At 59.9% G+C, this 46,227-nt stretch carries 34 protein-coding genes; 16 read left to right on the plus strand and 18 right to left on the minus strand.

Annotated elements, in window-relative coordinates; genetic code table 11:
• Positions 1-11: 11 nt before the first annotated feature.
• Positions 12-1,487, plus strand: coding sequence for a glycoside hydrolase family 130 protein (locus NMA52_RS05935; RefSeq protein WP_254826732.1), 1,476 nt, complete (start codon positions 12-14; stop codon positions 1,485-1,487).
• Between the two features lie 24 nt (positions 1,488-1,511).
• On the opposite strand, the gene NMA52_RS05940 is transcribed toward NMA52_RS05935, so the two are convergent.
• Together NMA52_RS05940 and NMA52_RS05945 are read right to left on the minus strand one after the other, a co-directional pair.
• A complete protein-coding gene (locus NMA52_RS05940; protein WP_254826733.1) occupies positions 1,512-2,516 on the minus strand; it encodes a glycosyltransferase family 4 protein in 1,005 nt (334 codons plus the stop codon).
• 8 nt (positions 2,517-2,524) lie between these two features.
• Entirely contained in the window at positions 2,525-4,873 is a 2,349-nt protein-coding gene (locus NMA52_RS05945; protein ID WP_254826734.1) for a glycosyltransferase family 4 protein, read from the minus strand.
• Positions 4,874-5,249: 376 nt separating this feature from the next.
• Here NMA52_RS05945 and NMA52_RS05950 point away from each other — a divergent pair, with 376 nt between their 5' ends.
• Positions 5,250-6,188, plus strand: coding sequence for a ParB/RepB/Spo0J family partition protein (locus NMA52_RS05950; protein WP_254826735.1), 939 nt, complete (start codon positions 5,250-5,252; stop codon positions 6,186-6,188).
• A gap of 131 nt (positions 6,189-6,319) precedes the next feature.
• On the plus strand, positions 6,320-6,865 hold the full coding sequence (locus NMA52_RS05955; protein ID WP_254826736.1) for a DUF5683 domain-containing protein: 546 nt from the start codon (positions 6,320-6,322) through the stop codon (positions 6,863-6,865).
• On the opposite strand, the gene hemC is transcribed toward NMA52_RS05955, so the two are convergent.
• From hemC to nth, 3 genes are read right to left on the minus strand one after another with little or no spacing between them, the layout of a single operon-like run.
• Positions 6,846-7,745 carry a hydroxymethylbilane synthase gene (gene hemC, locus NMA52_RS05960; protein WP_254826737.1) on the minus strand — a complete coding sequence of 300 codons (900 nt, stop codon included), beginning with the start codon at positions 7,743-7,745 and terminating at the stop codon, positions 6,846-6,848. The two genes, NMA52_RS05955 and hemC, sit on opposite strands and share 20 nt — an antisense overlap.
• Positions 7,746-7,789: 44 nt before the next feature.
• Positions 7,790-9,223, minus strand: a complete 1,434-nt coding sequence (gene asnS / locus NMA52_RS05965) for an asparagine--tRNA ligase (protein ID WP_254826738.1) — start codon at positions 9,221-9,223, stop codon at positions 7,790-7,792.
• A 39-nt stretch (positions 9,224-9,262) separates the two neighbouring features.
• Positions 9,263-9,943, minus strand: a complete 681-nt coding sequence (nth, locus tag NMA52_RS05970) for an endonuclease III (RefSeq protein ID WP_254826739.1) — start codon at positions 9,941-9,943, stop codon at positions 9,263-9,265.
• Positions 9,944-9,997: 54 nt separating this feature from the next.
• Between nth and NMA52_RS05975 the strand changes: the two genes are divergently transcribed.
• From NMA52_RS05975 to NMA52_RS05985, 3 genes are read left to right on the plus strand one after another with little or no spacing between them, the layout of a single operon-like run.
• Entirely contained in the window at positions 9,998-10,750 is a 753-nt protein-coding gene (locus tag NMA52_RS05975) for a TSUP family transporter (RefSeq protein WP_254826740.1), read from the plus strand.
• A gap of 8 nt (positions 10,751-10,758) precedes the next feature.
• A complete protein-coding gene (locus NMA52_RS05980) occupies positions 10,759-10,995 on the plus strand; it encodes a MoaD/ThiS family protein (RefSeq protein WP_254826741.1) in 237 nt (78 codons plus the stop codon).
• The gene (locus tag NMA52_RS05985) at positions 10,988-11,422 is read left to right on the plus strand and encodes a molybdenum cofactor biosynthesis protein MoaE (RefSeq protein WP_254826742.1); all 435 of its coding nucleotides are present in this window, start codon (positions 10,988-10,990) and stop codon (positions 11,420-11,422) included. The genes NMA52_RS05980 and NMA52_RS05985 overlap by 8 nt, the downstream gene beginning before the upstream one ends.
• Before the next feature lie 7 nt (positions 11,423-11,429).
• Here the strand turns inward: NMA52_RS05985 and NMA52_RS05990 are convergent, their stop codons facing one another.
• The 6 genes from NMA52_RS05990 to NMA52_RS06015 all read right to left on the minus strand — a co-directional run bounded on the left by NMA52_RS05990 (position 11,430) and on the right by NMA52_RS06015 (position 20,335).
• Positions 11,430-12,458, minus strand: a complete 1,029-nt coding sequence (locus NMA52_RS05990; protein ID WP_254826743.1) for a ThiF family adenylyltransferase — start codon at positions 12,456-12,458, stop codon at positions 11,430-11,432.
• Complete coding sequence (moaC, locus tag NMA52_RS05995; protein ID WP_254826744.1) at positions 12,451-12,924, minus strand: cyclic pyranopterin monophosphate synthase MoaC; 474 nt, start codon at positions 12,922-12,924, stop codon at positions 12,451-12,453. The genes NMA52_RS05990 and moaC overlap by 8 nt, the downstream gene beginning before the upstream one ends.
• A 12-nt stretch (positions 12,925-12,936) precedes the next feature.
• Positions 12,937-13,911: a GTP 3',8-cyclase MoaA gene (moaA, locus tag NMA52_RS06000; RefSeq protein ID WP_254826745.1), complete on the minus strand. Its 975-nt coding sequence runs from the start codon at positions 13,909-13,911 to the stop codon at positions 12,937-12,939.
• 1,198 nt (positions 13,912-15,109) lie between these two features.
• Positions 15,110-16,315 (minus strand): RHS repeat-associated core domain-containing protein, encoded by a 1,206-nt coding sequence (locus NMA52_RS06005; RefSeq protein ID WP_371930946.1) that lies wholly within the window; start codon positions 16,313-16,315, stop codon positions 15,110-15,112.
• 87 nt (positions 16,316-16,402) lie between these two features.
• The gene (locus NMA52_RS06010) at positions 16,403-19,093 is read right to left on the minus strand and encodes a valine--tRNA ligase (RefSeq protein ID WP_254826747.1); all 2,691 of its coding nucleotides are present in this window, start codon (positions 19,091-19,093) and stop codon (positions 16,403-16,405) included.
• A 48-nt stretch (positions 19,094-19,141) separates the two neighbouring features.
• A complete protein-coding gene (locus NMA52_RS06015) occupies positions 19,142-20,335 on the minus strand; it encodes a PLP-dependent aspartate aminotransferase family protein (protein ID WP_254826748.1) in 1,194 nt (397 codons plus the stop codon).
• 232 nt (positions 20,336-20,567) lie between these two features.
• Here NMA52_RS06015 and NMA52_RS06020 point away from each other — a divergent pair, with 232 nt between their 5' ends.
• Positions 20,568-21,620 carry an RluA family pseudouridine synthase gene (locus NMA52_RS06020; protein WP_254826749.1) on the plus strand — a complete coding sequence of 351 codons (1,053 nt, stop codon included), beginning with the start codon at positions 20,568-20,570 and terminating at the stop codon, positions 21,618-21,620.
• Complete coding sequence (locus NMA52_RS06025) at positions 21,617-22,135, plus strand: DUF1415 family protein (protein WP_254826750.1); 519 nt, start codon at positions 21,617-21,619, stop codon at positions 22,133-22,135. Before NMA52_RS06020 ends, NMA52_RS06025 begins: the two co-directional genes overlap by 4 nt.
• On the opposite strand, the gene NMA52_RS06030 is transcribed toward NMA52_RS06025, so the two are convergent.
• Both NMA52_RS06030 and NMA52_RS06035 read right to left on the minus strand, forming a co-directional pair.
• Positions 22,122-23,516 (minus strand): T9SS type A sorting domain-containing protein, encoded by a 1,395-nt coding sequence (locus tag NMA52_RS06030; RefSeq protein ID WP_254826751.1) that lies wholly within the window; start codon positions 23,514-23,516, stop codon positions 22,122-22,124. The two genes, NMA52_RS06025 and NMA52_RS06030, sit on opposite strands and share 14 nt — an antisense overlap.
• Positions 23,517-23,655: 139 nt before the next feature.
• Positions 23,656-27,366, minus strand: a complete 3,711-nt coding sequence (locus tag NMA52_RS06035; RefSeq protein WP_254826752.1) for a kelch repeat-containing protein — start codon at positions 27,364-27,366, stop codon at positions 23,656-23,658.
• 208 nt (positions 27,367-27,574) lie between these two features.
• Between NMA52_RS06035 and NMA52_RS06040 the strand changes: the two genes are divergently transcribed.
• Positions 27,575-28,603 carry an acyl-CoA reductase gene (locus NMA52_RS06040; protein ID WP_254826753.1) on the plus strand — a complete coding sequence of 343 codons (1,029 nt, stop codon included), beginning with the start codon at positions 27,575-27,577 and terminating at the stop codon, positions 28,601-28,603.
• Here NMA52_RS06040 and NMA52_RS06045 read toward each other — a convergent pair.
• Positions 28,590-31,199, minus strand: coding sequence for a kelch repeat-containing protein (locus tag NMA52_RS06045; RefSeq protein WP_254826754.1), 2,610 nt, complete (start codon positions 31,197-31,199; stop codon positions 28,590-28,592). The genes NMA52_RS06040 and NMA52_RS06045 overlap by 14 nt on opposite strands.
• Positions 31,200-31,433: 234 nt before the next feature.
• Here NMA52_RS06045 and acs point away from each other — a divergent pair, with 234 nt between their 5' ends.
• Positions 31,434-33,350, plus strand: coding sequence for an acetate--CoA ligase (gene acs / locus NMA52_RS06050; RefSeq protein ID WP_254826755.1), 1,917 nt, complete (start codon positions 31,434-31,436; stop codon positions 33,348-33,350).
• A gap of 15 nt (positions 33,351-33,365) precedes the next feature.
• Here acs and pruA read toward each other — a convergent pair whose 3' ends face one another.
• Together pruA and NMA52_RS06060 are read right to left on the minus strand one after the other, a co-directional pair.
• On the minus strand, positions 33,366-34,994 hold the full coding sequence (gene pruA / locus NMA52_RS06055) for an L-glutamate gamma-semialdehyde dehydrogenase (RefSeq protein ID WP_254826756.1): 1,629 nt from the start codon (positions 34,992-34,994) through the stop codon (positions 33,366-33,368).
• Positions 34,995-35,073: 79 nt separating this feature from the next.
• Complete coding sequence (locus tag NMA52_RS06060) at positions 35,074-36,312, minus strand: M14 family zinc carboxypeptidase (protein ID WP_254826757.1); 1,239 nt, start codon at positions 36,310-36,312, stop codon at positions 35,074-35,076.
• 86 nt (positions 36,313-36,398) lie between these two features.
• On the opposite strand from NMA52_RS06060, the gene NMA52_RS06065 reads away from it, so the two are divergent.
• The gene (locus NMA52_RS06065; protein ID WP_254826758.1) at positions 36,399-38,171 is read left to right on the plus strand and encodes a sodium:solute symporter family protein; all 1,773 of its coding nucleotides are present in this window, start codon (positions 36,399-36,401) and stop codon (positions 38,169-38,171) included.
• Positions 38,172-38,257: 86 nt separating this feature from the next.
• Entirely contained in the window at positions 38,258-39,040 is a 783-nt protein-coding gene (locus NMA52_RS06070; protein WP_254826759.1) for a DUF3050 domain-containing protein, read from the plus strand.
• Here NMA52_RS06070 and treF read toward each other — a convergent pair.
• Positions 39,021-40,640 (minus strand): alpha,alpha-trehalase TreF, encoded by a 1,620-nt coding sequence (treF, locus tag NMA52_RS06075; RefSeq protein ID WP_254826760.1) that lies wholly within the window; start codon positions 40,638-40,640, stop codon positions 39,021-39,023. The genes NMA52_RS06070 and treF overlap by 20 nt on opposite strands.
• Positions 40,641-40,768: 128 nt before the next feature.
• On the opposite strand from treF, the gene NMA52_RS06080 reads away from it, so the two are divergent.
• From NMA52_RS06080 to NMA52_RS06090, 3 genes are all read left to right on the plus strand, one after another.
• Positions 40,769-41,953, plus strand: a complete 1,185-nt coding sequence (locus NMA52_RS06080) for an amidohydrolase family protein (RefSeq protein ID WP_254826761.1) — start codon at positions 40,769-40,771, stop codon at positions 41,951-41,953.
• 39 nt (positions 41,954-41,992) lie between these two features.
• A complete protein-coding gene (locus tag NMA52_RS06085) occupies positions 41,993-42,583 on the plus strand; it encodes a hypothetical protein (RefSeq protein WP_254826762.1) in 591 nt (196 codons plus the stop codon).
• A gap of 63 nt (positions 42,584-42,646) precedes the next feature.
• Entirely contained in the window at positions 42,647-43,447 is an 801-nt protein-coding gene (locus tag NMA52_RS06090; RefSeq protein WP_254826763.1) for an SDR family oxidoreductase, read from the plus strand.
• Here NMA52_RS06090 and NMA52_RS06095 read toward each other — a convergent pair.
• Positions 43,420-44,655 carry an O-antigen ligase gene (locus NMA52_RS06095; RefSeq protein WP_254826764.1) on the minus strand — a complete coding sequence of 412 codons (1,236 nt, stop codon included), beginning with the start codon at positions 44,653-44,655 and terminating at the stop codon, positions 43,420-43,422. The genes NMA52_RS06090 and NMA52_RS06095 overlap by 28 nt on opposite strands.
• Before the next feature lie 61 nt (positions 44,656-44,716).
• Between NMA52_RS06095 and pheS the strand changes: the two genes are divergently transcribed.
• Complete coding sequence (gene pheS / locus NMA52_RS06100; protein ID WP_254826765.1) at positions 44,717-45,769, plus strand: phenylalanine--tRNA ligase subunit alpha; 1,053 nt, start codon at positions 44,717-44,719, stop codon at positions 45,767-45,769.
• The last annotated feature ends 458 nt before the right edge of the window (positions 45,770-46,227 follow it).

Below are 46,227 nucleotides of genomic sequence, written 5' to 3' on the forward strand. Positions count from 1 at the left end.
ATTTATATTTCATGCAGATACCAATTGAGCGCAAACCGTTACGGATGTACGGCGATGCCAGCCGGGTCATTGGCCGTTTTTTCTGGGCGGGCAAGGATCGCGCCTACCAACTCATCGATCGGGTAATTAATCTTGACGATCAGGAGACCCACGACACCCTGATGCGTACCCTGCGTGATTTCGCGCGACGGCACCGCAACACCATCGGCATCTACCGCCGTCACCTCAACGCCGCCCTGGAGCGGGTACCGGAGCAGCGGGAGAAGGTCCTGCTGCTCAGCGAGGAAAAACAAGCCCTGATCGGCGCTTACTTTACCCACGAGTACAGCATCGAATCGGCGGCCTTCTTTAATCCTTCCGTAGTACCCGCCCTCGACCAGACCGGACTGGAGCGCGGCCAGATGCGCATCGTGATGAGCATGCGGGCGGTCGGTGAGGGGCATACCTCCTCCATTGAATTCCGCAACATCGTGCTCGACCGGGAGAATAACCCCATCGCCGAACCGACGAATCAGTTCGTCGGGCTGGCGGAACGGATCTTTTACAGCCAGTACACCAAGGAGGCCTTCTCTAAGCGTACCCAGGAGCGGGACGAGATCGACCAGGAGATCTTCAACATGCTCATTGAGGACCTGCCCGACAATTTCAACCACCGGGAACTCTACGAGCGCTACTGGAAACTCTGGAATCAGTACGGCGAAGACAGCCGGGAACGCGACCAGCTAAACCATCTCATGACGGTAGCCGATCGGTATTATGAACTCCAGTTCAGCCTGGATACCGACATCAGCGAACGGGTACTCTACCCCATGATCGACTTCGAGATGAAGGGAATGGAGGACGCTCGATTCCTGCAGTTCGTCAACGACGACGGCAGTAAGATCTACTACGGTACCTATACGGCCTACAACGGAAGTCAGATTCGTCCCATGATCATCGAGACGGAAGACTTTTACACCTTCACGATCCGGCCGGTGTACGGCGATGCCGCCGTCAATAAGAATCATGCCATCTTCCCCCGCAAGATCAACGGCCACTACTACGTGCTGTGCCGGATTGACGGCATCAACAACTACATCATCAAGAGTGACCGACTGCAGGTATGGGATGACGCGGTAAAGATCAGCGAGCCGAAGTTCCCCTGGCAACTCTACCAGGTAGGCAACTGCGGCGCCCCACTCGAGACGGAGAAGGGATGGCTCGTGATCACCCACGGGGTGGGCCCCATGCGACGGTACTGCCTGGGCGCTATGTTGCTCGACCTGGAGGATCCTTCCATCGTACTCGGTCAGCTTGAGGAACCTTTACTGAGCCCGATGGACGATGAGCGCGAGGGCTACGTGCCTAACGTAGTGTACAGCTGCGGCAGCATCATTCACAACGGGGAGGTGTTCATTCCCTACGGAATATCGGACGAGGCGGCCCGCTTTGCCACCGTGAATCTGGAGATGTTGCTGGACACCCTGCTGGGGAACGGAAAGGAGTAATTGTCAGGACGTCCTTGATCAACCTTACCCCTTTCGTTCGAGGATGGAGTTGTAGACTTCAATGTACCCTTCGGTCATTCGCTCGACGCTGAAGCGATCGCGGGCCACGGCGGCTACTTCCTTACGGTCGAGTTCCTCGCACATGGCTACCAGCTCCACGGCTCCTTCCACGCAGTCGGTAAGGTAACCCGTGCGGCCGTGATCGATCAGTTCGGGCATGGCCCCGCGGTTGAATGCGATAACGGGGGTACCGGTCATCATACTTTCGGCGACGCTTAGCCCGAAGGGTTCGTCAAATGCAATAGGGTGCAACAGTGCTGCGGCACCGCCGAGAATGCGGTTGCGTTCGTCGGGGCCGACGTTGCCCAAGTAACGAACGCGGTCGTCGTCAATATGGGGCAGAACCTTCTCCCGGTAGTAATCGTGATCCTGAATCAGACCGGCGATCAACAGGGGCCGTTTGACACGGTGAGCAATAGCGATCGCTTCGGCGGTCCCCTTATCGGGGTGGATACGACCGAAGTAAGCTAGATACTCTTTCGGTTTGGTGTTGACCGTGAATTGCTTCGTATCGATGCCGTTGTATACCGTGGCGATGTAATCAATACGTTCATCGCGGTTAGCGTCGCTAATCGACACGTAATCGGTGTGCTCGTTGTAACGCTGGTAAACCGGAACGATATGCTCACTGCTGAAGCCGTGGACCGTCGTCACCATAGGGGTGTGGACCAACTGACTGTAACCGAGTGGCATAAAATCGAACTGATTGTGAATGATGTCAAATTTGTGTGCTGCTCCCATGACCTGACTAATGTGTAAGTACTCCAGCACCTTAGGGTCCTGGCCGGCTTTTTCCGCGTAGCCGTACGCCGTAGTCGCGATCAGTTTGCCGGCGGTTTTGCTCGTTCCGGTGGCAAATAACGTGACGTCAATTCCTCGTTTCACCAGCCCCTCAGTGAGGTGACTGGTTACCTGTTCCCAGGGTCCGTATGCGGCCGGGGGGGTAGACCAGGCGATGGGCGCTAACATAGCTACCTTCACCCGGCACTCTCTTCGGTCGCGCGTGCTAGTCCGGCTACCGGAACCTCCGGTAGAGCAAACCCGTTAAGCAGCTTTTTCAGCGCTATCTCACTAGTAGAAGTGGTCTTTTCGCTGCTGGGTTGAGACCACTCAACCGTAAAATTTTCCATCTCCACCCGACTTATCAGGTAGGCCAGGAGACTTTCCGCCCCCTGGTTGTGATTGACACCTCCTTCCATCAGGCCGTCGAAGCAACCACCCGTTTCCGGGTTGTAGATCGAAACTTTCATGTCATTCTGCCCGGTGAACCAGGCAAAGGCCGTGGCTAAGTTTCCGCAGTGGGGTTGGAGCCCCTGGTGGCGACAGGCTTCACTGAACAACAGTACTTTACACATCACGTCGATTGGCTGTTGATCGTAGCGCGGGCGATTCTCCCGGATCACGTAAGGGTTAGTACAACCGATTGGGCAAAGTACCCCGTCTATGATGGTTTGCTCGGCAAGGAAATTCGTCGATTCGATCGCAACCGAACGGATGGATTCCTTACTTAAATGGTTCATTGCCCGGAACAATGCCAGGGGTAAGATGCCGTTACTGTAAGTTAGGTATTTTTCGAACCAATTCCAACCCTGTTCCCGGCTATCGTGATAATGATTCACAAGTCGGTTACACAGACGATCCAGCAGGTTCAGCATATCCTCGCTGCTCGGCTTGAAGTCCAGGTAATAGGACAGAGCCAGAATTCCGTAGGCGACCGTGCGTGGACTGGTCATGTTGTCCAGATGACCGACGGCGCGGATGAAAATCTCTTCCAGAATGGCGCGTTGATCGGGGCGGGGGGGGTGTGCCAGGCAGAAACTGACGCCCCAGAGCGCCCGCCCGTAGCTGTCCTCGGAACCCTGCTGCTCCAGAAAACGCCGGTCGTAACTCATGAAATTGCGGAAAGTCCCGTCGAGATTCTGGGCGTGGTAGATGTAGGAGATGTAAGTATCCGCTAGACGGTGCAGCGTCTGTTTGTTGCCCACGCCTGCTTTGGCGAGCATGCCAATCAATAACAGGGCCCGACCGTTGTCGTCCAGACAGTAGCCCTCGAACCGGTTGGGGATCGCGTATTTCGCGTGCTGTAGGATACCGCAATCATCGGTCAGCCGATGCAGGTGATCTAATTTAAGCGGCGGCAGACTGCCGACGGTAGTGGCCGAAGCGCTGTGCTGGTCGTAGGCTACCTTGGCCTCTCCGAAGACCCGGAGGTACTGCTTGCCAATGCGCGGCCACAGTAGCTCACGGCCGTAAGCCGCGGCCCGGGTACGCAGGTCCGTAAGTTTTCGATCGTCCCGGAACAGTTCGGTTACCGTTTCGGAAAGGGCCTGACTATCGTGGAACGGAAAGAGCCTTCCCCTACCCTCCTGTAGGAGTTCCGCAGCGTGCCAGAATGGAGTGCTTACGATCGCCGCGCCGGCGCCCACCGCATAGGCTAGGGTACCGCTGGTGATCTGGGCCTCGTTGGGATAGGGTACGACATAGATATCGGCCGCCCGGAGACAGTCGAACAATTCCTGCTCGGAAGCAAATTTGCTGATCATGCGCAGGTTGTCCCCGACGCCCAATTCAGTCGCCAGATCCTGCAAGTATTCGCGGTACTCTTCTCCGTTGGCGCGCAGCACGTGGGGGTGGGTCTTACCGAGCACGACGTAGAGAGTGTTGGGAAATTGCTTGACGATCTCGGGGAGCGCCCGGATCGAAGTTTCGATGCCTTTACCCCGCCCCAACAGACCGAAGGTGAAGAGTACCCGGTGGTCGGACCACCCGAGCCGTTCGCGCAGAACTTCCCGGGGTTCGGACTCGATGACCGGTACGCCGTGCTCGACGACATAGATCGACTGGGGATCAACCGAGAAAACGGAGGTAAGAATATCCTCGGCCAACTTGGTCATCACCACGACTGCCTGAGCACGCCGGGCGATGCGACTGAGTACGTCCCGCTGCCCGAAACTGGGTTCCTTCAGGACCGTGTGAAAGGTTACGATCAGGGGGATCCGCAACCGATCCAGTAGATGCATGATGTACACCCCGTCATCGCCCCCGAAGATGCCGTATTCGTGCTGAAGTACTAACAGATCGAAGCCACCTTCATTGAGGTGATCGGCGGCCTGGCGGTAGGACTTCGGGTCCTGGGGATTAATGCGGGTAGTGACCTCCTCCGGATAATCATGATCGTCGCCGGGTTCCTCCATTGCGAAGATTTCGGCATACTCCTTAATCTCGCCAGCTCTGAGGTTGCTCAGAATGGCGCGGGCGAGGCTATTGGTAAAGGTACCGATACCACAGGCTTTGGGCGGGTAGTTCCCGAGGAAGGCGATTTTCATTGATGGTAGTTAGAAAGAATATACACGGGGGTAGGTGCTCATTTTAACCCGACTTTTGCGTATAGGGTTCGGTTACGAAAGGCCATGAACCCCCCCAACAGGGTGCCGCCGCCCGGTCGTCGTACCGCGACCCCTTGTTTTCCTAGATTCTCAAATATGAGAACCAAACAATTTTGTTGAAAACTTCTCTCGTTCGGCGGCGCGGATAGCGGACAAAAAAGACCATCCCCGGAATCACGGCCGGCGATGGTCCAACGAATACCCATAGGTATTGCTCTCTTGTCTTTATGAAGCACGAGTGAGCTACGTTACGCGCCGATCCAGTCCCGGGCCCGGCCCGCTTTGGTTATCTTTGCGCTTCAGTAAGCAAAATGTTATGGCGAAGAAATTTAAGGGAGGCAAACCGAGTAGCAACGACCTGAAGAACAGCCTCAACAATCTGGGAGGCAACAACGGGCTGAGCGCGCTCTTCCCCGGTCAGCGCCTGGACAAAGCCAGCGAGGAGGAAACGATCAAGACGCTGAGCCGCAATTTCGCCATGCTCCCGATCGACAAAATTTCGCCGAATCCGGATCAGCCGCGCCAGGACTTCGAAAAGGAACCCCTGCAGGAACTGGCCGACAGTATCCGCGTACACGGTATCATACAGCCCATGACCGTCCGGCACATGGGAGATGGCACCTACCAGATCATCAGCGGAGAGCGACGGTACCGGGCGAGCACCCTGGCGGGTCTGCGCGAAGTACCCGCCTTCATCCGCACCGCCAACGACCAGACGCTGCTGGAAATGGCGCTGATCGAAAATATCCAGCGGGAGGACCTCAACCCGATGGAAGTAGCCTACTCGTACCTGCGCCTGCAGGAGGAGTTCGATCTCACCCAGGAGCAGCTCGCCAGCCGCGTCGGGAAAAAGCGCTCGACGATCACCAACTATCTCACGATCCTGAGTACCTCCAACCGCGTCCGCCAGGCCATTAAGGACCGCAAGATCAGCATCGGCGCCGCCAAGACCTTCTCCGGCATCAAGGACATCGGTCAACAGGAAACTTTCCTGGACGACATTCTCTCCCACCCCAACTGGTCGGTACGCGACATCGAGCGGGAGAGCCGGGTATATAAGAACAAAAACCGCGTATCGCGGGGTACGCCCCCAACTAACGACGATGCCCGCCGCGTAGCCCAGGCCTTCGCCGAATTTTTCGGAACGAAGAAGGTAAAGGTGAAGATGGATAACCCGGAAGGTCGCAGTGGTACGATCACGCTGCGGTTTGAAAGTAAGGAGCAGCTCGACCAGTTCTATAAATCCGTCGAGTGATTCCGGTGTACCGCACTTCGCCGCCCAGATCAGGCGCCGGGTACCCCCTACCCCGCTGGTTATGCCTGCTAGCTCTGCTGTTGGTGGTTGGCGTGGCACCCGCGTCCGCGCAACAAACCGAGGCGGATAGCGTGCGCACGCTCCGGGAGATCAACCGCGGACCGAAACGCGCGCTCCTCTGGTCCGCTATTCCCGGCGGCGGGCAGGTCTACAACAAGGCCTGGTGGAAAGTGCCCCTCGTGTACAGTGGCCTGCTGGGCGTGATCGCGGTTGCCGACTATAACCAGACGCAGTACCGGCGTTTCGTGACCGCCCTCGAAGCCCGCTGTCTGGGCGACGGGAACCTTATCGTCGTTCCCTACGCGGAGTGCATCATTCAGGACAATGAATTTTCGGTGGACGAGGTCACCTCCCAGGCCCTGGTCTCGGCACGCAACAACGCGAACCGCAGCCGGCAGACGGCCTACTTCGGTATGATCGCCGTGTACGTCCTGCAGGCGGTGGAGGCGTTTACGGATGCCCACCTTCAGGATTTCGACATCAACGACGACCTTAGTATTCGGTTGTCGCCCACCGTCACGCCGGACGGACTGGCGGGTGCGGGAGTCGTCGTTCCCCTGGGCAGCGGAAAACGCCGTAAGCGCGAGGAAGCCCGGGTCAGATTGCTGGCTCGCTGAGCAATGCCTCCACGACCCGCTCGGGTAGTCCGGCACGGGTGGACTGGCTGATCTGTACGCGCCGGAGCACGCCGTCGACCCGGGGGGCGTAGGTGGCCCAGACGTGGTAATTCCCCAGCTGATCCTTTTCGCAGTACACGCCGAGGGGCATCGAGCAGCCTCCTTCCATCTGATTAAGTACCGTGCGCTCCACGTTCGTGCACTCTCCCACGATCGGGTGGTGCAACAGCGACATCTGCTTACGAATTTCAATATCGGCTTCCCGGGTCTGGACCGCCATAACGCCCTGTCCGGGTGCCGGGACGAACTCGCGGGGAGAACACCGAACGACGACCAATTCGCTTAGATCCAGCTCGAGGCGCTCGAGTCCGGCGGCGGCGAGTACGACCGCGTCCAGTTCGCCCGAGAGCGCTTTCTTCATGCGGGTCGGAACGTTGCCCCGGATGTCAACCGGCTTCAGGCCCGGGTGCAAATCCCGCAGGATGGCCTTGCGGCGATTGCTGCTGGTACCGATCGTCGCTCCATCGGGTAGTTGCAGGGGCGCGCCGGGAGTAGCCCGGTCACGGTGAATCAGGATAACGTCCTCCACCGCGGCCCGGTAGCTGAGGGCGGCCAGCACCAGGCCCTCGGGCTGGTTCGTCGGCAGGTCCTTGAGGCTGTGCACGGCGCAATCGACGCGGCCCTCGAGCAGCGCGTCCTCGATCTCCTTGGTAAAAAAGCCCTTGCCTTCCAGTTTGTCGAAGCCGAGGTGCTGCACGCGGTCGCCCTGCGTCTTGATGATCTCGAGCTCGGACGCAATACCGTGCCGGTCCAACTCACGCTGTACGAAATGAGCCTGCCAGAGCGCGAGCCGGGAGCCACGGGTACCGATGCGTATCATAGTAGTTGATTGGTGAAGGAGTGGATGGGTGAAGGAGTAAAAACCTAAAACTGTGCGAGTCGGGGGGCGCGGGGGAAGGGGATCACGTCGCGGATGTTCCCCATACCCGTGATAAACTGTACGATGCGCTCGAAGCCCAGACCGAAACCGGCGTGGGGGCAACCGCCGAAGGTGCGGAGTTGCAGGTACCAGTCGAGTTCGTCCGCGTGGACGTTCATCTCCTGCATTCGTTGGCGCAGCTTGTCTTCCCGTTCCTCGCGCTGACTACCCCCGATCACCTCCCCGATGTAGGGAAAGAGCACGTCCATGGCGGCGACCGTCTTGCCGTCGTCATTCTGTCGCATGTAGAAGGCCTTGATGTCCTTCGGGTAGTCCCGTACGATGACGGGCCGCTCGAAGTGCTTTTCCACCAGGTAGCGCTCGTGCTCCGCCTGCAGGTCTGCGCCCCAGGAAAGGGGAAACTCGAATTTGCCCTTTTTGTAAGCCTTGCTGCGGAGTAAGATGTCTAAAGCTTCGGTATAGGTCACCCGGGCGAAATCGTTCTCCACAACGAACTTAAGGGTATCGACCAGTCCCATCGGACGACGGTCGGCGGCCTTCATATTCTTTTCCACTTCCCGGATGCGGGCGTCCAGGAACTCGAGATCACCGCCGTAGTTCTCCAGGCAGTAATTGATGAGGTACTTGACGAAATCCTCCGCCAGGTCCATATCGTTCTCCAGGTCCGCGAAGGCGATCTCGGGTTCGATCATCCAGAACTCGGCCAGGTGGCGACTGGTGTTGCTGTTCTCCGCGCGGAAGGTGGGGCCGAAGGTGTAGACTTTGCCCAGGGCCAGCGCACCGATTTCGGCCTGCAGCTGCCCGGAAACCGTGAGATTGGTGGGTTTGCCGAAGAAATCCTGGTCGTAGTCGATGGTACCCGCTTCGGTTTTAGGTGGATTGACCGGATCGAGCACCGACACCCGGAACATCTCCCCCGCCCCCTCGGCGTCGTTGCCGGTAATGATAGGCGTATGCAGGTAGTAGTAGCCGCGGTCGTGGAAGTACTTATTGACCGCGTAAGCCACGCCGTGCCGCACCCGGAACACGGAACTGAACGTGCTGGTCCGCATGCGGAACTGCGCGTTCTCCCGCAGAAACTCCATGCTCTGCTTCTTGGGCTGCAGGGGGTACTTGCTCAGGTCGTTGCCGCCGAAGATGGTGATGTCGGTGGCTATAACCTCCACCGACTGGCCGCTGCCCTGACTTTCGGTAAGCGTTCCCGTCACCCCCACGCAGGCGTGAAAGCCGATGGCCCGGAGCGTCTCCTCCCCGAAGCGATCGCCGTCGACGACCACCTGCAGGGTTTCCGGTCCGGAGCCGTCGTTGAGCACCATGAACCGGTTGCCCCGCCAGGCGCGGACCCATCCCATGACGGTGACTTCCTCCCCGATCGGTGGTTGTTCAAGTAACGCCCTGATTTCCTGGCGAACGATCATACTGCTTCATTTTGGCGGGCAAAGATAGAATTTACCGGGCTAGTCCCGCGACGGATACGGACAGTATTCCCGGATCACGCAGCGATGACAATCCGGTGACCGCCAGTGGCAAACCCGCTGACCGTGCCGCATGAATCCCTGGTGGGAATCGTAGACCCGCTGGCCGTCCCAGTCGGCCGGAACGTATTGCTGCAAAATGGTGGCGCATTTATCCAGAGACGCCTTCGGCGGCACGACCTCCAGGCGCTGAGCTACGCGTTGGTGGTGGGTGTCGACCACCAGGGCCGGCATCCGCAGGCGGCTGAAACTGAGGACCGCCGCACTGGTTTTGGCGCCGACCCCGGGGATCTTCTCCAACCAGTCGCGGGCGTCCCGCACGGACATGTCGGCCAGAAAGTCCAGGGACAGTTCACCGTCCCGACGCTTGCGCACTTCCTCCAGGGCGGCCTGGATACGGGGTGCCTTGACTTCCGGATAGGTAACGGCCGCGATGGCCTCCTCCACCGTGTCCGTAGGAGCGTCGATTACCGCTTCCCACGTAGGCAGGCTTTCCCGCAGTTTGGTGTAGGCGGCGCGGGTAACGGCGTTCTTCGTGCGGTGCGACAGCAGCGATCCCACCAGTTCGCTGACGGGGTCCCGGAAGCTGAAGGGTACGAAGGGAGCACCGTACTCGCGGCACAGGATTTCGTCGATCAGTAGGGTACGTTCGGCAGCGGTCATGGTGGTATTATGTTGGTACCTTGCCCGAAAGTTTGCTCCCCACACCCGCTCCCCGTGGATTACCTCTGGCTGTTCGTCTCCTTCTTCCTGATCGCGCTGGTCTACTCCTCCGCCGGCTTCGGTGGCGGCAGTAGCTATCTGGCCGTACTGGCGCTTTCGGGCCTGCCAACCGGGGCCATCCGTCCCATTGCCTTGATCTGTAATCTGGCGGTGACCGGGGGTTCGACCGTATCCTTTGCCCGGGCGGGGGTGATGCCGTGGCGCAGGGCCCTGCCCCTGGTCCTGGCGAGCATGCCGGCGGCCTTCCTGGGCGGACGGGTGTTGCTGGCCCGGGAGGAATATCTGCTGCTGCTGGGAGCCTTGCTTTTACTGGCGGCGCTGCTGATGCTTGTGCGTCGACCGGCGGGGGCCGAAGCGGGGGTGAAATCCGGCGGGGCCGCGGGAGCCGTAGCCATCGGGATAGGCGGAGTCGTTGGGTTCGTATCCGGAGTCGTCGGCATCGGCGGGGGTATTTTCCTGTCGCCTGTTTTGTTTTTAACGCGGTGGGCACCGGCGCGGGAGATCGCCGCCACCACCAGCCTCTTCATCGCGCTCAACTCGGCGGCCGGTCTGGCCGGGCAGCTCAGCGTGGGTACGGAGGTCGACTACGCGCTTACCCTGCTACTACTGCTGGCCGTTATCGGCGGAGGACAACTAGGCACGCGCATGACGCTCCGGTGGCTTCCGCCGGCCTACATCCAAAAAATAGCGGCGGCGCTCATCCTTTTCGTAGGCATCAGGTTAGTATGGACAAACTGGCCCCTTTAATCGAGCATATGAAGATCCTCTGTTTTGGCGTAGCGCGGGAGATCGCCGGCGGACCGAGCCTCCAGCTACAGGACGTGGCGGGCAAGTCCGTCTCCGAGCTGCGGACCGCTTTGTTACGGCAGTACCCGGCCTTTGCCGAACTGACCGGATTCGCCGTGGCCCGCAACGAAGCGTACGCTACCGACGACGAGGTGATCGGTCAGGACGACGAAGTGGTCATCATCCCCCCCGTTTCCGGTGGCTGATCCGACCACTACGATCGACGTCGCCCTGCGCGACCAGCCCCTCGACCTCGACGCTTGTTACCGCTTCGTGCAGCATTCCTCGTGCGGCGGGCTCTGCTTCTTCGTCGGCACGATCCGCGATCTCAACCTCGGCTACCCCGTGACCCACCTCGAGTTCGATGCCTACGACGGAATGGCCGTCAGGGAAATGGAGAAACTGGCCGTTGCCGCCCGGGATCGGTTCGGCCTGCACGCCGTAGCCCTTCATCACCGCAAGGGCGACCTGGCCATCGGCGACGTTGCCGTGATCGTCGCGGTAAGCAGTGTCCACCGCGCACCCGCCTTCGAAGGATGCGAATGGATCATCGACGAGCTCAAGAAGTCCGTGCCCATCTGGAAGAAGGAGTTCCGGGGGGATGGCAGCCACTGGCTGAACGCGCGCCCCTGAGGCTAGATCAGGACAGGCCCAGTATCCCGCCGCGCAGGCTCACGACCTGTAGGGACGGATCCGTCTTGCGCAACTGGGCGGCGAGGACCAGACTCAGTTTACCGGAATTGCAGTACAGCAGGTAGCGTCCGCCGGGTCGCATCAATTCTCGACAGTGTCCGAAGGGGTTGCGGTCGCTCAGGCGGACGACGCCGGGGGGCAGGTCGGGTTCCCGGCGTTCGTCCAGCATGCTGTAAATACCGTCGTAGCCGGGGGGCGTCAGCGTGGCGGAAGTCACTTCGAGTTCGCCGCGGTCGACGGTCCGGTCTTGCCAGGGGGGCCGTACCGTATCGAGGTAGGTCTTCCGGAGCCGGACCCGGTGCTGCGTATTGTCAAGGGCGTGGTAGGTGATCAGGCGATCCACCGGGGGATCACCGATACCGAGCAGGTAGCAGAGTACGGCGTTGGCCTGCAGCATGGCCACGATGCCCACCGCCGTCGGGAGCACACCGGCCGTGGCGCAGTCGGGCAGATTGGGATCGGGTTCAGGATAGAGATCCCGCAGGTGAATGCCCCCGGGCTCGTTCGGGAAGAGAGCGACGTAACCTGCGTACCCCTGAGCGGCGGCGTACACGAGGGGGATGCGGAGCGTTACGCAGGCATCGTTGATCAGGTGCTTGGTGCGGGCATCATCGGTACAGTCGAGGACCAGGCCGGCTCCCGCGAGTAGCTGGCGGACGTTATCCGCTTCGAGGTACTGCTCCACCGCGTCGATCTTGATCTCCGGGTTCAAAGAGGACAGGTGATCGGCCAATTGGCGGGCCTTCGTGCCAGGGTGGTTGGGATCGAAAAAGACCTGCCGGTGTAGATTGCTGCGGTGGGGTCGATCGCCGTCGATGAGGCGCAGCTGTCCCACCCCGGCGCCGGCCAGGTAGGCCGCTGCCGGGCTACCCAGTCCGCCACAGCCGATGATGACGACGCGGGCCGCGGTGAGTCTGGCCTGCCCCCCGGCGCCGATTTCGGGCAGCACGGTTTGTCGTTGGTAGCGATCAGTCACGGTCGAAGTCGCTTTTGCCCCCCCGTTTGCGCACCAGGCGGAGGTCCTGTACCGTGATATCGTGACTCAGCGCTTTGCACATGTCGTAAATCGTAAGCGCGGCCACGCTGGCCCCGTGCAGGGCTTCCATCTCCACGCCCGTTTTGCCTTCGGTGGCGACCGTACATTCGACGTGCAGCGCGTCGCTCCCGCGTTCCCGCACCTCGATCGTGCAGCCGTTGATGGGTAGTGGATGGCACAGGGGGATGACCGACCACGTCTGCTTCACGGCCATGGTGCCGGCGATGATCGCGGTTTGCGTTACGGACCCCTTTTTGGTACTGAAGTCTCCGGCGCGTAGCTGGGACATGATGGATGGGCCGACGACGATCAGTGCTTCGGCCGTAGCGGTGCGCCGGGTGGCCAGCTTGTCTCCGACATCGACCATGGCCGGTTTTCCGTCCGCGTCAAGGTGAGTGAATGGCATAGATCGTTGTGTTTAGCCGCCGATGCTGGTCATGCTGGCGAAGATGCTGCCCCGCTGCTCGTGGCGCTCCGTCTCGTGGCCGGTCGCGTACTTGCCGTGCACGTAGGTCCTGATGAGGTCGGTGAGTTCGTCGCGGCCGATGCCCTGCCGCAGCAGGGGGAGCAGTTCGAGGCCCTGCGTCGAGTACAGGCAGTTGAGCATGGTGCCCCGCGGGGTGAGGCGGAGCCGGTCGCAGCTGCCGCAGAGGCTACGGCTATAGGCCGGAATGATGCCCACCCGACCGCGGTAGCCCGGAACGCGAAAGGTAACGGCGCTCCCTTCCTGGTGTGGGGTTTGCTCCAGGTTGGGATACGTGCTACGGAGGCGTTCGAGCATATCGGCGTAGGCGATGAACACGTCGTGGTTGCCGTCGTCGTCGTTGAAGGGCATGGCTTCGATGAAGCGAACTTCGACGGCACTGGCGCGGGTAAGCTCCACGAAATCGGCCAGCTCGTCGTCGTTCTTGCCGCGCATGACGACCACGTTGATCTTCACGGGATACTGCCGCCGCAACAGTTCGTCCAGGGCGTAACGGGTAGCGGCAAACTCGTCCCGCCGGGTGATGGCGAAGAAGCGATCGGGCCGCAGGGTATCGAGGCTCAGGTTGTAGTGGGTGAGGCCCGCCGCCGTCAGCTCGTCGAGGTGGCGGGGCAGCAGTACGCCGTTGGTCGTCATGGCTAGACGGGGAAACAGCTCCGCGAGCCCCCGCACCAGTAGCGGGAGATCGCGCCTCACGAGCGGCTCCCCCCCCGTGAGGCGGACCTTATTAATGCCCAGTTCCGCCAGCACGTCGCAGAGGTAGAGAATCTCCCCGTAGTTCAGCAGGGCCTCCCGCGGTGCAAAGGCGATGCCCTCCTCCGGCATGCAGTACCGACAACGCAGGTTACAGCGGTCGGTGACCGCCAGGCGCAGGTAGCGAAGTTGCCGGCCGTGTTGGTCGATGAGCATACGTAAAGGTACAACTGAAACGGCACGGGGTTGCGCGACTCCCGTCTCGCCGCATAAATGCCGGGCGAGCAGGTTGCCGGTGGTGGCCTCTCCCGGATCGTAGGGTCAGCGTTGGGCGGGTACGCGGATGCCGTACAGTGCGGCCCTCGCAAATCAAAGCTTGGTAGCAGCTGCTGACTCAAGATTCCGATCCCTTATTCAAGCATAAGAACGGCACACGCTCATCGGGCTCATCGGAAGATAAAAGATCGCGACGAACTGCTGCGCCTCATCGGCAAGCTGCAGGTAAAGACTAAGTACCTAAAGGGACGCCCGGCTGATGCCCTTACAACAAAACTCGTGGCCATCAACCCCGAAGTTTTTGTGCGCGTCAAGCGGCGATGCGAGCTGTTTCAAGTGGGCAGGGGGCGCCGCTACGAATGGTCGGTGCCGACCACGTCGCTCAACCTGCGGTTGAGGCGATTGCTGGATGAGCACTACCTCGAGTACTCCGATATAAGGACCCCACCGAATGCAGAGTTGGTGGGCTCGCTACCACTCCGCCCTGGGTCTTGGCCTACCTCATCTTCTATCACACCGGACCTACATCTCTGCCATAAGTCATCGAAGTAAGGGGTGCGCCCCACGCTCCGGCCCGGGGCCGGTTCGGTCGTGTTCCGCGCCGAACCACGCTTCATTAAGCACGAAAGGCGACTCGCAGCGGAGCTGCATGGTCGCCTTTTGCCGCGCAGTACTTCGTGCTCTTGCCCTTAGCGTGACATAAAACAGATCCGCCCAATTAAGCGCCACCGTCAACCGCCTTGAGGGCGGCTGCGTTGGCGCGCCTCATTGGGCGACAAGGGATGATAAAAATGATAGTAAGTTGCAAAACTTACGGCACCTCACTCCACTGATTATTCTTTGAGCTGTATTGATATAATTCATCAAAACCAATCGTGAAGTATATCCGGTAGTCTGCACTGTCGAGAATTTCATAGTAAGGACCATTACCCATATTAGCCTGGTAATCAATATCGCTAAGCGACTGTGGCAACTTATTCTGTTCTACTCGATACCTCTCCACTAAGTCGACGATAACTTTTCCTTGACTTCTCATTTGACTAGTCTCCCTCCACTGTAACGCGAACAATGTAGCGACGACGAAAATAACTAAAGCTAGAAAAGTATTTAGCCACCCCCTTGCTTTTAAGTATTTCATCTATCGATTATCTTCAGTGTAAACAGGAGTTGTAGTTCTGTTCTGTCTAGAAGGAACATTTCTCTCTCCATCCGTTTCTGGCAATTGATCATAGTTTGGAGCATTCTCCGGATCTGTAGCTCCTAACACTTCATTGAGATACGAAAGGATCTGCTCTCCGAGTGTAGCATCACTATCTGGATCGAAGTAATTGGTGGCAAAATCAGCCCCAAACTTGTCGCTAGGCAAATCTTCATAGCTGTAAGCAGAGTGCCCTGCAACCCAGCTATCGCTAGCTTCTTGAGCATAGCCATCTTGAACAGCTTCACCGACTGGATTCTCGTGTCCATCGGCTTTGTATTGATGGGCTTTCCCTGCATAAAACATGAAGTGAGCCATATCAACCCAGCCCCCTTTTTTAGTATAGATATACCTACCTTCTTTCTGATTGAAGTATCCCGTTTGAGTAGGTAGTGGGCGCATTTGTTTCCAGCTAAACTCGGTATTATCTAGGCTGCCGACATATCTATTTGCAGCTTGGCCGGCATATTGACCTACTTTACTGGGACTATTGTCCAGCAACGCTTTGAATTGCGCTGCGGTACCCACAAAAGGTTTGATCGGCTCGCGACCATCTGGATCAACTAGGTTGATCGGATTGCCCATCGTGTAGTTATACGGACTCCATCCCGGCATTTTATCCGCCAGCGGGTCAATTTGCAACCATCTCCCTATAGCTGGGTCGTAGTTTCTATCCCCATAATCATACAACCCCAAGTCCTGGTTCAGCTCCTTGCCATTATATCGGTAACGCTGCTTAGTCTCCGGTTGTTGCCTGCTCCAAATTCCTTCCATCTCCAGCCCGAAAGGATAATAGTGATTTTCCTGAATAATTTCGGTGGCGGGATTGACGCTACCATTACCATCCACATCTGCAAACAGGACGCGGTTGTTGCCTAAATGATCCGCAATCAAATACTCAAATCGCCATTGTCCAACCTGATCAAAGCAAGCTGTTGCCGACGCTTGAAGTGTACCGCCATTTGCCACGGTAAAACCTGGTTGCAACGTAATGTTATTGCCAGCTTGTAGCTCTAGGGAAGTATAATACCTCGGGTTTTCAGACTGCGAAGCCCAGTTAGCTAGTTGATAGTCAGGCGGGCGTTTCGGTACCGCTGCATAGGTTTCACTAAGCCGATCCCCTGTGATCCCGGTGGTGGTAGCGATGTAGCCATTCCTCCATTCCCTGGTATAGCTAGCGGCCGTCGTCGGCTGGGTCCAGGAAGATGTGTTGGCACCTGATCGTGCGCCCCCCTACAGCATCTTCTCTAGGCTCGCGATCTTAGCCCGCGCATCATCGCCCTTCTTCCGCTCCAGGGCGACGACTTCTTCCGGGGCGTTGGCTACGAAGCGTTCGTTGCTCAGTTTTTTCTCCACCGACTTCAGGAATCCCCGGAGGCGGTCCAGTTCCTCCTGCGTCTTAGCCCGTTCGGCCGCGAGATCAACGGTCTCGTTGAGGATCAGGTAGGCGGTTTCGTTAGCCACCAGGAAGGGCAGGCCGTTTTCGGGTGCCGCATCCACCGTACGGACGGATGCCAGGACGCCAGCTTTTTTAAGAAATTCCGTAGCACCCGCGTCCCCGCCCAACAGAGCGTCGCGATCCTGCGTCCGCTTCAGCGCCAGGTTCAGGGGTTCACCGTGGGAAATCCCCCGCTGGTTGCGCACGTCGCGAATGTGGCTAACGGCATCCTGCAGAGCGGAAAACCGGCGGAGCAGCGATTCGTCGAACGGCCGCGCCACCGGCCAGGAAGCCACTACGCAGTCGTCTCCCGCCGCGCGCTCCCGCAGTTGGTGCCAGACTTCCTCCGTGATGAACGGCATGAAGGGATGAAGCAGAATCATCATCCGCTCGAACACGGATATGGCGGCTTCGTAGGTATCCCGGGCGATAGTTCCGTCCGTCGGCTTGATGGCTTCCAGGTACCAGCTGCAGAAGTCGGACCAGATGAGGCGGTACAGCGTGACCATGGCCTCGCTGAGCCGGTATTCCGCGATCAGGCGGTCCACCTCGGTGATGGTCGCGTTGAGTTTGGCTTCGATCCAGTCGGTGGCCAGACGGGCCGCCGGGTCCGGGTCCCGGTCGGCTACGGTGAAGTTCCGGATCAGGCGGTTGGCGTTGAAGAGTTTATTGCAGAACTTTCGCCCCTGCTCACACAGTTGGCTTTCGTTCAGCACCCGCCCGTCCTGTATCGGGGCATCGAAGACGATATCGTTGCCGGCCGCGGCGCTCGACAGCATGCCGTAGCGGACGCCATCGGCCCCGTAGGTACGCAGTAGCTCCAGAGCGTCGGGGCTGTTGCCCAGTGACTTCGACATTTTGCGGCGCTTCTCGTCGCGGACCATCCCGGTAAAGTAGACGTCCCGGAAGGGCTGGCGACCGTGTTCCTCCACGAACTCCTCCCCCAGCAGGTCCTCGCTGAATTCGTAGCCGGCCATGATCATGCGCGCGACCCAGAAGAACATAATATCCCAGCCGGTGACCAGGTCATCCGTCGGGTAATAGTACCGCAACTCCGTCTTATCTTCCCCGAAGCCGTCGAAGACCGACATCGGCCAGAGCCAGCTGCTGAACCAGGTATCGAGCACGTCCTCGTCCTGCGTCAGATCGTCCATGGTCAATCCCGGGTGTTGCCGCCGGGCTTCGGCCAGGGCTTCCTCGGCGGTTTCGGCGACGTACACCTCGTCGCCGTGGTACCAGGCCGGGATGCGCTGCCCCCACCAGAGCTGGCGGCTGATGCACCAGTCACGCACGTTCTCTTCGTTGAGCCACGAGCGGTACATATTGATCATGCTTTCGGGGTGGAAGCGGACTTCTCCCCTTTCCACCGCGCTAAGGGCGGTGGCGGCCGTATCCTTCATCTTCATGAACCACTGCAGCGTGAGCCGGGGTTCCACCACCGCGTTGGTGCGCTCGCTGCGGCCCACCTTGGTGCGGTACTGCTCGATCCTGACCAGGTCGCCCCGCTCCTTCAGCAGTTTGATGATTTCCACCCGGGCGTCAAAGCGGTCCAGGCCTACCCCGAAGCGGGCCAGTTCGTTCATTTTGCCGTCGGCGGTGATGGTGTCGATGACCTCCAGACCGTACTTCTCCCCCAACTCGTAGTCGTTGGGGTCGTGGGCGGGGGTGATCTTGAGGGCGCCGGTACCGAACTCAGGGTCCACGTAGTCATCCGCGATGACGGGAATGACGCGTTCGACGAGGGGCACGATGACCTTGCGCCCGTGAAACTTCTGGTAGCGCTCGTCGTCCGGGTGCACGGCAAGTCCGGAGTCAGCCATGATGGTTTCCGGCCGACTGGTGGCGATGGTGATGTAGGTGTCGTCGGTACCCTCTACCCGATAGCGGACGTGGTACAGGTTCCCGTTCTCTTCCGTATGGATGACCTCTTCGTTGCTGAGTACGGTCTGGGCTTCGGGATCCCAGTTGGTCATGCGCTTGCTGCGGTACAGTTTACCCCGTTTATACAGGTTTACGAAGACCTTGATGACCGCTTCGTACAGTTTCGGCTCCATGGTGAAGCGGGTGCGCGACCAGTCACAACTGGCCCCCAGCCACTGCAGTTGCTGCAAGATGATGCCGCCGTACTCCTCTTTCCACGCGAAGGCGTGGCGCAGGAACTCCTCCCGGCCGATGTCGGATTTCTTGATCCCCTGCTCCCGCAATTTACCCACCACTTTGGCTTCGGTAGCGATGCTGGCGTGGTCGGTGCCCGGTACCCAACAGGCGTTCTTGCCGTCGAGCCGCGCCTTGCGAACGAGGATATCCTGTACGGTGGCGTTGAGCATGTGGCCCATGTGCAGCACCCCGGTCACGTTGGGGGGCGGAATTACGACGGTATAGGGTTCCCGATCGTCGGGGACGCTGCGGAAGTAGTCGCGCTCCATCCAGTGGGCGTACCATTTTTTTTCGACCTCGCTGCTGTTATAGGTTTCTTTAGCGGACATGCTGGCTCATTTGGGTCGGCAAAAGTACGGCGACGCGGGGGGATTGCCCTAGGCGGGCAGTCCGGTCAGCGCCTGATCCAGGTCGTCGAGGATGTCCTCGATCGCCTCGATCCCCACGCTGAGGCGGATCAGTCCGTCGGTAATGCCGTGCGCCAGTCGGACATCGCGGGGAATCCCCCGGTGGCTCATGGTGGCCGGATGCAGCACGAGGGTATCCACATCGCCGAGGGTAGGCGTAAGCGTACAGAACTTCAGCCGGTTCATGAACTGCTTCCCGGCCTCCAGCCCGCCGTGCAGGTCGAAGCTGAGCATGCCCCCGTGAAGTTTCATTTGCCGGCCGATGGTGGCGCAGTCGGTATGATCCGGCAGTCCCGGGTAATTCACCTGGCGGACCTTGTCCCGCTGGAGCAGGTACTCCGCTACCCGCTGGGCATTTTCGGAATGCCGCTCCATCCGCAGGGGCAGGGTTTTCAATCCGTTCAGGACCAACCAGGCGTCCCAGGCGTTGCCGCTGCCGCCGTACAGCCGGTACACGGGTTTGAGTCGCTCCTCGAACAGGGCCTCGTCGCGGCACACGATGGCCCCCGCGATGCCGGTACCGTGCCCGTTCATGTATTTCGTCGTGCTGTGAATGACGATGTCCGCGCCGTGGTTCAGCGGCTGCTGTACGATGGGCGTGGCGAAGGTGTTGTCGACCACCAACAGGGCACCGTAGTGGTGCGCCAGGTCGGCCAGGTACGAGAGGTCGGCGCACCGCAGGGTGGGATTGGACGGCGTTTCCACGTACACGACGCAGACGTCCGGATGTTCGGAGAGCTTGTCTTCAACGTCCTCACTGTTCCGAATGTCGGTATCGATGCGCTGAATTCCCTGAGTAGCCAGCCGGTCGATCAGGCTGCTGCTCCCCCCGTACAGATCGCCGTGGGTCAGAATCTTGTGCCCCTCCTGACAAACGGCGATCAGGGTGGTGGCAATGGCCGCCATGCCGCTGGAGCAGAACAGACCGTAACACGGTTCCTCCAGGCCGTACCCCTCGAGGGCCGCGATCTTCGCGGCCACGGCATCTACGGTGGGATTCCCGAATCGCCCGTAAATGTGACCGGGAGCCTGACCGTCGAAAATATCTATCCCCTGCTCGATGGAATCGAACACGAAACTGGAAGCCGCCACTAAGGGAATCTGGTGGGGTGGATTGTGGTGGGTAATGGCGGGATCCCGGGTAGCGAGACTCGATAATTTCATACGGAAGAATGGATGTTGTCTGTTGGGCTACCCATGGGGGGGCAGTATGCGAAGACTGTGGGGGCGGTTAAATCGATCGTAGGGTAAATATATCGGTTGGCGGCCCATTAAACGTTAAGGCCGACGAAGTAGTCCGGCGAAGTGCGTCTTCCGCCCGCAACGGGCTCGCCGATCTACCGATTGCCGTGAGCCATCCCGGGCTTCCCCTGCCCCGATTCGTTACCTTTGCCGCATGGAAGAGGAGGACGAAAACGAAGAACTGTTTGACGTGCAGGAAATCCTGGTGGATCCGAAGCAATCACCGGTCCGGATCGATAAGTTTGTTACCGACAAATTACCCCGGGTCAGCCGGAACCGCGTACAGAACGGCATCCGCTCCGGCAGCATCCGCGTCGACGGCCAGCGGGTGAAGCCCAACCACCGCCTCTCCCCCGGCGAGCTCATCACGGTGGTCATACCCCGCCACGAGGATGCCGTGGACGGCCTTCTTCCGGAGAACATTCCACTCGACATCCGGTACGAAGACGACGCCATTCTCATCGTGCACAAGCCCCCCGGAATGGTGGTCCATCCGGGAGTCGGCAACCCCTCCGGCACCCTCGTAAATGCACTGGCGCACTACCTGAACCACGAAGACATCCCCGTACTTCCCGGCAATGATCCCGATCGGGTCGGACTGGTCCACCGGATCGACAAGGACACGTCGGGCCTGCTTGTCATTGCCAAGACCGACGAAGCGATGACCCACCTGGCACGTCAGTTCTTCGATCACTCCATCGAGCGCACCTACCAGGCCGTCGTCTGGGGCGCCCCCGACCCGGGCGAGGGTACCGTGGACCGAAACATTGGCCGCCATCCGCGTATCCGCCAGAACTATACGGTGTTTGACGAGGAGGAGGAAGGGAAGCGGGCGGTGACGCACTACCGCACGCTGGACGACCTGTATTACGTAAGCCTCCTCGAACTGAAGCTCGAAACCGGCCGTACCCACCAGATCCGCGTCCACATGAAGAGCCTCGGCAATCCCGTGTTTCAGGACCAGAAATACGGCGGCGACCGCATCGTGAAGGGGACCGTCTACAGCAAGTTCAAAACCTTCGTCGAACGTTGCTTCGAGTTGTGCCCGCGCCAGGCACTGCACGCTAAGAGCATCGGTTTCGTCCACCCTACGACGGGTGAGTTCGTCCAATTCGACAGTGACCTTCCGGAAGACATGCAGGCGATGTTGGACCGGTGGCGCGGCTACGTCGGTCACCGCCGATTGAATAACCTACTCGAGGAATGAGCCCGGAGGATAAGCTCACGCGGGACTGGGTGGAGCGGTTCGTGGTGGGACTCAACCTCTGCCCTTTCGCCGCCCGGCCGCTGCACCGGGGACTGGTACACTTCGAAACCTGTCCGGCCCACGATGCGGAAGCCGCCTTTTACTGGGCGGGCGCGCGGGTGCAATGGCAACTAAATCAGCCGGCCAGTCAGGTAGAGACCTCCTTGCTCGTATTTCCCCGGGGGCTTGATCGGTTCGAGTTATTTCTCGGTTTTGTCGAGGATATCGAATATCTCCTGGACGAAAGCGGCGCGGCGGACTTTATCCAACTCGCGCATTTTCACCCACGCTACCACTTTAACGAAGTAAGGGAGAACGACCCGGCAAATGCCACGAATCGTTCTCCCTTTCCTACGGTTCAGTTACTGCGGACGGAAAGCGTCGCGCGGGCCGTTCGCGAATATCCGGATATCGAAGAGATCCCGGCGCGGAATATAGCCCTGTTGCGCGGTCGCGAGCCGTTTACTGACGAATGAACGGCCGGCTCACCACGCCTTCGGCGGTGGTGATCACGAGGCGGTAAAATCCTTTCGGCAGGTCGGCGACATCCACCCGGTCGGCCAGACGGTCGCTCACCTTAGCGTAGTTCATCGTACGGATGCTTCGGCCGGTCAGATCCACCAGGTTTACGGTAACGTCGCCCCGGACGGGTGCGTCAAGACGGAAGTTCACCATCCCGTTGGCCGGGTTGGGGAATACGTCCAGGTTAGCCGTCAGGTCGAGCGCGGGGCGCGTGGGGGTAGTCACGTTCGTTTGACAGTTCAGGGAGAATTTACCGAAGCCCGTTGGAACGTCGGTGCTGCGTCCCAGGAATACCTTGTCGAACTGCGTGCCGAATTCCCGCTTCGCGACCCTAATGGTATGGGTGCCGGAGCTGAGGTTGAAGGAGGAGGCCACGCCAGCGGCATTAACCTGACGCCACTCGAACCCTTCGGTCTTCAGATCCGCTCCGCCGACCTCGAAGGAAAAGTTGATCCAGTCACCGTCGTCAACCTTAACCCAGAAGGAGTTCTTGCCCAGGTCTGGCGTATTCAGGCGCATGTACAGGTAGTAGTCGCCCGCCAGGGTAAGATCGGTGGTGTATACGATCTGGTCCGCCGTTCCTTGCTCCGTCGGGGCGTTGAGCATACTGGGCGTTTTGGCGGTAACGTACCCGGAGTTTGACGTTTTGGTATCGATCAGATACTCCCAATCATTACCCAGCTTTCCGCACTCCGCTTCGATCCAGGCCTCGCTTTCGCAGGCGGCGGGGTTGGCTTCGCAGTCGACATCATCTTCACAGTTCAGGGCGGAAGCCTCGGTACCGTTGGGCGACTGCCGCAGGGTGCTCAGGTACAGCTTGTCGAGTTTGGTGTTGGGTTCCCGGTAGGCAAAGTCGATCGTAACCTCCCCCTTCGGAATGAAGAACGGACTGCCGACCACCTCGCGCCAGGTCCACTCGTTGCGCAACCGCAGGCGGTTGAACCATTTGATCCAGGCCCCATCGTTGATGCGGACCCAGTAGGAATCTTCGGCAGCCGAGGGTGACTGTACGCGACCCCAGAGGTAGTAAGTCTCGTCCTGCTGCACGTTGAGGGTAAAGCGAACCCGGTTTTCGGGCACGTCAGCGGGGGCCTCGTCCAGCATCCGGAAACCCGGCTTGATGACGACGTAGGATTCTCCGCTGGCCTCGGCATCGGTTTCCACCGACCAATTGTCCCCAATCGTGGCGCATTCCGCTTCCAGATAGACGGCGAAAGGCAGGGTCGGGTTCCCGTTGGTCTGGGCGACGGTTAATCGGGGAAAGGTGAGGATAAGGGATAAAATAAATAGTAACGCGAGGGACCGCCGGGCGGTCGTTGGGTATAGTTGCATCATAGCAAACACTGTAGTTGGGTGTGATAACATAATTCCCAATTGATTGGGAACTCTGTGCCCAAACGACTGCTTTTTCCGATAAGTTCGAAAAAAATTATCCCTTTAACAGTATGCGCCCGAAATAGGTCCGAGGCTGCGACTATAGCTTCCGGAACGATTGCGTCACCTGGCCGGATGAACATACCACCCGCAAAAGGTATATGCCGGGCGGCAGCATCGAAACGTTAACCTGACCATTCAGCAACTTGTGCGGTGCGGCAAAGGATTGTTCCACCACTTTTCGCCCGTTGGCGTCCATGACCGTTAAATCGACGGACTCCAGTAACGGCCCCACGAGATTGAAATTGAGGAGTTGCGCGGCGGGATTCGGAAAAATTTCCAGTTCCGGGGCGGCCAGGTTCGTGTCGTCGAATGCCGTTCCCGGCACGGGGCCGGAGGCCAGCGACGGCATCGACTGCGGGCATTGTTCGAGAGGAGGTCCGATCGTGGTCGGAACTCCGGGATCCTGCTTCAGCAAAATGCGATCCAGGCGTGTCTTCGTTTCCCGTTTGGCTATCGTTATGACGTGACGCCCGGCCGGAAGCGTAAAGGATACGGGGCGCGTGTCGTCATTGACTCTACGCCACTCGAACCCGGTAGTGAGCATGTTCAGGCCGCTTTCCTCCTTCCAGAACTTTATCCAGTCACCGTCGTCGACCCGAATCCAGAAGGAATTGCTGCTGTTATCCGGGGCCATCAGGTGACAGAAAAGATAGTATGTACCCTCTTCCAGGGCGTCCGTCGTGAACTTCACCACATTGGTTTCCCGGTCGGTCTCCGCGCCGGTGTAATCACTCGCGCCGGTCGTATAGACATAACGAATGTCTTTCTCCCGGGCGTAGCCGATCGTCCAGTTGCCCCCGATTTCCGTGCACTCCGCTTCGGCCCAGTACTCCGTGGCGCAGTTGCCGTCGGGGCAGTTATCCGGTGTGGGGACCGTGCAGGTCGTCGCTTCCCCGCCGGCGTGGTCGGGAATGGTGTTTTCGGTCCCCAGATAAATTTTGTCGAGCTTGATGCCCGGTTCCCGGTACGCGAACTCGATCGTGACCTCCCCGGTCGGCAGCGAGAAGGGATTTTCCGGGGTCTGTCGCCAAGCAAAATCGGAATCCGTGATCAGACCGCGGTTCCACGCGATCCACGATCCGCCGTTTATGCGCAGCCAGAAGGAATCACCGTCGGTATCGGTAGCGGAAATACGTGCCGACAGATAGTAATCTCCGTCGTGCTCTATAAATTCCCTGAACACGACGCTGCTGCCTGCCCCTGCGGGAGGAGCGTCTCTCGAGAACGACCCATCCGTCGGACTGACGTAAGCTCCGTTACTCGCTGAGCTGGAGAGGGAGGTGGTCCACCGGCTACCGACGGTGGCGCACTCGGCCTCCAGCCAGTAGGCCGCTGGAACGATGGTGTCCGTCGGGGGGCCAGGCACTTCGCCTCCCCCACCGGTACCTTCCTCGTCGTCCGGATCCGGCTCTGGATCGGGGTCTGGGTCAGGAGTAGTATCATCTTTATCCTCCGGTTCCTCCGTACCCTGCTTACCGCTCACCGTAAATTCGATGTTCAGGCGTGCCGGTTGGTATCCCTCCGCCCGCGCGGTGAGCGTATGCGTGTACGAACCGTTCGTGAGCCGGGAGGTATCGATCCGCAGGGAGAGGGAGGTGAACGATTCCCGGGCTACGCCGGTCGGCCGGTCGACGGTCAGCCAGGAGGGCAGGGAGGCCGGGTCGATAGTGTAGGCGGCCTCATCCTCCGCTCCGTAGTTTACCAAAAGAACGTTGGTGGCAATCGACTGATCGAGGCGGGGTTCCCAACGCCCGGGGAGGAACGCAAGCTCATGGGTCGTGTTGGGACCGAAATAGGTGGCGCGTACCTCGGTGACCGGTCGGTCGACCGCGACCTCACCCCCGACCATAGCAAACAGGTTGCCTCCCCATACCCGGGCCCCCGGAGCGATCAGGCGAAGGGGCAATTCCATTTCCTTTAAATTATGCCACTTATCCTCGACTGGATCGTACTCCCACACTTCCCGGGCCTCGGCACCCTGGCCTCCGAGGGTGTACAGTTTCTTGTTGTAGGCAAAGGTACTCGGTTCGGTGTGGGACTGCACGTCGGGCAGATCTTCGAGTCTCTCCCAGCGGTCGGTCAGGGGGTCGTAGACGTGGACCAGTTTGAGGTTCTTTCCCTTATCGCAGGCATCGTGGTCGTGCTGCCCGCCGATCGTATACATCTTCCCGCCGTGAACGACCGTGCCAAAGTGGTTACGTGCCATAGGCATCGGTGACCGATCGCTGTAATCCTGCCAGCCGAGCTGGGGACGGCTAAGGTCGTACACCCAGTGATCGTCGACGTCGCAGCCCGCGTTTTCGTCAAAACCGCCGACGTAGTGGAGCTTGTTTCCAATGTGGGCGAGTCCTCCGGCGCCGATGCGGACCGGCATGCGCGGACCCTGGGTCCATTTGTCTTCGCTGATGTCGTACAGCCAGACCTCGTCCGTCACCCGCCCGGGATGACTGCCGATGCGTCCGCCAACTACCCATACGACATCGCCGACCAGTGCCACACCCGTGTGGGTCGCCGCCGGATGATCGACGGCCGGTTGGGAGGCAATCTTCGTCCAGCGGTTCGTCGCCGGATTGTACTTTTCGTTGTTATGCTGCAGTTGCAGGTCGTTGTCAAAACCGTTGAAGAAGTAAAATTCTCCCCGGTAGGAAATCATCTGACCCTCCGCGCGTCGGTAGTTGGCGTTTCCGATGACGGTCCAATCCTCGTAGCGGTTAACGGGCTGCGGCTGAAGGCTGAAATATTCCACGAAGGGAAGGTGGGGCTCGATGCGATTATTCATGCCGCCCGAGGATCCGGCCGCCACGTATACCCGATCGTTGAACACGGCCGCCTGCGTAGCGTGGCGCCCCTGAATCATGTGCCGCAGGGTTCGCCACTGTCCCGTGGCGGGGTCCATGATACTCGTGGTCATCCGGGCAGAACCGTTAGCCTGCGCCATACCACCGAACATCAGGAGTTGCCCGTTCAGTACGGCGGTGACCGTACCGCTACCCGGGGCGGGTACGGGCTGAGGACACTCCGCCGGAGTCAGCCACCGGCCTTCCCGTATATCGTAGACGTCGACGGCGGCCACCAGGTTACCGTACAAATCGCCGGACTGCCCCAGTGCCGACCGGCCACCACCGGCAACGTAAATATGGTCGCCGATCACCTCCGCCGTAAAGTGATCCCGGGTCCGGGGCGCGTCGGGGAGTGATGTCCAGGTTTTGGTGGCCGGATCGTATCGGTCCAACCACGCTACCGAGCCCGCCTGGTGTCCCGAGCGATTACCCCCGATGAGATAGAACTGATCATTATGAACCACCAGACCGGCAGCCCCCCTCCGGCGGGCACCGGGGATTTGCCCAACCGTCTGTACGCGATCGTCCTTCGGGTCGTACGCCAGCAGATCGCCGTACGCGTACTCCGTGGGGTGGTGTCCGGTGAAGGCACCGATGATGTAGATTTTCTCGCGGTATACCCGCCCCTGAAAGTGATGGATGTTATTAAGGATGGATTTCGTGTTTTCCCACTTCCGCGACTTCGGGTCGTATTGTTGGATGGGCGTATTGCCGTATCCCCCGAGTAGGTAAGCCCGGTCCCCCACCTTCACGAAGCCGGCGTCACTGCGCAGCTTAGGGACCTCCCCGGTGGAGGCCTGGTGGTACCACTCACCGACCTGTTGTGCGAACAGGGGGAGGATGGCGAGTTGAAGACAGATAGACAGGAGTAGCCTCGCACGGCGTGCGCTGGGTAAAGAAGGGAGCATAAAACGTTGGTTATAACAATACGTGTCCGTAAAGGAAATATACTGTCTTTTTCGGAATCAGATCATTTATTCTGGGATGCCAGGGGTTGCAAACACTCACTTGCGGCACAACCCTACGCCCGGAAATGTGTACCCATAGGTAATTTACGTCACCGATAATATGTCCCGTACGGGTCACCCGTTTCGCCGTTCAAACCACCCCTCGCCAATGACCTCCGAAGACCGCATCAGCACCCTCCTTCAGCTGGCCCGTCACCTGAATTCCGCCGAGGACGAATTTTTGACCGCCCTCATGAAACGGACGGAATTTAACAACAACTGGCTCACCGTCGCCAACCAGCAACGTGCCCTACAGGCCGTCACCGAGACCTTCCTCGACGAAGAAAAATTATGTGCGTGGTTGGCGGCTTACCCCGACATTGCTCCCGCGTTCCCGCCCCGCAAGACGGTCGGCCTCGTTCTGGCCGGCAATATCCCCCTGGTGGGCCTGCACGACGTCTTCTCTGTATACCTGGCCGGTCACCGCGCCCAGATCAAACTGAGCAGCAAGGATCCGTACGTACTCCCCTACTTGCTCAGGTTACTGTCCGAGTACGACGATCGGGCGGCCGATTACTTCGCCGTCGTAGAGCACCTGGCGAATTTCGACGCCATCATCGCCACCGGCAGCAACAACAGCGCCCGCTACTTTGAATCCTACTTCGGGAAGTACCCCCACGTCATCCGGCGAAACCGCAATGCCGTTGCCGTACTTACGGGCGAGGAAACAAGCGAGGAACTCGATCGCCTGGGCGACGACGTCTTCGCTTATTTCGGCCTTGGGTGCCGCAACGTTTCCAAGATTTACGTGCCCCGCGGGTACGACTTTACCCCGCTACTGGAGCGGTTCCACGAGTGGAAGGGCTACCAGAACCACGTGAAGTGGAAGAATAACTTCGACTACAACTTCGCGCTGCTTACCCTCAACAAGGAACCTTTCTACCACAACGGAGCTATCATCATACGGGAATCCGACCAGCTAGCTTCCCACATTGCCGGATTGTACTTTGCCTACTACGACGACGTGGCGGCGGTGACGCAGGAGCTGAGCGACCGGAACGGCGAGATCCAACTGGTAGTCGCCCGGCCCGGCCTGCTGGAGCTGCCCACCTTCGACTTCGGGCGGGCACAGCAGCCGGAGCTAAGCGACTACGCGGATGGCGTGGATACTATGGCCTTCCTTTCTACCGGCCTTTGAGTACCGTCCGGCTGATGCGTTCCGTACCGGTGACGAGCTGAAGATGGTACACCCCAGCGGGTAGACCAGAGACATCGATCCGATCCGTGAGAACCGGAGTAGCCTTATCGTACGCCCGTTGTAGGACGGTCCTCCCGCCCGCATCCGTCAGCCGAAGCTCTACCCTACCTTCACTCGTACCCTCCAGATCGAACCGTAATTCGTTGGCGACCGGATTGGGGAAGACTTCCAGCCAGTTCAGGGTATTCTCCTCGGCCACGGGAACGCCGGTTTGGGCGCGACGGCTGCTGGCGGTGGCCAATTGACCCGTGCAGTTGGTGGCGGCACTTCCCGTTCCGGTGGGCAGGGCGGAGCTGGTACTCAGGTGTACCTTATCGAGCATCGTGCCCGCTTCCCGATTCGCGACCGTAATGGTGTGGGTACCCGCGGCCAGATTAAAGGAGATCGGGCGGGTATCGTCGTTCACCTGTTTCCACTCGAAGCCGTTCGTCAGCATATTGCTTCCGTCAGTGTTCTTCCAGAACTTGATCCAGCTGCCCCCGTCCACGCTGACCCAAAGTGAATTGGTGCTGTTATCCGGTGCATTCAGGCGGAGATTGAGGTAGTACTTTCCGGCCTCCATGGCGGTCGTGGTGAAGGAAACGTCTGCGGAACCCGGGCCCCGGTTCGGTGCATTGAATTCATGCGCGCCCCGGAAATAGACGTAGCCATTGTTCGATGCCGCCGAACTTTGTTGACGACTCCAATTTCCGCCGGCGGGGGCACACTCGGCCTCCGCCCAGTAGGTAGTACTTCCCGACGGTGGTGGGGGCGGCGGGGGTGGCGGGGCGGATCCTCCGCAGGTGGGGTCGCTGCCCCCCAGGTCAGTCGGCATCTTCCCGTGGGAGGATAGTAAGATCTTGTCCAGTTTCAGTCCATCTTCCCGGTAGGCGATCTCCACGACCACCCTGCCCGCGGGCAGGGAAAACGGACTCTGGGGGGCAAGGCTCCACTGGAAGCCCGTATTGTAGGTGGTCAGGCCCTGGTACCAGCGAATCCACTCCCCGCCGTTCAGCCGGAACCAGAAAGAGTCATCGGAGGTGGTGGGGGCGTCGGCGCGGGCGAAGAACTGGTAAGTATCGGCCCGGGGAATGTCGAAGGTGAAGGAAACGTGATTGGCCGCCGGGTCGCCGGGAACGGAGCTGGTGCTGTTCAGACCTGGCTTGATGTTAATGTAGGCGCCGTTTGAGGCGGTTGAGTGCTTGCCCACGACCCAGTTCGTACCGACCTGGGCGCACTCGGCTTCCCGAAACGCGAGGAAGGGCTGAGGCGTAGAACCATCCTGCCCTACGGTGAAGGAGATGTTCAACGTAGCGGCCTGGTATCCCGGGGCCGTCGCACGCAGCGTATAGCTGTAGGTACCATTGGGAAGTCCGAGAGGGTCGACCGTTACCTCCACCTCGGCGAAGGATTCGCGGGCCAAACCCGAGGAACGGTCGATCTTGAGCCACGCGGGGAGGTCGGAGGTTTGTATGGTATAGGTCACTTCGTCCTCCGCGCTGTAGTTCGAGAGGATTACTTCCGTAGTCCGGCGCTCCTTGCCGGTCGTATTCAGTACGGCGGGGTGGAAGCCCAGTTTTTTCGTCTGGTTAGAACGGAAGGTCTTGACCCGGGTTTCCGGACGTGCGCGGTTGACGGATACTTCACCACCGGCCATAACCACGAGGTTGCCGTTGTAGACCCGCGCGCCGGGGGCGATGAGCCGTAGGGGAAGCGTCATGTCGTCCAGCGATCGCCAGGTATTCGTTTCGGGGTCGTACTCCACGACCTTGGCACTTTCCTGTCCCTGACCGCCGAGGGAATAGATCTTACCGTTGTAGGCAAACGTGCTCGGCTCGATGTGCGACTGTACGTGGGGAAAGTCAGCCAGCCGCTCCCAGGTATCGGTGAACGGATCGTAGCGGTGCACGTAGGTCATATTTTTCCCCTTCTGGCAACCTTCGTGACCGTGCTGTCCGGCAACGGCGTAGAGTTTGCCGCCCAGGGTTACGGTACCGAAGTGATTCCGGGCAAGCGGCATGGGGGAGGTATCCGTAAAGTCCTGCCATCCGAGTTCTGGATGATCGAGGTCGTAAACGAAGTGAAAGTCAACGTCACAACCGGAGCGGTAGTCGAACCCACCGAAGTAGTGAACCTTGCGACCCAGGCGAGCCATGCCACCGCCGCCACCCGGCTGGGGCAGTCGGGGGCCCATGCTCCAGCTGTCCGTAGGGATATCGTAGACAAAAATGTCTTTCGTGGTGTGGTAGCCATAGTTGCCCGAACGCCCCCCGGCCAGCCAGATCTGATCACCGACCACGGTGATCGGCGTGTGGGTGTAGCCACCGAAGGAGCCGTCGGGGCGATTAGGGATCGAACTCAGTTTCGTCCACGTATTCGTGGCCGGATTATACTTTTCGTTGACGTTGAGAAACTTTACGTCCGTAGTAAATCCGTTGAAGTAATAGAATTCACCCTTGTAGCTGACCATCGCTCCTTCGGCACGGGGGTAATCCGACTTGTTGATCACTTTCCAGGTCGGGTAATCACCGCCGGCGGAAGTCTGGCCGGAAATCACAGTGGGGAAGCAGCAGCTAAGGGCTAGTAGACACCATAGGAGGCGCGGAAGAAGGGGTAAATGTTGTTGCATAGCGTGATCAGGTAGTTAGGTATATTCAATATACTCCCTACCTACGTCTGTGTTCTGTTATATCAGCAAAATATTTGCGGGCGTAGGGCCGGCCGGGTGATTACGGTAAAAACATACTCGGTAGTTGACCAAATCATATATTGGCACGCTCAACGATCCTGCATGCACCACGTCGAATTGCCCCAGAAAATCAACACCTTCTCCGAATACCAGGAAGTATACCGGCATAGTACCCAAGACCCCGAAGAATTTTGGGCCCGGCAGGCGGAAACCTTTCGCTGGCACCGCAAGTGGGACCGGGTGCTGGACTGGAACTTTACCGACCCCAAGGTGGAGTGGTTCGGTGGAGGCACCCTCAACATCACGGAGAACTGCCTCGACCGTCACCTGACCGAGCGGGCAGACCAAACCGCTATCCTCTTCGAACCGAACGAACCGGGCGACGACGGCATCAATCTGACTTACCGACAGCTACACGCCGAGGTCTGTAAGGTGGGCAACGCCCTCCGGTCGCTGGGCGTCGGTAAGGGCGATCGGGTGTGCTTTTACATGCCCATGGTTCCTGAACTGGCCATTTCCGTTCTGGCCTGCGCCCGCATCGGAGCCATTCACTCCGTGGTCTTTGCCGGGTTCAGTGCGCAGGCGCTGGCCGACCGGGTCAATGATGCCGACTGCAAAATGATCGTGTGCTCCGACTACAACCGCCGGGGCAATAAAAACATCCCCGTCAAGGCGGTGGTCGACGAAGCGATATCCCTGGGGTGCCCCTCCGTGGAAACCGTACTCGTCCACAAAAACACCGGAGAATCCGTGGAGTGGAACGACCGGCTCGACGTCTGGTATCACCACCGCGTCGACGAGCAACCGATGGAGTGTACGCCCGAAGTGATGAACGCCGAAGATGTCCTCTTCATCCTCTACACCTCCGGTAGTACCGGCAAGCCCAAGGGCGTAGTGCACACTTGCGGCGGATACATGATCTACACGGCCTACAGCTTCCTCAACGTCTTTCAGTACGAGCCGGGGGACGTATACTGGTGCACGGCAGACATTGGCTGGATCACCGGGCACAGCTACATCCTCTACGGCCCGCTCCTGTGCGGAGCCACCACCCTGATGTTCGAAGGCGTACCGACCTACCCCGACGCCAGCCGCTTCTGGCAGGTCTGCGCCAAACACCGCGTCAACCAGTTTTACACCGCGCCCACGGCCATCCGTGCCCTCATGGCCCGGGGCACCTCCTTTGTGGAGGGACACGACCTAAGCGACCTGAAAGTGATCGGGTCGGTCGGCGAGCCCATCAACGAGGAGGCCTGGGAATGGTACCACGACCACGTAGGCAAGGGCCGGGTACCGGTCGTTGACACGTGGTGGCAGACGGAAACCGGGGGCATCATGATCTCCGGCCTCGGTGGCCTGAGTCCGCAAAAACCAACCTTCGCCGGCTACCCCCTGCCGGGCATACAGATGGCATTGGTGGACAAAAACACCGGGGAAGAGCTCACCGCGAATCCGGAAAGCGGACTCCTCTGCGTCAAATTCCCCTGGCCGAGTCTGCTGCGCACCACCTGGGGCGACCACGAGCGCTGCCGTACGACCTACTTCACCACGGTACCGGGGATGTACTTTACCGGCGACGGTGCCCGGCGCGACGAGAACGGTATGTACCGCATCGTCGGCCGGGTCGACGACGTCATCAACGTGAGCGGGCACCGTATGGGCACCGCGGAGGTGGAGAACGCCATTAACGAGCACGAGGCGGTCATTGAATCCGCCGTGGTGGGTTACCCCCACGAGATCAAGGGCCAGGGCATCTACGCCTACGTGATCGCCGCCGAGGACGTCGCCCACGACGACCGACTCCGGGAAGAGATCGTAGCCATGGTACGCCAGGAGATCGGCCCCATCGCGAAGCCCGACAAGATTCAGTTCGTCACGGAGCTGCCCAAGACCCGGTCCGGGAAGATCATGCGCCGCATCCTCCGCAAAGTGGCGGCCGGTGAGGTCGACCAACTCGGCGACACCTCTACCCTCCTCAACCCCGAAGCGGTGCAGGAGGTGATCGACGGGGTCGTCTGATCACCTCCCGACCGATTATCCCATAAACGGGTAGCGGTGGTCGACCGGGGGAACGAAGTTCTCCTTGATCAGGCGGGGACTGATCCAGCGGTGCAGGTTAAGCGCACTGCCCGCTTTATCGTTAGTTCCCGATGCCCGCGCGCCCCCGAAGGGTTGCTGTCCCACGACGGCACCGGTCGGCTTGTCATTGATGTAGAAGTTACCGGCGGCGTTGCGCAGGGCCTTCGACGCTGCCTCGATGACTCCGCGATCGGTGGCGAATATGGCCCCCGTGAGGGCATACGGGGAGGTGGTATCCACCAGTTCGAGGGTTTTCTCCCAGTCGGCGTCCTCGTATACGTATACGGTGATGACCGGCCCGAACAGTTCTTCCTCCATCGTCACGTAGCGGGGATCTTTGGTGAGCAGTACCGTGGGTTCGATAAAGAAACCGTCTGATTTATCGAAGCCACCACCCGCGATCACCTCGACGTTGGGATCGTCCTGGGCGTCGCGTAGGTACCGGGTGATCCGGTCAAAGGCGCGCTCGTCGATGACGGCATTGACGAAGTTGCCGAAGTCCTCGACCGATCCCATCTTCAGGCTGCCCGTCTTTTCGACGACCAGTTCCTTGATGCGGGGCCAGAGGGAGGCCGGCAGGTATGCCCGGGAGGCCGCCGAGCATTTTTGTCCCTGGAACTCGAACGCTCCCCTTACGATGGCAACGGCCACCTGTTCGGGATCGCTGGACGGGTGTACAGCGATGAAGTCCTTACCACCGGTTTCCCCCACGATACGGGGATAGGTCTTATAGGTCGAGATGTTATTACCGATCTCCCGCCAGAGTTGCTGGAAGACCTTCGTGCTGCCGGTGAAGTGAAGACCGGCGAAATCGGGGTGTTTGAAGACGATGTCCCCCACCGCGGGCCCGTCCGTGTAGATCAGGTTGATGACGCCCTTCGGTAGGCCGGCCGCGGCAAACAGTTCCATGATCACCACGGCGGAATAGATCTGCGTTTCGGCCGGCTTCCACACCACGGTATTCCCGCACAGGGCGGGGGCGGCGGGGAGGTTAGCCGCGATGCTCGTGAAGTTGAAGGGCGTGATGGCCAGCACGAAACCTTCCAGGGCGCGGTATTCCAGGCGATTCCAGGTACCCGCCGGTGAGTGAAGGGGCTGCTCGCGGTAGATCTCCTGCAGGAAGTAGGCATTGAAGCGGAAGAAATCGCAAAGCTCGGCCACGGCGTCGATCTCGGACTGGTAAGCGTTCTTACTCTGGCCGAGCATGGTAGCCGCGTTCATCCGGGCGCGGAAGGGTCCGGCCAGCAGATCGGCGGCGCGGAGGAACACGGCGGCACGCTGCTGCCAGGGCAGGGCCTCCCAGGCGGGCTTGGCGGCCAGGGCGGCATCGATGGCGCGGTGGACGTGGTCCGTCGTTCCCCGGTAAAAGTGACCGAGGGTGAAGGCGCGTTCGTGGGGTGGGTGTACGGTGACTTTTTCACCTTCCAGGATCGGATCTCCGTTGATGTAAGCGGGCAGTTCGCGGGCTGCGGACTTTGCCTCCTTCAGGGCTTGCTTGAGTTGGTCGCGCTCCGGGCTCCCGGGAGCGTATCCGAGCACGGGTTCGTTATCGGGAACGGAAATGTGGAAAATGGCGTCTGACATGGCGTTGAATTGGTTAGGGGGGACCAAAGGTAGCAAGTCGCCGCGGAGGATACGACCCGTAGAGAACCGTGTCCGCCCCTTACTTCTTCCGGGCTGTCCGAAACGGGGTGAGACGTTCCAGGGCTACGGCCAGTTCGTAGCGTTCCTTTTCCCCGAGGGTCACGATGACCTGGCGGGTGCGGTACCCCGCCGCGGAGATAAGCATACGGTAAGTGCCCGGAGCCAGGAAGCGGTAGAAGTCTCCGGTCAGGGCCTCGCTGTACACCGATGAGCGCATTTGGTCGTGACCGGGAATCGTTACGTGCGCCCGCAGGGGCTTGCCGGTGAGCCGGTCGGTGACGAGCCCGTGCACCCCGTACCGGGCCTCATTGAGGTAGTTGAGCAGGGCGCCGCGGATCGAAAGCCAGAGATCGGGCAGGTCCTTGGCCGGATACCGCTTCACGTTGGTGATTTCGACGGTGGCCTCCCGGGTGTGGTGGTAGAAGTTCATGTAATCCTGCCGCGAACCGGCGATGGGGTACCAATCGTGACCGTTCGTGACCCCGTTGGCACGATCCTTAAAGTAGTCGCTGTTGCGGCTGTCGCGCTGGGCCAGCAGGGCGAATTCCCGGCTTACGTTCCTCCACCAGTCGGTATCGGGGTGGCGGTTGCGGTACGTATCCCAGGGATAGTTGAAGAGTTCGGCACCCCCGTGAAAATTGATCGCCAGGTCAAAGCCGTGCCGGGCCGCGGCCCGCATGAAGATGCGCGTTTCGGGCTGGTGATCGTTGCCGTCGGGAAACTGGCCGTCGTCGGGGTCGGGGTAGTTGCGGTTCAGGTCCACGCCGCGGGCGTTCCCGCGCCGACTGCCGCCCAGACTGTGATCCCCGGCGGCGTAGGCTCCGTCCGGATTGGCCAGGGGGTTGATGTAGAGGACGGCTTCCCGTAGCAGGCCGCCGCGATCGTTGGTGAGGAGGTCTTCCGCCAGTCGGAGCAGTACCCAGTACCCGGCAAGCTCATCGCCGTGCATGGCGGCCGTACACAGCACCTGCGGCCGCGCCCGTATGCTCGTCACGTCTTCGGTAAGTTTGAGGGCCAGAATCTTGCGGCCCGACGGCAGGGTGCCCCACACTTCCACCCGGCAGCGGGTGGGATAGCGGCGCGCCATTTCGTACACGATGCGCTCGTAGTGATCGTAGGTCGGATAGGCGGCTTCGGGAACCAGTCGGCAACTCCGGTCGTCGAACGAACTGACGGTACGCAGCACCTCGGACTGGGCTACCACCCCTCCGGGCCCCGCCGGCAAGCACATCAGGAGTATGGGGATGAGCCACTTCACTACGGTAAGGTACCACGGTACCGGAGGAATTGTTGTGTATTGCTCGCAAACAATACTACCTTAACGCCACACTCCCAACATACCGCATGCAGCTTACCACTTTCGACTGGGTCATCGTCTTTGCCTTCTTTGCCGTTACCCTTGCCATCGGCCTATGGGCCAGTCGGGATTCCGGTAAGTCGACCCAGGAATTTTTCCTTTCCGGTCGCAACATGCCCTGGTGGCTGCTGGGGGTAAGCATGGTGGCCACCACCTTTTCGGCCGATACGCCCAACCTGGTCACCGATATCGTGCGTAAGCAGGGGGTGGCCGGCAACTGGGCCTGGTGGGCCTTTCTGCTCACCGGCATGCTCACCGTATTCGTGTACGCCCGCCTCTGGAGCCGTTCCGGCGTGATGACCGACCTGGAGTTCTACGAGCTGCGCTACGCCGGGGCCCCGGCGCGCTTCCTGCGGCAGTTCCGGGCCATTTACCTCGGCGTGTTCTTTAACGTGATGATCATGGCTACCGTCTGTCTGGCGGGCATCAAGATCGCGGGCGTGTTGCTCGACATCGACCCCATCACGACGGTGGCGCTGGTTTCCGTCGTGACCGTGATCTATTCCGCGCTCGGAGGCCTTAAGGGCGTGATCCTCACCGACTTCGTACAGTTCATCTTCGCCATGGTGGGGGCTATCTGGGCGGCGTACATCATCGTGAACCTACCCGAGGTCGGCGGACTCGAGGCCCTGCTCGCCCACCCCGAGGTCAGCAGCCAACTGGACCTCATTCCCAATTTCGATAATCCTTCCGTATACGTGCCCCTGTTCGTGGTTCCCATCGCCGTGCAGTGGTGGAGCGTCTGGTACCCGGGAGCGGAACCCGGCGGCGGCGGCTACGTAGCCCAGCGGATGCTGGCGGCCAAGAGTGAAAACCACGCCGTCGGTGCTACCCTGCTGTTCAACGTATTCCACTACGCCCTACGCCCGTGGCCGTGGATCCTCATCGCGCTCTGCTCCATCGTAATCTTCCCCGATCTGGACAGTATCGCGGCGGCTTTCCCCAACGTGGCCCCCAACGTGATCAATGACGACCTGGCCTACCCCGCCATGCTCAGCCATTTGCCGGTAGGCCTCCTGGGCCTCGTCATCGCCTCCCTCATCGCCGCGTTGATGTCGACCTTGAGCACTCACCTCAACTGGGGATCGAGCTACGTAGTGCACGATTGGTACCACCGGTTTATCAATCCTGAGGCATCCGAGGACCGCCTGGTGCTTATCGGCCGCATCAGTACGCTGGCGCTGATGGTCCTGGCCGCCGTGTTTGCACTGGCCCTGACGAATGCGCTGCAGGCCTTCAACATTCTCCTGCAGATCGGAGCCGGTACCGGCCTGATTTTCATTCTGCGCTGGTTCTGGTGGCGCATCAATGCCTATACCGAGATCGCCGGCATGTTCATATCCTTCGCCGTGGCCCTCTTCCTTGAGTTCGGCTGGAACGCGGTCGGACTGCCGGAACTGCTCGACTACCAGAAGCTCATCACCGGCATCGCCCTGACGACGGTGGGCTGGGTCACCGTGACCCTCATCACCCGACCGACCGATATGGCTACCCTACAGAATTTCTACGCCACCACCCGACCCGGCGGGCCGGGGTGGGATCCCGTAGTCCGTGCCATGCCCGAACCCATCGACGCGCGGGCCGACGGGCAGCTACCTCTGCGCATACTGGCCATGCTGATCGGCGCGATCACCGTTTATTCCGTGCTCTTCGCTACCGGTTTTTATCTCTACGACAACCTCAGCGGCGCCGTAATTGCCCTGGTCGTAGCCCTGGTAGGTGCCGCCGTTTTGCTGGCCGTGTGGCGCAAGTTGCGGTAGGGGGCGGGCACGCGGGAGCAACGTAATGCTGAATCGAGCACAACCTGCCGCTCCGACGGCCGTTACTTTCGAGCAATAGCCCCACCATGACACGAATAGAAACCGTATTAGACCAAATCGCTCCCCTCCACCGCGCGCTCCGGGAGCACCGCATTTACGGACAGCTTGACTCCATCGCGGACATCCGCGTCTTCATGGAACACCACATCTTTGCCGTCTGGGACTTCATGTCGCTCCTCAAAGCGCTGCAGAACGGCCTGACGTGCACCACCCTCCCCTGGAAACCTAGTCCGAACGCCCGAACGGCCCGCTTCATCAACGAAATCGTACTGGGGGAAGAAACCGACGTGGACCGGAACGGGGTGCCCGCCAGCCACTTCGAACTCTACCTGGAATCGATGCAGGAGGTCGGCGCCGACACCCGGCCCATCCACGACCTCCTGCGGAAGGTCGAGACCTTGACGGACGTAGAGCACGCGTTGCGCACTACGGATTTGCCCGCCGGCGTCGCCCCCTTTCTGGAGCACACCTTCGACCTCATTCGGGAGGGACAGCTCCATAAGATCGCGGCCGCGTTTACCTTCGGTCGGGAAAATTTGATACCCGACATGTTCATCGAGATCATCAATCAGTCGGGGGAAGACAAACGAAACTTCGCCCGCCTCCTCTACTACCTGGAAAGGCACATTGAGGTCGATGGCGACGAACATGGTCCCCTGGCCGAAGCGATGATCCTCGAACTCTGTGGGGACGACGAGCGGAAGTGGAACGACGTCGGACAAGTCGCCGCCGAGGCGCTGCAACACCGCCTGGGGCTCTGGGACGGAATCGTGAGTTCCCTGCCCGCGGCTACTGCAACTGGTCGGTAGCCATTCGGAGGTATACGCCATTGGTCCACCCGAAGCCATCCTGGCGGGGATAATCGCCCCCGACGGCCTCCCGAGTGATGTCCTCCACGTTGTACATCTGGACCATTTTGTGGAGATGATCGTAGACCCGTTCGTTATTCTTCATCCACCGCTCGCGGATGGAAGACGCGAGCCGCGTTTCTCCGTACCGCTTCATCGCGTCGTACGCCATCCACTGCAGGGGCGGCCAGCCGTTGGGCGCGTCGTAACGAAAGCCGGTATTGCGCAGGCTCGTCCGTAAACCGCCGGGCGCGAGGAATTCGGACCGTAGCCGGCGGGCGACCGCCGCGGTTCGGTCCGCGCCGGCCAAGCCCACGAAATGCGGATAGATGCCCGCCAACGTCAGGTACCCGGTATGCCGCCCGGTAGTCCAGTTGTAGTCTTCGTACCACTGGGTAGCGCCGTTCCACAGGTAGCGATCGATGGCCTGCTTGCGGCGCGCGGCGCGGCGTGTCCAGTCTTCCTTGTCCGGGATCGACTCAGTGTGCTCGGCAATGGTCGCTTCCAGATGGTAGAGTAAGGCATTGAGGTCGGGGGGAACGATTTCCGTGGTGTTGATCGTCGAGATGCTGCGACCGTCGGCGAACCACCGCCCGGAGTAATTCCAACCGGACTCGACGCAGCTGCGCAGTTCACGAGCTACGGTTTGGCTATCGCGGCCGCTCTCCCGGATGATCGCGAGATCCTCCCGGTAACTTTCGGCGCGGGGTCGATCCGCCGCATCGTAGTAGCGGTTCAGCACCGTACTGTCGGCCAGCCAAACGACATGTTTGAGGGCCGGATTGGCGGCACCGACCTCCCTTTCCCCGTCCATCCAGAAGCGGTGTTCGGCGATGAGCTGATCCAGAAATTCGCTGTAGACTTCCTTGCCCTCGATTCCGGACAGTACGTCAACCATATAGGAGAAGAAGGGAGGCTGCGAGCGGGTCAGATAGTACGTTCGGTTGCCGTTCGGAATGAAGCCTACCTCATCGATCAGGTAGGCGAAGTTCTCTACCATATCGCGTACGAGCGCGTATTCACCGGCCGTCGCGAAGCCCAGCATGGTGAAGTAACTGTCCCAGTAGTAGACTTCCCGAAAGCGGCCGCCCGGCACGAAGTAGTTCTCCGGCAGGACGATCAGGCTACCCGCACTTCCCTCGTTGCGGCCACTTTCCCGGTTGAGTACCGGCCAGAGCGCGTTGATGTGGCCGACGATCCCCCGCTCATCGTTGGATACGAAGTCATTGGAAGTGCTGTCGGGCGGATCGAAGTTACGGTCTACGAAGGCCTTCAGGTCAAACGAATCCCTGACCTGCTCCCGGGCAAAATCCCGCATAATTGCCGCCGCGGTCCGCCGGGGAATCATATCCACGAACGTTTTGCTTTCGTCGTACAATTCCTCCATCTGCACCCGACGGAAAAGTTCTCCGAAGAGCACGTCCGGAGGCTCGAGACGGTCCAGAAGTAAGGTGTCGGGCGAAACGCTTACGGTTTCGGACCCTGATGGGGCTTCCGTGGAGGGGGGGGTATCGGTGCAGGCAACTATGAAAAACAGAGACGCAATAGCGAGGTAGCGCATGGCCGAAAGATATTAAATTTCGGCGTGCACGCTGCGAATAATTCTTGTGGTGCCTGCCCGTCCGATCCCGTTTTGCGACACCCCGGACTGCCGCAGACAAGCTACCTTCGTGCCCTCAACGCCCCGCTATGCCCGCCTACACTGCCGACTATGTGTTCCCGATCAGTTCCGACCCCATCGCGCACGGCGTTGTCGAAATCGACGAAGCGGGCACCCTGGTCAGTGTCTGCGGCCCTGATTCCTATCGCGGTACCGCCACCCCCGAGCGAGTGGAGGGCGTGCTGATTCCCGGATTCGTCAACGCCCACTGCCACCTGGAACTCAGTCACCTGCAGGGTAAGAGCGCCACCGGAAAAACGCTGCTCCCGTTTCTGGTGGACGTAGTGACGATGCGCGAGGTTGCCCAGGAAGAGATCGACGCCGCCATCGCGACTCAGGACCGCCTCATGTGGGAGCGGGGCATTCAGGCCGTCGGGGATATCTGCAACAAACTCGATACCGCCGCCGTCAAGCGGGCCAGTCGCATCCGCTACTACAACTTCGTGGAGATGTTCGACTTTCTGCAACCGGAGCGGGCAGCAGCCAGTTTTGAGCAGTACGCCCCGGTGTACGCCGGACAACCCGAGCCGAAAAGTGCCGTGCCCCACGCGCCCTACACCGTCAGCACGCCCCTCTATGCGCGCATCAATGCCCTGAATCAGGCGTCGGAAACCGTCAGCATTCACAACCAGGAAACCCTGGCGGAGGATCAGCTTTTCAAAACCGGCGACGGGCCATTCCTGCCTTTCTTCGCCGGATTCGGGGCGAATCTCCGGGATTTCACTCCCCCCGGCACCCCCTCCATTTACCACGCGATGCGGCATATGGACCCGGCCAAGCGAACGCTGTTCGTGCACAATACCCTCACCACGGAGGCCGCCATTCACGACGCCGAAGCCTGGGCGGAGAACGGCGTCTACTGGGCTACCTGCCCCAACGCGAATCTGTACATTGAGAACCGACTGCCGCGGTACGAGCGCTTCCTAAATACCGGAGCCCGCGTCTGCATCGGTACCGATAGCCTGACCTCGAACTGGCAACTGGACATCCTGGACGAAATCCGTACCATTACCCGCTATCAGAGTTTCATCCCCTTCCCTACCCTCCTTCGCTGGGCGACGCTGAACGGAGCGGAAGCTCTGCAATTCGCTGACGAACTAGGTAGCCTGGAGGTAGGAAAACGCCCGGGACTACTGGCACTGTCCGGCCTGGAGGGCGATCATCCCGACAATTTCGTCGTTGGGGCGGGCGCGCGGGTCCGGCGACTCCGGTAAAGCAAACAACCCGGGGCTGGTCCGGAGTGTCTTTATGGTATGTGGAAGATCATTTGTTTCCTGGTCGGCACTTCGGTGTTCGCGCAAACGCCCATGCTGGATGCTTTATCGGGGCCGGTTAAGACGTGGGAGGCGGACCGTCGTTGGGAAACGGTGGATGACATCGACGGGCGTTTTCGCATTGAAACACCCGGGCCCTTCGAGCTGAAGATCGACACTCTGGACACGGCCGTCGGCCGTCAGGCGTTTCACACCTACTTCTTCAAGGTACCCGAAATCGAACGCGCGGAGAACCTCATCTACGTACTTAGTTACGTTGATTACCCACGGGGATCGCTTCACCAGGACAGTACGGAGTTGGTAGCGGAACTATTGCGGTCCACCGAGGAAGCCGCCGCCGAGGCCCTGCGCGGCGAGGTGGTCTACGCGGCCGAGCGGGACGTGCTGGGCTATCCCGGCCGTATCTGGCGCATTGACTACAAGGACGGGGAGGCCAGCGCCCGAACGCTCGCCTTCGTTATCGACCACCGCTACTATGAATTGAAGACTTTCGCCCTTACCGGACGCGGACTGAGTGATGCTTCCGATAAATTTTTCCGCAGTTTCCGCTACCTCGCGAGCGGCGGGTAAGGGGGATGATCGCTCCGGTTGCGAACCGCGCCCTCCGGCTGGCGTTGCATCGAAAACGAACGCATGGAGATCAATTTACGGGGGCAGACCGCCATAGTGACCGGCTCCAGTACGGGGCTGGGACGCGCCTGTGCGATGGGCCTGGCCCGGGAGGGAATGAACGTGGTGATCAATTACCACAGCAGCGAAGAGGAGGCCAACGACGCGGTCCGGGAAATCGAAGACCTTGGGGGGAAAGCGATCGCCGTGCAGGCTGACGTCTCCCGGGAGGAGGAGGTAGGTCGCCTTTTCAAAGCGTGTTTGGATGCCTTCGGTCACCTCGATGTGCTCGTAGCGAACGCCGGATTACAGGCCGACGCCGCCTTTACGGAAATGACCCTGGAACAGTGGAATAAGGTCATGAGCGTCGACCTGACCGGTCAGTTTCTGGCGTGCCGGGAAGCCGCCCGAATATTCAAGAAACAGGGCGTTCACGCCCATGGCCGGTCCGCCGGTAAGATTATCTGTATGAGTAGCGTACACGACGTGATCCCGTGGGCCGGCCACGTGAATTACGCCACCGCGAAGGGCGGGGTCAAACTCTTTATGAAAAGCCTGGCCCAGGAGTTGGCCGCCGATAAAATTCGGGTGAACTCCATCGCTCCGGGAGCCATCCGTACCGACATCAACAGGGATGCCTGGGAAACCGACAAAGCGCTGGATGAGCTGCTTACGCTGATCCCGTACGGGCGTATCGGGGAACCCGAAGACGTAGCCAACATCTGCATATTTCTTGCCAGCGACGCCAGTGATTACATGACGGGGGCCACCGTTTACGTGGACGGAGGAATGACGCTTTATCCCGGCTTCCGCCACGGCGGGTAAGCGAGCAGCAAAAGCATGAGCGTTAACAGCGATACGCCTACCGAGCTCTCGAGCGTGTTCTCTACCAGACAACTCAGCAGGAAGACCGTAAAGACGGCGAAGTAGGCCGGGTCGCGCCACCGGCCGTCGCCAAAGCCGAGCAGGGCGAAACAGCTTACCGTAACGAGGAGTCCGAACGCCCCGCTTCCGGCCAGGGCACTGACGAACTGGTTATGCGGGCGCTTCCCCGGAGTTTCCGGCAGCACTTGCGCGTACTTCCGGTCCATTTCCGCCCGTAGGTTGCCGGGACCGACCCCCACCACCGGATGTTCCCGCCAGACTTCCAGGCCTAGCTCTATGCTCGTCCACCGGCCTTCGTCGGAGTATTCGAAGGAGTCCTTGTTCGGATCCCGGTGCAGGAGTTCGTAGCGCATGTAGTTGAACTTCGTGCGGAAGGTGGGTACCGTCAAATAAGCAACGAGCGGTATGCAGACGGCGACGCCAAGACCGTAGACCAGGTAGCGGTAATTTCCCCGCAGCACCGAAGTCCACGCCAGTACCACGCCGCAGCCGGCGTAGGCGGTCGCCAGGCCGGTCCGTACCGCCAGTAGGTGTAATCCCGCCAGCAGGAATATGGATAGTCCGAGCAATAGTCGGTCGCGGTAGCGGAAAAATCCCTCGAGACCGAGTATCCCGCCGAGGGCGACCAGCAAACTGAAGCGGATGTGATTGTCCCGTGGGACCGGCATCGGTTTTCCGCGCCCGATAAGCTCGTTAATTTCCGTGAAGTGCAAGCCGTAATTGATGAGGACTCCCAGCAGTACGATGCTTACGAAGCCGACTAGTACTCGCCTTGCCGCGCGGTCGAAGGTGATCGGAGGGTCGGGGTAAAAAGCCACCGGAGCCCAGGCTAGGGGTAAGATCAGCAGGGGAAGCTTAACCCGCAGCCGTTCCAGCATGTACGGCCAGTCTTCCGTTTGCGGTATGCCGACCACCAGTAGCAGATACAGCCCCGTCATTCCCCAGAATACCGAACTGCGCAGCATGCATGGCAAATAGCGTTTCCACTGTGCATTTAGCCCGCGGTCGCCTCCCAGCACCAGCGCGGCGGACGTACAGATGATGCCTAGCGAGAGGACCACCGGTGAAAAGACCATGCCTACGAAGCAAGCGGCCAGGGTGACCGACAGGATTTTTCTTCGCCAAATGCCTTCAGAATCCGTACGCATGCGGGTAAGATACCCCTGCTTCCGACTACGTTTCTATCTTCGCCCCCCAAACCGCCACGCCATGGATGTATTCGAACGCGTCAACCATCTCATCGCCGAAATCGAGGCCGCTACCGCCACCAATCCGGAGGAAGTGGAGCGCTTTCGGATTCGCTACGTGGGCAGCAAGAACGTCCTCAAGCCCCTTATGGGGGAAATGCGCAATATCGAAGCGAACCGCCGCCGCGACTTCGGTCAACTCGTTAATCGCGCAAAGGAAGTGGCCCAGCAGAAATTGGATGACCTACAGTCCGCCACGGCCGTGCAGTCGGCTGATGATGACGGTACAACGATCGACCTTACCGCCCCCGGTGAGCCACAACCCCTCGGAAGCCGCCACCCCATTTCGCTGACCATGCGCCGCATCGTTTCGATCTTCGAGCGTATCGGTTTTGCCGTAGCGGAAGGACCGGAAGTGGAGGATGACTGGCATAACTTCTCCGCCATGAATACGCCGGAAGATCACCCCGCCCGCGACATGCAGGACACCTTTTACGTAGCCGCCGGGATGCCCGCCGGTCCGGATAACACGGCCATGTTGTTGCGGACGCACACCAGTTCGGTGCAGGCCCGCACGATGGAAAACCAAAAACCGCCCATCCGCATCATCGCGCCGGGACGGGTGTACCGCAACGAAACCATCAGTGCCCGTAGCCACGCCCAGTTTCACCAGTTGGAGGGGCTTTACATCGCGGAAAAGGTGAGTTTTGCCGATATGAAGGCTACCCTACTCCACTTTGCGCGGGAAATGTACGGGGAGGACACTAAGATCCGTCTGCGTCCCAGCTACTTCCCCTTCACCGAACCCAGTGCCGAGATGGACATTTGGTGGGGACTTGAGACCGAGCACGACCACCGCATCACGAAGGGAACCGGCTGGCTGGAGATCATGGGCTGCGGCATGGTAGACCCTCAGGTGCTGACGAACTGCGGTATCGACCCCGAAAAGTACAGCGGCTACGCCTTCGGCATGGGCATCGAACGCCAGGCCATGCTGCTCTACAACATTACGGATATCCGCCTGATGTTTGAGAACGACGTCCGGTTCCTACGGCAGTTCGCCAGCGTCCTGTAGCGACGGCTTTAGCCGTTACGCTGCTGATAACAGCTGCATGATTCACTGACAACTTGCCGGCCCATGTAGCGACGGCTTTAGCCGTTACGCTGGACATAACAACTGCATCATTTACTGACAACTCGCCGGCCCGTGTAGCGACGGCTTTAGCCGTTACGTTGGACATAACAACTGCATCGTTTACTGACAACTTGCCGGCTCAAGCCGGCGCTACACGTAACGTACAGCTCGCCGGCCCGTGTAACGACGGCTTTAGCCGTCACCCTGCTAATAACAACTGCATGATTTGCTGACAGCCCGCCGGCTCAAGCCGGCGCTACACGTAACGGACAGCACGCCGGCTCATGGGCTTCTCTTAATTAAGGGTCTGTTCCCAGGAACGCCCTGCGGGCCTCGGAGTAAAGTCCTTGCGTGGCCAGCAGCCCGCAGTACCCGAGCATCTGCCGGTTCGGTGCGCT

This window comes from Lewinella sp. JB7, assembly GCF_024297185.1.
In the GTDB taxonomy this organism is placed as follows: Bacteria; Bacteroidota; Bacteroidia; order Chitinophagales; family Saprospiraceae; genus Neolewinella.

What these genes read in the sequence shown, in the direction of transcription:
- NMA52_RS06065 (WP_254826758.1), top strand. Translation starts at nt 36,399, where the DNA reads ATGCAGCTTACCACTTTCGACTGGGTCATCGTCTTTGCCTTCTTTGCC.
- nth (WP_254826739.1), bottom strand. Translation starts at nt 9,943, where the DNA reads ATGACCGCTGCCGAACGTACCCTACTGATCGACGAAATCCTGTGCCGC.
- hemC (WP_254826737.1), bottom strand. Translation starts at nt 7,745, where the DNA reads ATGATACGCATCGGTACCCGTGGCTCCCGGCTCGCGCTCTGGCAGGCT.
- NMA52_RS06095 (WP_254826764.1), bottom strand. Translation starts at nt 44,655, where the DNA reads ATGCGTACGGATTCTGAAGGCATTTGGCGAAGAAAAATCCTGTCGGTC.
- NMA52_RS05940 (WP_254826733.1), bottom strand. Translation starts at nt 2,516, where the DNA reads ATGTTAGCGCCCATCGCCTGGTCTACCCCCCCGGCCGCATACGGACCC.
- NMA52_RS06025 (WP_254826750.1), top strand. Translation starts at nt 21,617, where the DNA reads ATGAGCCCGGAGGATAAGCTCACGCGGGACTGGGTGGAGCGGTTCGTG.
- NMA52_RS06030 (WP_254826751.1), bottom strand. Translation starts at nt 23,516, where the DNA reads ATGATGCAACTATACCCAACGACCGCCCGGCGGTCCCTCGCGTTACTA.
- moaC (WP_254826744.1), bottom strand. Translation starts at nt 12,924, where the DNA reads ATGCCATTCACTCACCTTGACGCGGACGGAAAACCGGCCATGGTCGAT.
- NMA52_RS06090 (WP_254826763.1), top strand. Translation starts at nt 42,647, where the DNA reads ATGGAGATCAATTTACGGGGGCAGACCGCCATAGTGACCGGCTCCAGT.
- NMA52_RS05935 (WP_254826732.1), top strand. Translation starts at nt 12, where the DNA reads ATGCAGATACCAATTGAGCGCAAACCGTTACGGATGTACGGCGATGCC.
- NMA52_RS05945 (WP_254826734.1), bottom strand. Translation starts at nt 4,873, where the DNA reads ATGAAAATCGCCTTCCTCGGGAACTACCCGCCCAAAGCCTGTGGTATC.
- NMA52_RS06070 (WP_254826759.1), top strand. Translation starts at nt 38,258, where the DNA reads ATGACACGAATAGAAACCGTATTAGACCAAATCGCTCCCCTCCACCGC.
- NMA52_RS05980 (WP_254826741.1), top strand. Translation starts at nt 10,759, where the DNA reads ATGAAGATCCTCTGTTTTGGCGTAGCGCGGGAGATCGCCGGCGGACCG.
- NMA52_RS06010 (WP_254826747.1), bottom strand. Translation starts at nt 19,093, where the DNA reads ATGTCCGCTAAAGAAACCTATAACAGCAGCGAGGTCGAAAAAAAATGG.
- acs (WP_254826755.1), top strand. Translation starts at nt 31,434, where the DNA reads ATGCACCACGTCGAATTGCCCCAGAAAATCAACACCTTCTCCGAATAC.
- NMA52_RS05950 (WP_254826735.1), top strand. Translation starts at nt 5,250, where the DNA reads ATGGCGAAGAAATTTAAGGGAGGCAAACCGAGTAGCAACGACCTGAAG.
- NMA52_RS06080 (WP_254826761.1), top strand. Translation starts at nt 40,769, where the DNA reads ATGCCCGCCTACACTGCCGACTATGTGTTCCCGATCAGTTCCGACCCC.
- moaA (WP_254826745.1), bottom strand. Translation starts at nt 13,911, where the DNA reads ATGCTCATCGACCAACACGGCCGGCAACTTCGCTACCTGCGCCTGGCG.
- NMA52_RS06035 (WP_254826752.1), bottom strand. Translation starts at nt 27,366, where the DNA reads ATGCTCCCTTCTTTACCCAGCGCACGCCGTGCGAGGCTACTCCTGTCT.
- pheS (WP_254826765.1), top strand. Translation starts at nt 44,717, where the DNA reads ATGGATGTATTCGAACGCGTCAACCATCTCATCGCCGAAATCGAGGCC.
- NMA52_RS06020 (WP_254826749.1), top strand. Translation starts at nt 20,568, where the DNA reads ATGGAAGAGGAGGACGAAAACGAAGAACTGTTTGACGTGCAGGAAATC.
- asnS (WP_254826738.1), bottom strand. Translation starts at nt 9,223, where the DNA reads ATGATCGTTCGCCAGGAAATCAGGGCGTTACTTGAACAACCACCGATC.
- pruA (WP_254826756.1), bottom strand. Translation starts at nt 34,994, where the DNA reads ATGTCAGACGCCATTTTCCACATTTCCGTTCCCGATAACGAACCCGTG.
- NMA52_RS06040 (WP_254826753.1), top strand. Translation starts at nt 27,575, where the DNA reads ATGACCTCCGAAGACCGCATCAGCACCCTCCTTCAGCTGGCCCGTCAC.
- treF (WP_254826760.1), bottom strand. Translation starts at nt 40,640, where the DNA reads ATGCGCTACCTCGCTATTGCGTCTCTGTTTTTCATAGTTGCCTGCACC.
- NMA52_RS06015 (WP_254826748.1), bottom strand. Translation starts at nt 20,335, where the DNA reads ATGAAATTATCGAGTCTCGCTACCCGGGATCCCGCCATTACCCACCAC.
- NMA52_RS06085 (WP_254826762.1), top strand. Translation starts at nt 41,993, where the DNA reads ATGTGGAAGATCATTTGTTTCCTGGTCGGCACTTCGGTGTTCGCGCAA.